Origin of the sequence: Sneathiella sp., from assembly GCF_029233945.1 — a bacterium.
Classification (GTDB): domain Bacteria; phylum Pseudomonadota; class Alphaproteobacteria; order Sneathiellales; family Sneathiellaceae; genus Sneathiella.
The window spans coordinates 1-56,912 of record NZ_JARGOQ010000018.1; the positions used below are offsets into that span (position 1 = coordinate 1).

A 56,912-nucleotide genomic window follows, 5' to 3' on the forward strand; every position below is an offset into this window, starting at 1 on the left:
GGCCAGCATGGAGGCGGCCTATGACGCGCTGTCCGATGGTATGAAGGAGTTGCTGGACGGGCTGGTCGCCGTGCATTCGGCAAGCGTTGCCTTTGATCCGCGCATCACCCGCGAGAAATACGAAGGCAAACACAGCCTCAAATATAAATATTCCGAGGCTGTCGAGGTGGAAGTCGAGCATCCACTCATCCGCACCCATGAAATTTCCGGTCGCAAGGGGATTTTTGTCAATCCCATGTTCACCCTCCGGATCAAGGGCATGACGGACGCGGAAAGTGCGCCGCTGCTCAAATATCTCTATGAATTCGCGACCAAGCCGGAGTTTGTCTGTCGTTTCCGCTGGCAGCCGAAATCCGTCGCCATGTGGGATAATCGCTGCACACAGCATTATGCCATGAATGATTATGTGCAGTACCGGCGATTGATGCGCCGGGTCACCATCGGCGGCGACACCCGGCCCGTTTAAGGAGGTCGGCAATGGCGGGCAAGACAGCTCGATTTCTGGTGCTTGACGGCTACCCCAAAGATCATCGCGGCCCCCTCGCGGAGAATGGCGGGACGCTGGCAGGCGATCTCTATGCGCGGATGCTGAAGGAATGCGAGCCCGGATGTGAGGTGGATATCATCTTCCCCGCGGATGCGGACTGCGCGCTACCCACAGGGGCAGGCCTTGAGGCCTATCACGGGATCTGCTGGACGGGATCGAGCCTGACCATCCATGACGAAGCGGATGGGCGCGTGACCCGCCAGATCGAGTTCGCCAAGGCGGCGTATGAGGCGCAGGTGCCGATGTTCGGAAGCTGCTGGGCGGCGCAGATGGCCGTGACGGCGGCGGGCGGTAAATGCGCAAAAAACCCGAAGGGCCGGGAGTTTGGCCTTGCCCGCAAGATCAGCCTCAATGACGCGGGGCGCGTCCACCCGATGTATGAGGGGAAAAAGGCGGTCTTTGACGGGTTCACCAGCCATGAGGATGAAGTATCAGAACTGCCCGAGGGGGCCGTCCTGCTTGCCGGCAATGATTTCTCCCGCGTGCAGGCCGTCGATGTCACCCATAAGGGCGGCAGTTTCTGGGCCGTGCAGTATCATCCCGAATATGACTTTAACGAGGTTGCGAGCCTTTGCCGCTGGCGCCGGGAAGCGCTCACCAAGCAGGGAAATTTCGCCTCGCTCGCGGATGCGGATCAGTTTATCGACAAGATGCAGGCGCTGCATGAGGCCCCGGAGACGAGCCATCTTCGCTGGCAGTTGGGCGTGGATGATGATGTGCTGGCGACCAGCGTCAAGCAGCAGGAGGTGCGCAACTGGCTGGCGGTGAAAATCCATCCCCGGCTCAATGGCTAGGGATGCCGTGTGCCCGCATTTCAGGCGATCATGATCCGGTCGCGGCCAATTTTATCAATTATACTCTGCGGGGGCAGCTGATCGGTCAGGAGCAGGTCAATGGCGTCAAAATCGCATACTTTGACCACTCCTGGCCGATTGAATTTCGTGTGATCGGCGACTACGATCACGCTGGCGGCCTGCGGCAGGATTGCCCGCTTGAATTCCGCCTCCCCAAGATCGCAATCCAGAAACCCTTGCTCGGCGCTGATCGCCGCGATCGAGAGAATGGCCCGCTCCGTCGCAAACTGTTTCGCAAAATTGACCGCCGTCGGCCCATAGGCGGCACTATCGTCGGCGCGAATTTCCCCGCCAGCCATAAACACCTTGTTGCTGTTCCGGGCACAGAGATCGCGCGCAACCTCGGTCGAGTTGGTCACCACCGTCAAGTCCCGGCGGGCACTCAACGCTTTCGCGACATAGCAGGAGGTGCTGCCATTGTCGATCAGCAGGGTCTCGCCATCCACGATGAGGGAGGCGGCAAGCTCCGCAATTTTCTGTTTGACGGTCCGCTGCGTTTCAAGACGGCGCAGGAACGGCGCCTCCAGCGCGGTGTTGGGCAGCATCACCCCGCCATGGATTTTCTCAACCGCGCCGAATTTTGCCATTTCCTTGATGTCGCGGCGAATCGTTTCATCCGAGACCTCCAATCGCTTCGCCAGATCGATAATTCCGCAGGATCTTTCGATCTGCAGCATATTCATGATGGCGAGCTGCCGTTTGGTTTGTTTCATTTTTCCCCGCTTGCAGCCTGTATTCGACGGCTATTTTATCAATTACGTAGCATGTTTTGGGAAAAATTGAAACAGGATGTGGAAATCCACATTTTTCACATTCTCAAAACACAAATCAGCTTCTCAAAAAATCCGGGCTGTTAAAAAATCCCTGTTAGAAATTTGTGGAAAAATGTTAGAAATCTCGAACGTCAAAATTGGAGAGTGTAGATGTCGGAAAGTTTGAAAACGATCAGCCCGGTGGATGGCAGCCTCTATGTGGAACGCGCCTATACGCCTCTCTCAACCCTTGACGATATGCTGGATGCGGCCCGTGTGGCGCAAGTCGGCTGGAGCCGGCGGCCGGTATCGGAGCGGGCGGCGATTTTAGAAAAATGCGTCGATAATTTTGTCTCTAAAAAGGACATGATCGTGGAGGAACTGGCCTGGCAGATGGGTCGGCCGGTCAAGTTTGGCGCGGGCGAGGTTGGCGGCTTCGAGGAGCGCTCCCGTCATATGATTTCCATTGCCGAGGATGCCCTGAAAGATATCGAGGTTCCCGAGAAAAGCGGCTTTACCCGCTATATCAAGCGGGAGCCCGTGGGCGTTGTCTTCACCATTGCGCCCTGGAACTTTCCCTATATGACGGCGGTCAACTCCATCGTGCCGGCCTTGATGTCGGGCAATGCGGTGATCCTGAAACATGCGACGCAGACCCATCTCTGCGGGGAGCGGATGGTCGAGAGTTTCGTCGAGGCGGGCTTGCCGAAAGACCTTTTCCAGATTGTCGTCGCCAGTCATCAGATGGCGGCGTCCATCATTCAGTCCGACAAGGTGAATTATGTCTGCTTCACCGGCTCCGTTCCGGCAGGCAAGGCGATTGAAGAAGCGGCGGTCGGTCATTTCCTCGGCGTCGGGCTGGAGCTTGGCGGGAAGGATCCGGCCTATGTGCGAAGCGACGCCGATGTCGCCTATGCCGCGGAAAATCTCGTTGATGGCGCAATGTTCAATTCCGGTCAGTCCTGCTGCGGGATCGAGCGGATTTATGTGCATGCCGATGTCTATGACGATTTCGTTGCGAAATTCGTTGAGGTGGTGAAGGACTACAAGCTCGGCTCTCCCGTTGATCCGGAAACAACGCTCGGCCCGCTTGTCAATGCGGCGGCGGCGGATTTTGTGCGGGGGCAGGTCGCCGATGCGGTGAAGGCGGGGGCGAAGTCGCTCATCGACCCTGCGCTCTTCCCCGAAGATAAGCCGGGCACAGCCTATATGGCACCGGATGTGGTCGTCGATGCCGATCACAGCATGCGGATCATGACGGAGGAGAGCTTCGGCCCCGTGGTTGGTATCATGAAGGTCGCCTCGGATGAGGAGGCGATCCGGCTAATGAATGACAGCGAGTTCGGCCTGACAGCTTCCGTCTGGACCAATGACGAGGCGGCGGCCATCCGTATCGGCGATCAGGTCGAGACCGGCACCTGGTTCATGAACCGATGTGACTATCTCGATCCGGCGCTCGCCTGGACCGGGGTTAAGAATTCCGGCCGGGGCTGCACTTTGTCGTCGGTGGGCTATGAAAGCCTGACCCGTCCGAAATCCTATCATCTACGCACAAAAATCTAAGGGGACATATATGCCAACAGACGCGAGCGCCCTCAGGGGGAACTGGAACTATCCGACCGCCATGCGATTTGGTGTCGGCCGGCTCTCAGAACTGGGAGAGACCTGCAAGGAAGTCGGGATGAAGAACCCGCTTCTGGTAACCGATCCAGGGCTCGCGGCGTTGCCGATGATTGCCGAGGCGATGGAAAGCTGCAAAAAGGCAGGAGTTGGATGTGGTCTGTTTAGTGATATCAAGGCGAACCCGGTAGGCAAAAACGTTGATGACGGGGTTGCGATTTATAAGGCGGGCGGTCATGACGGTGTCATCGCTTTTGGCGGTGGGTCCGGTATCGATGCGGCGAAGGCCGTTGCGGTGATGGCGCACCAGACGGAGACCGTATTCGGCTATCTTGAGGGCGGCCGCGATTGGGAGGAGATTCCTGCGCATGAGGTGCCCCCGATTATTGCCATCCCGACCACATCAGGTACCGGGTCCGAGGTGGGCCGCGCCTCCATCATCACTGATGAAGCGAACCATGTGAAACGGATCGTTTTCAATCCGAAGATGATGCCCTCTGTCGTGATTGCCGACCCGGCGCTGACCGTGGGTCTGCCGAAAATGATTACCGCGGCAACGGGTATGGACGCGCTCTCCCATAATCTGGAGGCGTTCTGCTCCCCGCATTTTCACCCGATGGCGGAAGGCATCGCCATTGAAGGCATCCGTCTGATGAAGGAATATCTGCCGACGGCGACCTTTGAGGGGAGTGATCTTGTTGCCCGTAGCCAGATGATGATTTCCTCCTCCATGGGAGCGACCGCGTTTCAACGGGGCCTCGGCGGAATGCACGCGCTCGCCCATCCGCTGGGCGCGCTGTATGATGCACATCATGGCATGCTGAATGCGATCCTGATGCCTTATGTGCTGATCCGGAACCGGGAGGTGATTGCCGACCGGCTCGCGCGGCTTTCCGCCTATCTAGGGCTCGCTGATCCCTCGTTCGAATCATTCCTGAACTGGGTGTTGGCGATCCGTGAAGAGCTGGGCATCCCGAATGATCTCTCCGCCCTCGATATCGACACAAAGCAGTCAGATCTCGTCGGGCGCATGGCGATTGAGGATCCGTCCGCGGGCGGCAATCCGATTCCCCTCACATCCGACGACTACAGCCGTCTATTTGAGAAGGCCGTGACCGGCGATTTATCGGGTTAGTTGCCACCAATCAGAAATTTATGTGGAAATTTTGCAGGAAAATGTTGATTTTCTTGGGGGTTTGCGCGCAACTAAGGCGGTCGCAAGGCATAAAGATAAATCTGGTCGAGATGGCCAGGCAAAAAGGCGAACGTTTTGGACGGAACAATAGTTCTCATCAATCTGTTGGGCGGTGTCGCACTCCTGCTGTGGGGCTTGCGCATGGTCAGCACGGGGGTCATGCGCGCCTTCGGGCGTGAACTTGGCCTGTTCCTGAAATTCTGCCTCAAAAACCGGTTTCGGGCGTTCTTCGGCGGCCTGACCGTGACAATGATGCTGCAAAGCAGTACGGCGACAGCGCTGCTGACGGCGACCTTCGCGGGGAGAGGCTTGCTGCCTGCCACTGCGGCCATCGCCATTATCCTCGGCGCAGATGTGGGAACAACCCTCGTTGCTCAGGTGCTGAGCCTTGATCTCTCCCTCCTTGCGCCGGTCTTTCTGTTCGCCGGTTTTGTCCGCCATGCCACGGCGAATGCGACGCGGGCGAAAAATCTCGGGCGGATCATGCTGGGTCTGGGCATAATGCTCACCGCCCTGAAATTGCTGTCCCTTGCATCGGAACCGATCCGCGATTCTCCCGTCTCGCAGTTTGTGCTGAGTTCTCTTTCGGGGGAGCCGGTGCTGGTCGTGCTGATCGCGGCCATCATCACCCTGATCGCGCATTCCTCGTTGGCGACAGTTCTGTTCGCGCTGTCGCTCTCGCTGAGCGGTCATTTCCCGATCGATGTTGCCTATGCCATTGTTCTGGGGGCTAATCTTGGCGGCGCTGTCCCGCCCATCATGGCGACATTAAAAGCCGAGAGAGCGGCCCGCCGCGCACCGCTCGCCAATCTTATCTGCCGCCTGATTATCGTTATTATGATTATACCGTTCATTGGGCTGATAGAGCCGCAACTTGCCGCTTTTGAGGCTGACCCCGCGCGGCAGATCGTCAATTTGCATACCCTGATCAATCTTGCCTGTGCAGTGGTTTTCCTGCCCTTTGTCGGGCCGCTTGGCCGCCTGACGGAACGGTTGCTCCCCGATGAGATGGAGGAGGATACCAACACACCGCAGCCGCAATATCTTGACAAGGCCGCGCTTGAAAGCCCGCAGCTTGCCATGGCAAATGCGGTGCGCGAAACACTTCGAATGGGGGATGTGCTGGAGAAAATGTGCCGCTCGCTGCGCCAGACATTTGGCGGAAAGGAGCCGCATATATTCCGGCAAATCCGTGACGACAACAATGTCATCAAGGAATTCGACGGGGCAATCAAGGCCTATCTGACGCAGCTGGGCCGGGAATCGCTCGATGAGCAGGACGAAAAGCGCTGCACCGAGATTTTGAATTTCACCACCGCCATCGACCATATCAGTAATATCGTCGTGATGAATATGCTTGAGCTGGTGGAGACGGTCCATAAAAACCAGACCGCCCTCTCGGAGGAGGATTTGCGCGATGAGGTGCGCCTGCTCGATATGGTGCTCGGTAATCTGCGTATGTCCTTCAGCGTGTTGATGACGGAAAATGCGGTCACGGCCAATAACCTCATTCAACATAAGCAGACATTCCGGATGGCGGAACGGCGGGCGGTCGATGAACATTTGCGCCGCCTTCGCAGTGATCAGATGCTCGATCAGGAGGCCAGCGCCATTCACCTGAGCCTGCTCGGGGATATGCGGCGTATCAATTCGCTTCTGTCATCAATCGCTTATCTGGTTGCGGGGCAGAAGGAACAGTGACCCGTGCTAGCTTCCGATCAGGGGAAGCATTCGGTCGGGAAAATCCGTAATCACCGCATCGACCCCCCAGTCGAGCAGTTTCTTTGCTTCCTCCGGATCATTCACCGTATAGACCAGCAGGTGATATCCCGCGCCCCTGATGGCGGCGATATGATCCTTCGTCACATAATGCCGCTCGCAATGGAGGGAGGCGCAGTCATATTCCGCCATTCGCCGTTCCCAATCGGGTGGAATGGCCGAGGTAAGATAACCGAGCGGCACATCGGGCAGGGTTTTTCTGGCTTCGATCAGGCATTCCACCTGGAAGGAGGAAATAAGGAGCGGTATTTCCTCTGGCCAATGTTGTTTTAACTCCGCCGTGACATGTACCGCCGTCGGGACCTGCCAGCCGGTAGTGGGCTTGATTTCCAGATTGAGGCCAAGGCCAAGCTTTTGCACGGTATCGGTTGCCTCTTTCAGGGTCGGGATGCGCTCGCCCGTGAATTCCGGCGCGAACCAGCTCCCGGCATCAAGCGCGCGTACCTCCTCCAGAGATTTCAACAAGATCGGCCCGCTGCCGTTAGTGCAGCGACGGACATCGCTGTCATGCTGGATGACCGCCGCGTTGTCGCGGGTAAGCGTCACATCGATTTCTATGAAGGAGGTGCCAAGCGCCGCCGCCTTGCGAAGCGAGGCGAGCGTATTCTCCGGCGTATGTCCGCAGGCCCCGCGATGGCCGACGATTTTCGGCATCTGCCCAAACAGTTTTTCCGCGCTTATCATCCCGTCTCCCTTAACGACCAGTCGATCGGCGTTTGCCCGCTCTGGCGAAGATATTCATTGGCCTTTGAAAAATGACCATTGCCGATAAAGCCCCGATGCGCCGACAGCGGGGATGGGTGTGGACTCTGAAGGACGAGATGCCGCTGCCGGTCAATGAAGCCACCTTTTTTCTGTGCGTAGCTGCCCCAGAGCAGAAAGACGAGATGCTCCCGTTTTCCATTAAGGGCGGCAATGGCCGCGTCGGTAAACTGTTCCCAGCCGCGCCCCTGATGGGCGCCGGCCTTTGCCTGTTCCACGGTAAGCACGGCGTTCAAGAGCAGCACGCCCTGATCGGCCCAGCGTTCCAGATTTCCATGATTGGGAGTGGGAAGGCCAAGGTCGCGGTTCAGTTCCTGATAGATATTCCGAAGAGACGGTGGAATTCGTACCCCTGGCGGGACCGAGAAGCTGAGACCATGTGCCTGTCCGGGGCCGTGGTAGGGGTCTTGCCCGAGGATCACCAGCTTGACCTTGTCGAAGGGCGTGTGGTTGAGCGCCGCAAAAATATTTGCGCCAGCGGGATAGATAACTTTCCCCGCGGCCTTTTCCGCCACCAGAAACGCGCGTAAATCGCGCATATAGGGCTTGTCGAACTCCGGGCGTAACTGCTCGAGCCAGCTTTTTTCCAGCTTTATGTCGCTCAAACCCGTCCCTCTTATTTGCTGGGAAGGGCCCGGAACCGGACCCTTGGTTGCATCTTTTCCTGTTTTATTATGAATTCACTTCTTTGCAAAATAATTATGCCCGGATTAGCGTGTCTTCTTGCGTTTTGATCCGGTCAGCTTTTCAAGCGGGGTGGCCAGCAACCCCTTCGGCAGCAGGACAACGCTGATCATGAAGGCAATGCCGAGAATCAGGATCCAGTAGTCCCCGAAGATTTCTGAGAGCCAGCTTTCCGCCGTTCGGGTCAGGATCGCGCCAAGAAACGCCGCGAGCAGCATCTCCTTGCCGCCGATGGCCACCCAGATCAACGCCTCCGTTGAGAGGGTGAAACCGATCAGGGTGGGGGAGGCAAACCCATCCAGTGTGACGAAGATTGCCCCGGCGAGCCCGGCAATGGCCGCGCTTAGCGCGAAAACCGAGAGCCGGATCGTCAGCACGTTATAGCCAAGCGACGCCAGCCGGTCCGGATGGGTGCGGATCGCTGTCAGCCTCAGGCCATAGGCGGAACTGAGCAGCCAGGTAACAAGGAAATAAACGAGAGCGACAACGGCAAGAACGGCATAGAATGTCGGCATCCTGTCCCAAAGCTCAAAACTCGCCCCAAAGAAGTTGAGCTTGATCGGCGGAACATTGAGCAGGCCGTTATAGCCGCCGAGCGCGTACCAGTTATTCATCAGCCGTTCCAGCACCAGCGCCATGGCAAGGGTGATGATGGCAAGATAGGCGCCGCTGATGCCGCGGCCGGCAAACAGGAAATAACCAAGCGCGAGGGCAAAGAGTGCCGATCCCGCCATGGCGGCGATCAGGCCGAGATAGCTGCTGGTCAGCTCTGGCAGAATCATGCCCTTGGTCAGGACCGCCATGATATAGCCCCCGATCCCGAAGAACATCGCCTGCCCAAAACAGAGGATGCCGCCATATCCCCAGACAAGCGAGAGAGACATGGCAAGCAGGCCATAGACGAGATAGGCGGTGAGCTGTCCCGTCCAGTAACCGCCAATCGCGACCGGAGAGGCGGCGAGGACTGCAAAAACCAGAAGGGCGATCAGGTTATTTCGCACGGCGCCCTCCCATGATGCCTTCGGGTTTCAGCCGGATGATCAGGATGGCAATGATATAGACTGTGATCAGGGCGGCGACCGGCGATATCCAGACCGCAAGCAGGTTATTCACACCGCCAACGACGGCGCCGCCGACCAACACGCCCGCGAGCGGCCCGGCGCCGCCGACAAGGATGGAAAGGAACCCCGGCACCAGATAGCCAAGACCCATCTGCGGATCGACACTGATAATCGGGGCGACAAGAGCCCCGGCAAGTCCCGCAAGCGCAGTGCCGATCACGAAGCTCCACCGATACATCCGCCGGGTGTCAATCCCGAGCGAGGCGGCGGTGTTTGGGCGGGCAATCACGGCGCGGGCCAACAGGCCGAAATCGGTGCGGGTAAAGAGCCAGAATGTACCGCCGATTAGCAGGATGGATGCCGCCATCAGGATCAGCCGATAAAGCGGATAGCTGAACGCGCCTAGTTCAAGGCTGCCGTCAACGGGGAGGGCCACACTATGGGATTCCGGCCCGAAAGTGAGCACCACAAGCTGTTTCAGCGCAATGGACAGGCCCCAGGTCGCCAAAATGGTATCGAGCGGTCTGAGATAGATATGGCGGATGAGCGCCGCCTCGATCAGCAGGCCGAGAAAGCCGACAATGATCGGCGCGAGGATGATCCCGGCCAGGAAAGGGAGTCCTAAGTTTTGCGCCGCGACCATCACATAGGCGCCGATCATGAACAGCTCCCCATGCGCCATATTGATGACCCCCATCATGCCGAAGACGATCATCAGCCCGAGCGCGACCAGAACGAGGATGAGGATATATGAGCTGACATCAAGGATTATGGGGATAAGTTCACTCATCAGATTAACATCCTAAACCGAGAGATAGCGATGCAGCAGGCTGTCATCCTGGCGCAACGTCTCTATATCGCAGCGTTCCTGTATCGCCCCGTTTTCCATGAACAGCACTTCATCGGCGAGGGTGCGGACCATATCGACATTCTGTTCCACGATCAGAATACTGAGGCCGGTCTCACGCGCGATACGGCTAAGCTGAGCACCGATGTCATGGACGATACTGGGCTGTATCCCCTCCGTCGGCTCATCAAGGAGGAGCATTTTCGGCCCGCCGATCAAGGCCCGTGCGATGGCAAGGATTTGCTGTTGTCCGCCCGAGAATGTTCCGGCGCGTTGCTCGGCCCGTTCTTTCAGGATCGGAAACCAGTCATATATCTGTTCAATCGGGAGAACATTTCCGCCTTCATGACCCAAGAGGCTAAGGCGCAGATTTTCCGCGACGGTGAAATCGGCGAAAATCTCGCGGCCCTGCGGCACATATCCCATACCGATGCGGGAAATATGATGGGTCGGCAGCTTCTCGATGGCAGTTCCGTCAAACATGATCCGGCCCGATTTTACCCGGATCAGCCCCATGATGGTTTTCATCAGGGTTGTTTTCCCCATGCCGTTCCGGCCCATCAGGGCGGTCACCTTGCCGGGCGCAATCCGGCAGGAAAAATCGCGAAGGACCAGAGCTTCCCCATAGCCGGCGGCGAGGTTTTCGATTTCAAGCATCGCTCAACGCCTCTGCCTGGCCGAAATAGAGGGCCTTCACCTCTGCGTCCTTGCGAATATCGGCAAAATGTCCGGATTTCAGGATCTGCCCCTTCGACATCACATGAAGCGGACAGGCGAGATGCTCAATAAAGCCCATGTCATGCTCGATCACCAGTACGGTTATGCCCTGATCGCGGTTGATGCGGGTGATCAGGTCGGCTGTCGCGCGGGTTTCCGCCGCCGTCATGCCTGCCGTTGGCTCATCCAGCAAAATAAGGGACGGGGCCTGGGCCAGCAGGAGGCCGATCTCAAGCCATTGTTTCTGGCCATGGGCGAGTTCACCAGCGAGCATATGCTCCGCTTCGATCAGGTTAATCTGCGCGAGAATGCCGTTGATAGCCGCACGGTTCGCGGTGTTTCTGGCGGCGATAACCAGATTTTCGCGGATTGTGAGTTCCTCAAAAATGGCGGGCACCTGGAACTTGCGACCAACGCCAAGACGGGCAATTTTATGCGACGGCCAGCCTGTGATATTATGCTCTTTGAAGCAAACCTTGCCAGCATCCGGTTTCAGGACCCCGGTGATCAGATTGAAGAGCGTTGATTTCCCGCAGCCATTCGGTCCGACAAGAGCATTCAGGCTGCCTTCCTCAATCGTGAGCGTGAAATCATCGACGGCACGAAGACCGCCAAAATTTTTGCATAGCGACTTCAATTCAAGAAAAGACATGCATGCTTCGCCGATTCAGTTTATTTTATATGCATACGTACAAATTAAGAACGTGCACATACAAAGTTTAATATGTGTACGGTTGAATTTTTAGTATTTTTTCATCAAAAACCGGGCAATATGCCGATATATATCGGTAATTATTTGATTCTTTTACGGTAACTGGCATAACCATGCACAATTCAATTTAACAAACAACTGTTTTGTTATGCCGGAACTTCGGTATTTTAACGATTGCGAGGATAAAGCGATGATCGAGATTTCCAGACGAAAATTCATGGGCGCGGTGGGTGCGACTGCGGTTGCATCAACATTTGGCATGCCGGCAATTGCCGCAGGGAAGACCATCAAGATCGGCGCGGTGCAGCCTTTCTCCGGCGGTCTGGAACTGTTCGGTAATCAGGCGAAAATGGGCCTCGACCTCGCCGTTGCTGAAATCAACGCAGGCGGCGGCATCATGGGCCATCAGGTGGAAATGCTCTATGAAGATGGCAAGACGGATCCAAAAACCTCCGTTGAGAAGGCGAAAAAGCTGATCGAGCGCGATGAGGTTATGGCGATTTCCGGCCCGATCACGTCTGCCGGACGCGATGCGATGGCGGCCACGATGGAACGGGGCAAGACACCGCTTCTTTATGCAACCAACTATGAAGGTGGTATCTGCAACCGCTATCTCTTCTCCTTCAACACGGTGCCGAACCAGGATACAGCGCCACTCATTCCGTATCTGAAAGAAGAGGGGCTGGGGGACAGCTACTATATGTTCGGGGCGGATTATGTCTGGCCGCGTAACATGTTCAAGACGGCGAAGGGAATTATCGGCGGCGTCGGCGGCACGACCGTTGGCGAGGAATATACCCCCTTCGGCGTCAAGGACTTCTCCTCCATCATTCGTAAAATCGCGGATTCGGGGGCGAAAATACTGTTGTTTGCGCTGCCGGGCGCAGACGGCATCACCTTTATCAAGCAGGCGGAAGAATTCGGCCTGACCAAGAAAATGACCATTGCCTTCCTTGGCTTCGCGGAAACCTATCTCGGGGCGTTCGGTGAAGGCAAGGGCGAGGGGATGTATGCCGGGGTTCCGTTCGTGGCGAGGTCGCCTGAGCCGGGTGTGCAGGATTTTGTTGCCAAGATCCGCAAGGCAAATGGGGATGATGCGGTTGTTTCCTTCTATGTGATGACCCATTATAATTCCCTGATCGCGCTGAAGGGCGGGCTGGAGAAGGCCGGTAAGGTCGATAAGGAAGCCCTGATCGACGGGATGGCCGGACTGTCGTTTGAAATCCCGACGGGACCGGCGATGATCACCAAGGAGGATCATCACGTTGCCATGAATATGTATATCGCCCGGACGAGCAACGGCACCTTGAACATCGCGAAAAAACTTGGTGTTATCGACCCCGCGCCACAATGCGGATAAGTTAGGAGAACCCGTGACAACCCGTGACCTCACTGATGATCTGGAAGCGGCCATGCCGCTCGCCTTTACCGATTTCGATCCGTCGGTAGCCGGGCGCCGGGCCGGTCTTGTGATTGTGGATGAGGTCAACGGGTTTGCAACCGTCGGGGCCGGGGCGCTCGCGCCGCCGGAACCGAACGCGCAAGTCGCGACAATGGTATCGGAGACAGTCAGCCTTGCCCGGCATTTCACGGCGCAGGGCTGGCCGATCCTCGCTTTTCAGGATACCCATATTCCGGGTAAGCCCGAACCGCCCTATCCGCCGCATTGCGAGGCGGGTACCGGCGAAGAAGAGCTGGTGCCGGAGCTTAAATGGCTGGAAGAAGACGCGAACACCACGCTTGTCCGCAAAGACTGCATCAATGGCTTTATCGGCGCGATGCGGTCCGATGGCAGTAATGCCGTGGCCGACTGGGTGAAAGAAAACGCCATTACCGACCTTCTTGTCGTCGGCATCTGCACCGATATCTGCGTGATGGATTTTGTCCTCACCAGTTTGAGCGCGCGCAATCATGACATGATGCCGGGCCTCATGGACATTTATGTCTATGACAAGGGCTGCTCGACCTATGATCTGCCGCGCAGCGTCGCAGAAGATATCGGTTATGGCGCGACAGCGGCCCATCCGCAGGATGTAACTCACTATATGGGTCTTTATTTCATGGCGAGCCGTGGCGCGCAGCTTGTCAATGAGGTGGTACTTCCGACATAATGATCTCACCCGCTAAATAATAACAAGGGAGGGATCATGACAATCACGGCAAACGGCACTGAATTTGAAACCAGCTTTGAAGGGCCGGAGGGCGCGCCTGTCGTCACGATGAGTCATTCGCTTTGTTGCGATCTGTCCGCCTGGGATGAACTGGCCGGGGATCTGAAAAAAGATCACCGCGTGCTTCGTTATTCGCTGCGCGGCCATGGAAAGAGCGCGCCGGTGCCGGGGCCTTATGATTTCAGGATGCTGGCGGCTGATGTGGCGGCGATACAGGATGCTTACGGGGTGACGGAAAGTCATTTTGTCGGCCTGTCCATCGGCGGCATGATCGCGCAGGAATTTGCCCTTAACTATCCCGAACGGACATTGAACCTCGTGATTTCGAGCTCTCTCTGTGCGCTTCCCGATGGCGCGGCGGCGCTCTGGCCTGAACGGATCAGATTGGCGGCGGAAGAGGGGCTGGCCGCGACGGTTGATCCAACCATGTCCCGCTGGTTCGTCGAAGGCTCCCTTGGCGACCGGCCGGAACTTGATGCGCGGGTGCGCAAGATGATCGTCGAGACGTCCGTGGAGGGGTATATCGGCTGCTGCCATGCCATCGCGGGCATCGATCTCAAGGACCGCATCCCGGCGATACGGGCGAAAGCGCTCGTCATTGTCGGACGGGAGGATATGGGCACACCGCTCAGCTCGTCCGAGTTGATCCACCGGCAGATCGAAGGATCAAAGCTGGTGGTCATTGATAATGCGGCGCATCAGCTTGCCATCGACAAACCCGAAGAGTTCAACCGCCATGTCCGGACACATCTCGCGTCCGTCTAGCTTTTCTTCAGGATGGAGACATGATGGCGGATATGATCTTCCATAAATGTCTGGATGAAGTAATAGCTGTGATCGTAACCGTCATGTAGCCGGAGGGTGAGGGGCTGTCCCGCTTCCTTGCAGGCGGCCTCGAATATTTCCGGCTTTAACTGCTCGGTCAGGAACTGGTCGGCCTTGCCCTGATCGATCAGGATATGCGACGCGCGGTGACCGTTCTTCACAAGCTCGGTCGCGTCATATTCGATCCAGCTCGCCTTGTCCGTCCCGAGATATCCGGTGAAGGCCTTCTCCCCCCAGGGGCACTGCATCGGCGATGAAATCGGTGCGAAAGCGGAAACGGATTTATAGATTTCCGGATTTTTAAGCGCGATAGTGAGCGCACCATGCCCGCCCATGGAATGCCCGAAAATGCCGGTCAGGTCGACATCGGCGTTGAAATTTTCATTGATCAGGAGGCGAAGCTCGTCCCGGACATAGCTGTACATCCGGTAGCTTCCGGCCCATGGCTCCTTCACCGCATCAAGATAGAACCCCGCTCCGGTCCCGAAATCCCAGTCATCTTCCTCCCCCGGCAAACCATCCCCGCGCGGGCTGGTATCGGGCATCACGAGCATAACCCCAAGCTCCGATGCGATCCGTTGCGCGCCTGCCTTGATAGTGGCGGTTTCCTCCGTGCAGGTGAGACCCGCAAGATAATAGAGAACGGGGACTTTCATCCCGTGCGCCTGTTGCGGCTGGAAGACGGCGAAGCGCATATTTGTCCCGGTTACCGAGGACTTATGCGCATAGAACCCTTGCGTGCCGCCGAAACAGGCCTGTTCTGAAATAGTTTCCATAATCTCGCTTTAAAAAGTAACGACGCCGCGGATGGACTTGCCTTCATGCATCAGGTCGAAGCCCTCGTTGATCTTTTCGATCGGCATGACATGGGTAATCAGGTCATCGATATTGATTTTGCCATCCATATACCAGTCGACGATTTTCGGAACGTCCGTGCGCCCCTTCGCGCCACCGAAGGCCGTGCCTTTCCAGACGCGCCCGGTCACCAACTGGAACGGCCGGGTGGAGATTTCCTGACCCGCACCCGCAACGCCGATAATGATACTCTCGCCCCAACCCTTGTGACAGCATTCGAGCGCCTGACGCATGACATTGACATTGCCGATGCATTCAAACGAATAATCCGCGCCGCCCTTGGTGAGATCGACAAGATAGGGAACGATATCGCCCTCGACTTCTGTCGGGTTGACGAAATGGGTCATGCCGAACTTCTCGCCAAGCTCTTTCCGCGCCGGATTGAGATCGACGCCGACGATCATGTCCGCCCCGGCGAGCCGCGCGCCCTGAATGACATTAAGGCCGATGCCGCCAAGACCGAAGACGACGACATTATCGCCGGGTTTTACCTTCGCCGTATTGATGACCGCGCCGATCCCCGTGGTGACGCCGCAGCCGATGTAACAGACCTTGTCGAACGGCGCATCCTCGCGGATTTTGGCGAGCGCGATTTCCGGCACCACCGTATAGTTTGCGAAGGTGGAGCAGCCCATATAGTGAAAGACTTTCTCGCCATTGATCTTGAACCGGCTGGAGCCATCCGGCATCAGCCCCTGACCTTGCGTGACCCGGATTGCCTGACAGAGATTGGTCTTGCCGCTGGTGCAGTAATCGCATTGCCGGCATTCAGGGGTATAGAGCGGAATAACATGATCGCCTTTTTTGAGGGACGTCACGCCGGGTCCCACATCGACGACGATGCCTGCGCCTTCATGGCCGAGAATAGCCGGAAAAATACCTTCCGGATCCTCGCCGGAGAGGGTGAAGGCGTCCGTATGGCACAGGCCGCTTGCCTTGATCTCGACCAGAACCTCGCCCTCGCGCGGGCCGTCGAGAGTGACCGTTTCGATGGTGAGAGGGGCTCCGGCTTTATGGGCGACCGCTGCTTTTACGTCCATTTCTTATTCCCTTACTGCTATGCATGTTATTCGCCCGAGTGTGCAGATTTAGGACTGTCGAAGCAAGGCTTTTCCCGTTAAACTTCCCCCTCATTTCACGATCCGGGAGCAGCAAATGAAAGTGGATGGAACGCCGTATCGCAGTATCTGGCTGGCGGAAGACGGCTGGTCCGTTGATATCATCGACCAGACACGGTTGCCCCATGAATTTCTAATCGAAAAGCTGACGACACTTGATCAGGCGGCCCATGCAATCAGGGCGATGCTGGTGCGGGGCGCGCCGCTGATCGGGGCGACGGCGGCCTATGGTGTCTGCCTTGGATTGCGGGAAGATGCGAGCGACGCGGCGCTTCAAAAAATATGCGAAACTCTTATTGCGACCCGACCAACAGCGGTCAATCTCAGATGGGCGATCCGGGCGATGCAGGAATTGCTCCTGCCGCTGCCGGAAAGCGAACGGGTCTCGGCGGCCTATGAGAAGGCGGCGCAAATCTGCGATGAGGATGTGGCAATCAACAGTGCCATCGGCGATCACGGCCTTGGCGTAATTGAGCGGATCTGGGAGGAAAAAGGCAAGACAGGCATCCTCAATATCCTCACCCATTGCAATGCAGGCTGGCTCGCGACCGTGGATTGGGGCACCGCGCTCTCGCCAATCTATAAGGCGCATAATGCGGGCATTCCCGTTCATGTCTGGGTCGATGAGACACGGCCCCGCAATCAGGGGGCACATCTCACCTGCTGGGAACTGGGCAAGCATGGCGTTGATCATACGCTCATTGTCGATAATGTCGGCGGGCATCTGATGCAGCATGGGCAGGTCGATCTTTGTATCACCGGTACGGACCGGACGACAGCGGCGGGCGATGTCTGCAACAAGATTGGAACCTATTTGAAGGCGCTCGCGGCGAAGGATAACAATGTGCCCTTTTATGTGGCCTTGCCGGGCCCGACCATCGACTGGGAAATCGATGACGGGGTGACGGATATCCCGATCGAGGTTCGCGACAGCCATGAGGTCGACTATATTCAGGGAAAAGATGGAGCGGGTACTATCAAGGAGGTTCGCATCCTGCCGGATGAGAGTGCGTCTGCCAACTATGCCTTTGATGTTACCCCGGCGCGGCTGGTGACCGGCTTGATCACCGAACGCGGCGTCGCGGAAGCGTCGAAAGAAGGCCTCGCACGGCTTTACGACCGGCTTGAATATAAGGCGAGCTGATCCTCAAGATCTTCCTCGATAAAGCCGCGCACCATATCATCGAGATTGTCGTCCTTCTGAAAACCGAGCTTTTCCGCGCGTGCTGATTGTGTTGCGCGGGGCCAGCCATCAACGATTTTCTGGATATCGGGATCAGGCTCCCAAACTATGCGGCCGAGTTGCCGGTTGCCTTTGTGTCGTTCTACCGCCGCCGCCATTTCGCCCGCCGTGATCGATATCCCGGTGAGGAGGAGGGACCGTGTCGCCCCGAACGCCTCGGCGGGGAGGTCATGGGCATGGATCAGGGCGGTGATAATCTTCGCCGGCGACATGCAGGCCATCGGCGTTGTCTCGCTCACCGGGCAGATGGCATCCCGCCCGCAGAGCGGCTCGCGGATGATCGAACTAGCCCAGGTGGAGGCCGCCTTGTTGGGCAGGCCGGTCCGTACGGAAATGGTCGGAAGGCGCAGTGACCGTCCGTCGATATATCCCTTGCGGCTATAGTCCTGAACGAGCAATTCTCCCATGACTTTTGCGGTTCCATAGGAGGTTTGCGGCATTTGCGCCGTCTCGTCAGCCACCACATCGGGAAGCGGTCCGCCATAAGTCGCGATGGAACTCGTAAACAGCAGCTTCGGGGTATGGGGGAGGGCGCGCGCGGCCTCCAGCACATGCCGGGTGCCATCGAGATTGATGCGAAAACCGAGATCAAAATCCTCCTCGGCCTGCGCGCTCACCACGGCGGCGAGATGAAAGATACTGGCGGTATTTTCGTCAATCAGCTTTTTAACCGTCGCCTTGTCGGAGATGTCCCCAGAGATATAACGAACGCGGTCATCCGTTAATTCGCTGCTCGGCGCGATATCGAAGAGGACAAGCTCGGTTATTTCCGTTTTCACGTCATCCGGTCCGGTCAGATGTCCCTTCGCGAGCAAGGCTTTCGCAAGCCGTTTGCCCAGAAACCCTGCGCCGCCGGTGATGACAACCTTCATGCAGCTTTCCTTTCCCGGATACGCCACTCAAAACAGTCATCGCCATAATCCTGCCTTTGCAGTACTTCCAGCACGAGATAACGGTTATGCACGGCAAGGGCACCCTGCCAGAGCTGGTTCCAGCTATCAAAGACGCTGGCGGGGTGGGGGCCTGTACCGCGCATCAGGCGCCAGCCTTTCTGACGGACGAGGAACGCATCGCCGTCCTTCACCATTTCCACCTCGTCATCATGGCCATCGATCATTCCGGCAAGATAACGGGCGAATGCTTCGATGCTGTCGCCAGTGATGCCGAGGGTGTCGGCGGTCTGGCGATAGAACTGCTTGCCGATCAGCTGCGCGGTGATACCGCCGAAGGTTGTCGCCTCCATCGGGCCATACATATCGCCAAGAATAATGAAGGCGTTCTTTACATATTCCATAGAATAGTTTCGATTGGCTTTCTGCAATCGTTCTTCCGGCCAGGTCGACAAGTCCAATGTTGGCGCGGCAGAGGGATCGAACGGCGGCGCCAGTTCGCCCGGCGCAAATTGCAGCCGTTCTTCCGGCGTGAGGTCGTGATCGAAGACCTTGAAATAGCCGGCCATGCCATACTGCCCGTCCATATCCTGCGAGGTGCAGACGAAACCAAGGCGCGGGTTTTTAAGGCTCACGCCATTCTGCGCGTACCAGCCCTTGAGATACCCGTGATTCACTTCCAGCGGGACGCCGCAGATCGCGGCGCCGTCATAGATCCAGCGGGGGTGGCAGAAATGCACCCAGGCCTTGTCATCGCTTTCATACATATACTCCACCGGAACGCCGCCAACCCCGTTGGAGAGATAATGATACTGTGCGCAGGCGACGGCATCGGGAACATCGGATAGGCCCAGTTTTTCGAAACTTGAAAGAAATTTCTCGTGATGCTGGCGGCGGAAGACATGAAAACTGAGGTCGCCAGCTGCCGCATGGCTCTTGCGGAGGGCGAGGGTCAGGAGCAGTCCGGTAAAATAGGCGTGATAGAGGGAGGCGACGGCAGAGTATCTGTCTTGTTTTGTTGATGTTTCCAGCATGAGTTTCATCCCGATCCGGTAAGTGTTTTTGTTGTTCTTATGTGCAGGAAGTATACATCGGCCAGCCCATTTCGCCAGCCCTGCTTACATAAACATTATGATACAAATATTATTGAAAAATAATTTATAATGTATCATAATGACATCCTAGAGCTTGGGAGAGTTACATGGATTCGAGTGATTGGGAGTTGGAAGAGCTGGAAGCGGCTTTTCAGGAAAAGGTGGGAGCGGAAAAACGGATCGAGCCGAAAGACTGGATGCCGGATAAATACCGCCAGACCCTGATCCGCCAGATGTCGCAACATGCCCATTCGGAAGTGGTTGGGATGCTGCCGGAGGGGAACTGGTTGACCCGCGCGCCGAGCCTGAAACGCAAAACGATCCTGATGGCGAAAATCCAGGATGAGGGCGGTCATGGGCTCTATCTTTACAGCGCGACTGAAACCCTCGGTATTTCCCGTGATGAGATGTTCGAACAGCTCCATAGCGGCAAAGCGAAATATTCCTCCATCTTCAATTACCCGACGCTTAACTGGGCGGATATCGGCGCGATCGGCTGGCTTGTCGATGGCGCGGCAATCACCAACCAGATTGCGCTCTGTCGTTGTTCCTACGGCCCTTATGCACGGGCGATGATCCGCATCTGCAAGGAAGAGAGTTTTCATCAGCGTCAGGGCTACGAGATTATGATGACCATGGCGCAAGGCACGGAAGAACAGCGAGAGATGGCGCAGGATGCGCTGAACCGCTGGTGGTGGCCGACCCTGATGATGTTCGGCCCGAATGATGCAAACTCCGCCAACAGCGCCCAATCGATGAAATGGAAGATCAAGCGCCAGTCGAATGATGATCTTCGCCAGAAATTTGTCGATGCGACGGTGCCGCAGGCTGAATTTTTGAATTTGCGCATTCCGGATGACAAACTCAAATGGAATGAAGAACGCAAGCATTACGATTTCGGCGAGATTGACTGGGAGGAGTTTAAGGCCGTGGTAAAAGGCAACGGCCTGTGCAATCGGGAACGGCTTCAGGCACGTGTTGAGGCCCATGACGGCGGAAAATGGGTGCGCGATGCGGCGCTTGCCTACGCTCGCAAAAAAGAATCCCGTAAGGCGAAAGCCGCATAAGGAGATTTTCGGCATGAGTAAAGAGACAACAAACGAACTTCCGCTCTATGAGGTTTTTATCCGCAGCAAGAACGGTCTCGATCACAAGCATGTGGGTAGTCTGCATGCGGCGGATGCAGAAATGGCACTCACGGCGGCGCGGGATGTCTATACCCGGCGCAGCGAAGGGGTCAGCATCTGGGTGGTGAAATCGACGGATATTGTTGCCTCCTCCCCGGAGGATCGGGGCAGTTTCTATGAGCCTTCCGATGACAAGCTTTACCGCCATCCGACCTTTTTCGATCTGCCCGATGAAGTCGGCCATATGTGAGGCGCATGATGACCGATAACGATATGCTTTTCGACTATCTCCTGCGTCTTGGGGACAACAGCCTGATCCTCGGGCAGCGGCTTGCCGAATGGTGCGGCCATGCGCCGATGCTGGAAGAAGACCTTGCGCTCACCAATATCGGCCTCGATCTATTGGGGCAGGCGCGGATGTTCCTCTCCTACGCTGGCGAGGTGGAAGGCAAGGGGCGGGATGAAGACCGGCTTGCCTATTTCCGCGATACCAAAGACTGGCGCAACCTTCTCCTGCTGGAACAGCCCAATGGCGACTTTGCCGCGACCATGGCGCGGCAGTTTTTCTTTGATAGCTTTCAGTATCTCCAGTTCGAGGCATTGGCGCGGTCATCGGATGAACGGCTTGCCGGAATTGCCGCCAAATCCTTGAAAGAGACGACCTATCACCGGCGTCACAGCACGGACTGGATCATCCGTCTCGGCGATGGGACGGACGAAAGCCATGAGAAGATGCAGCGCGCCATTGATGCGATCTGGGGCTATCTTCCGGAGATGTTCGACATGGACGCGGTGGATGATGCGATGGTTGCGGACGGGATTGGCGTCGATGTGACGGCGCTCCGCACGGCATGGGACGGGTATGTCAACGATGTTCTGGCGGAGGCGACGCTTATCCGGCCCGAAGACAGCTGGTCTGTCCGCGGGAGCCGGGACGGCAAGCATTCGGAGCATCTGGGCTATATTCTCGCCGAGATGCAATTCCTGCCGCGCGCCTATCCGGATGCGAAATGGTAGCCCTTGCCGCCCATGAGGATATCGAGAGTATTCTGGCCCTCGTGAAGGACCCGGAAATCCCGGTGTTGAGCATCGCTGATCTCGGCATTATTCGCCGCATCGAGGAAGGTGAGGACGGCCGGGTTGCCGTCGTGATCACACCCACCTATTCAGGCTGTCCGGCGACGGAGGTGATCGAGGCGGATATCGCCGATATGCTGAAACTCCATGGCGTATCGGATTTCGAGATCAGATCAGAAATCTCCCCCGCCTGGACGACGGACTGGATCACGGCGGAGGGACGGCGAAAACTTGAGGAATATGGCATTGCGCCCCCCGCAAGCAAGGGGAAGGCGGCACTTCTCGGTCATGAGGGCGTCATTTGTCCGCAGTGTAAATCCACAAATACGGACCGGGTAAGCGAATTCGGTTCGACCGCCTGCAAGGCGCAATACAAGTGCCTCGATTGCCTGGAACCCTTCGATTACTTCAAATGTGTATAGGCCCCCAAAAATGACGATTTTCCATCCCCTCATAATCAAGGACGTGGTGCGGGAGACAAAGGACGCTGTCTCTGTCTCTTTCGATGTGCCGGATGAGTTGAAGGAAGCGTACTCTTTCACGCAAGGCCAGCATCTGACGCTGAAAGAGATGCTGGAGGGAGAGGAAGTGCGCCGATCCTACTCGATTTGCAGCGCGGTGGGGGAGCCTGATTTACGCATCGCCGTCAAAAAAATTGCCGGGGGTAAATTCTCCAATCACGCGAATGAAAACTTCCGGCCCGGTGCAGTCATTGAGGTGATGGAGCCGCAGGGGCGCTTTTTCACGCCTCTCTTGCCGGAGAACGCCAAGCATTATCTCGCCGTCGCGGCGGGCAGCGGCATCACGCCGATTATGTCGATCATCAAGACGATCTTGAAGACGGAGCCGAGTTCCCGCATTACGCTGGTCTATGGAAATCGCAATGTTTCGGGGATCATTTTTCTTGAGGCGCTTGAGGACTTAAAGAATGTCTATCCGGACCGGTTGAATATCATGCATATCCTGAGCCGGGAGCATCAGGATGTGGAACTGTTCAACGGCCGGATAGATGCGGAAAAATGCGCGGCGCTCTTCGGGAGCGTGATCGATGTGGCAAAGCTGGATGAGGCATTCCTCTGTGGGCCCGAACAGATGATCCATGCGGCGGAAGCCGCGCTTGAAGCGCAAGGGATGGATAAATCGCATATCCATTTCGAGCTTTTTATCACCAAGGCCGCGAAGAATGCGGGACTGGCACCGCCTGCTATCGAAGATATCGGCCCGACACGACAGGTTGCGGTTGTTCTGAATGGTCGCCGTTCTGATGTTGAGATGACAGAGGAGGGGAAATCCATCCTCGATGCGGCCCTTATGCAGGGCCTTGACCTGCCTTACGCCTGTAAGGGAGGGGTTTGTTCCACCTGCCGTGCGAAGGTAGTAACGGGAGAGGTGCGGATGGATATCAATTACGCGTTGGAGGACGATGAAGTGGCGGAAGGCTTCGTGCTCACCTGCCAGTCGCATCCGCTCAGCGATGATGTAGTCGTTGATTACGACGCGTGACGATCAGTAACTCTTGACGCCCGGCACCCGGCATTCATAGGTCGTATAGACCTGCTCCAGAAGGCATGCGTTATTTACGCTTATAACAAGATTGCCCTTGCAGTCATTGAAGGATACCCATCCTTCAATATGATCGATGCGCCCGCCACCGACACCATTGCCGTCATAAATATTGAGGATTGAGACGTCCTTGATCCGTTCTTTCAGGATAGCGAGACTGGCGATTTCATTCTCGATCTCATTTTGACAACGTCCGCTGACAAGATCGGCGGAAGCCACAGTGACGAAGGCTACGGAAAGGCATAAGGCGACAAGCGGGGTAAACAGGTGGCGCATGATAAACTCCGGAAAAGGCTCATATCTTACAGCTAGGCCGAAACCGCGCCCAGACAATATGTCTATGGTAATATTTTCTGAGCAGTCCTAGAAATCCGTTTTGACGCCACCCGCCGCAATCCGCTTGTCGATGAATTCGTTCAGTTCCTCCAACCGGGCCGGATCATGGGCGGGCGGCTCATATTCCGCGAGGATGGATTTATAGATGGTGTTCGCGCGCTTCATGGCATCGGGGGCGCCCGCCTCGACCCAGCTTTCATAATTTCGCCAATCGGAGAGGATCGGTTCGTAAAAGGCGGTCTGGTATCGCTCCTGCGTATGCTGGGTGCCAAAGAAATGCCCGCCATGACCGGCCTCCCGCATGGCATCAAGGCCAAGGGACTCAGGCGAGGTATCAATAGGCTTCATCATCTCGATCATCATCTGGATCATCTCCACATCCATGATCACCTTCTCGAAACTGGCACTGAGGCCGCCTTCCAGCCAGCCCGCAGAATGCTTGACGAAATTGGCGCCGCCAAGGACGAGGGACCAGAGCGACATCTCGGATTCGTAAGCCGCTTGTGCATCCGGGGCGTTTGAGGCGTTCACGTTGGAGGACCGAAAGGGAATGCCATAGCGGCGGATCAACTGACCGCTGGCCATGGTCGCCTTGGCATATTCCGGTGTGCCGAAGGCGGGTGCGCCGGACTTCATATCGACATTGGAGGTAAAGCCGCCATAGACGACCGGCGCGCCGGGCCGCACGGTCTGCGCAAGGCTCATCCCGGCGAGGGCTTCCGCATTCTGCTGGGCGAGCGCCCCCGCCAGCGTGACCGGCGCCATCGCGCCCGAAAGTGTGAAAGGGGTCAGCATCACCACCTGGCCATGCTTCGCCATCTCGATAATACCTTCCAGCATGGGTTGATCCAGCATCAGGGGGGAATTGGAATTGATGATGGTAAAGAGGCTTGGCTGCGTTAGCATCTCTTCATGGCTGATGCCGCGCATGATGCGCGCCATCTCGATCCCGTCGAGATTGCGGTCGCGCCCGAGGGAATAGATATAAGGCACTTTCTCGGTTAAGGTCGCATAGTCCCGTCCGCATTCCAGATGCCGGATGGAGGCGTGGATATCAACCGGCTCGACCGGATAGCCGCCGCTGGACCCAAGGATATTAAGGCTCTGGGTCAGTTTCAGGAAGTTTCGGAAATCCTTCCGGTTGCCGGTTCGCCGGCCGCCATCCATATCCATGGCATTGGGCGTGCTGGCCACCATCGAGAAGACGAGGTTTCGGCCGCCGATGTCTAGGTCGCATTCCGGGTTTGGGGCATGCAGCGTAAATTCTGACGGGGCATGGGACATCGCCTCCATCACGAAATCCCGGTCGAAATAGACGATATGCGTCTCCTCGTCGACTTTCTGCCCTGCTTTTTTCAGGATATCCCGCGCTTCGGGCAGGCGCACCATGATGCCGATATTTTCCAGGATATCCATGGAGGCGTTATGGATGTCCTCCACCTGATCTTCGGAGAGGAGTTCGACAGGCTTAAAAGTATTCACCACTTTTTGGCGGGGAAGTTGGGTGAAGCTCGCCTTGACCCGATGGCCGCGCCGGGAGCGTCGTCCGGAAGACCGTTCATTTCCTGCTGCCATGGTTATTTCCTTTCGGGGCTAAGACTATCCTCGCATCCGCGACGCGGTGGGGTCGAGCAGGGGGTCCAGCACCATTTTTGCGGGTCGCATTTCCCCTAGGATTTCAATCTCGAAGTCACCGCCGTCTTCAATCATTTCAGGCGGAGTGAAGCCGATGGCGACGGATTTTTCGACATAATGGGCAAAACCGCCGGAGGTCACGAAGCCGACAATCTTGCCATTTTTCCAGATCGGCTCATCCCCATGCACATCGGCATCGAGCGCCTCAATGACGAAGGTGGAGAGTTTGCGTTTAACACCCTCCGCCTTTTCTTTCAGGACGGCCGCCTTGCCGATAAAATCGGCGGGCTTGTTATAGGAAACAAAACGATCGAGTCCGGTTTCCTCCGCCGTGTAGTCGGGCTTGAACTCGCTGAGCCAGGAACCGAAGGATTTCTCCAATCTAAGGCTCATCATCGCGCGCATGCCGAACGGGGTGAGGCCGAATTCCACGCCCGCCTCGGCCAGCACTTCATAAAGGCCGATCTGCTCATCTGCGGGCACATAAATCTCATAGCCGAGATCGCCGGTATAGGTCACCCGCTGGACAATGGCGTCTGACAGGCCAACGCCCATGCGTTTCACCGCCATGAAAGGAAAGGCCTCTGTCGAGACATCCTCATAGGTGACTTTGGCGAGGAGATCGCGCGCGCGGGGCCCTGCAATCTGAAACCCGATCCGTTTGAGGCTGACATTCTCGATCTCGACGCCCTCTTCCGGCAGGTGGTCCCAGAACCAGCGAAGGTGATATCCTTGCGCCCCGAAGGAGGCGGTAAGCTGGAACTCTTCTTCGGCCAGCCGGGCAATGGTAAAATCGCCAATCAATCGCCCCTTCGGGCTCAGCATGGGGCTCAGGCTCATGCGCCCAACCTTGGGCACGCGCCCCGCCATGATCATATCGATCCAGTCCGCCGCCTTGGGGCCGGTCACCTTGTATTTGCCGAAGTTATGGATTTCGGTGATGCCGACTTTCTCCCGCACGGCCTTGCATTCGGCGGCAACCGCACCAAAGGCGTTGGAGCGACGGAAGGAGGGTGTTTCAAGTAACGGCTCCCCTTCCGGGGCGAAGTAATTGACCGCCTCCATCCCGTAGCCCTGCCCAAAGACAGCGCGCTGTTCTTTCCAGATGGAATAGGCAGGCGTCGTCTGGAAGGGGCGCGCGGCGGGCAGCTCCTCATTGGGGTAGGAGATGCTGAAGCGCCGCTGGTAATTTTCGGTGACTTTTTTCCGCGCATAAGGACGGGAGCAATAGTCGCCATAGCGCGCGACATCCATGGCGAAGACATCGCGCGACGGTTCGCCCTCGATCATCCATTCGGCAAGCGTCAGCCCGACACCGCCACCCTGACTAAAGCCCGCCATCACGGCGCAAGCCGACCAGTAATTCTTGAGCCCCGGCACCGGTCCGACCAGCGGGTTGCCATCGGGGGCAAAGGTGAAGGGGCCATTGATGACATTCTTGACGCCCGCCGTCTCCAGCACGGGGAAGCGGTTGAAGGCAAACTCCATGCTGTCGCCGATGCGGTCCAGCTTGTTCGGCAGCAGTTCATGGCCGAAATCAAGCGGGGTGCCGTTGACCGCCCAGGGATCGCATTCCTGCTCGTAAAAGCCGATGACGAGGCCGCGCCCCTCCTGCCTTAAATAACTTTCCCCCTCCGGATCCATGACATGGGGGTGCTCCCGCCCGAGTTCATAGATTTCCGGGATATCCTCGGTCACCAGATATTGATGCTCCATCGGATGCAGCGGCAGGAAGATGCCGACCATCTCGCCCAGCTCCCGCGCCCAGAGGCCGCCCGCATTGACCACATATTCCGCATGGATCGTGCCGTCCTTGGTGACAACCTGCCAGCTACCGTCCGTTTGAGGGTTGAGTTCCAGCACCGGATTGCGAAGGTAAATCTCCGCGCCGAGCTTGCGGGCGCACATGGCGTAGGCATGGGTGGTGCCGGACGGATCGAGATGGCCGTCCAGCGGATCATAAAGCCCGCCGATCACACCCTCGATATTGGTGATCGGCGCGAGTTTCTTGATCTCCTCAGGTCCCACAAGATGGGTATCAAGGCCCATATAGCGATGTTTCGCCCGTTCGGTCTTGAGGTAATCCATCCGGTCGGGCGTCCCCGCAAGCGTAATGCCGCCGACATGATGCAAACCGCAGGATTGACCCGACAGTTCCTCCAGCTCTTTATAGAGCTTGATGGTGTACCCTTGCAGGGCCGAGATATTGGTATCGGAGTTGATGGTGTGAAACCCGCCGGCGGCGTGCCAGGTGGAGCCCGACGTCAGTTCGGAGCGTTCAATCAGTGCGATGTCGGTCCAGCCGAGCTTGGCAAGATGATAGAGGACGGAACAGCCGACAACGCCCCCACCGATGACGGCGACCTTAACATGGGATTTCATGATCTCTCCCCCTTCTTTAGTTCATTTCTTCTATCCAAGGACAGTAAAGCTGCTGTCCTGGCTGACCTCCCGGTTGCGCGAAAAAGTACCCATGGAAAGGTCATAATCGATATTTTCAAGATGAAAATGGACCGGATCAATATCATGGTCGCGGCCCGCCTCGCATTCACGGATCAGCTTTTCCATCATTCGCCCGGCGACCGGCGCGTTCTTGAACTGGTTGCCGCTGGTCCCGATGGCGAGGTAATATCCGCCCAGGCTCGATTTATCGTAGATCGGCACCCAGTCCCGGGTCACATCATAGAGCGCGACAACGCCCTTGGTTTGGCGCGGGACGCCCATCTCCGGGAAGCGCTGCGCAAGGCGCAATACTTGCGCGTTCCATTGCTCGGTAAAGTCCTCGTTGAAATTATCGGGATCGACCCATTCCTGCGTGTCGCATTTCGGATCCTCCGATCCGATCAGGATATGATTGCCAAGCTCCGGCCGACAGTAAATTCCGGCATCGCTGTCAGACAAGACCACGCCATCGGTCTCGAAATCAAACCCTGCGGGAGAGGGGACATGCGCGACCTCATGACGAAGAGCGCGGGTGGTCATCTTCATATCCTCCAGCACACCCGCCATTTCATTGATTTTGCCCGAGTGCGGCCCGGCGACATTGACCACGATTTCCGCATCAATCTCGGTGCCGTCCTTTAACGTAACGCCAGTGACATGGCCCTCTTCCTGCCGGATCGCCACGACTTCGGCGTTGAATTTGAAAGTCGCGCCATGAGCCTCCGCTGCAACTTGCGCATTATGGGCGGCAAGCTGCGGGTCACTGACATAGCCCCCCCGCGGGAAAAAGACGCCGCCCGGCACACTTTCGCCTGTCGGCTCGCCAAAGGCGGGATCATCGGGCCGTTTTACCGGCGCAAACTGATGTGTATCAATAATCGGCAGCTTTTCATGCATCTGTTCCGGCGTCAGATCTTCATAAGGACAGCCGATCTTGTCCATCAGGGCGCAGATTTTCCGCATATAGTCGTTATGCGGGGTCTTCACGATCAGCGCGCCGGTATCATGATATTTAATCAGGCCCTTTTCATCCTCCACCCCGACATAGTCGGCCCAGTTCTTCCAGTAGAACCAGCCCTCATAGGCGAGGGCGCAGGTATCCAGCGCGGAATAATAGGTGCGGATGATGGCGCAGGAGGCGGAAGTGGAACCAAAACCGGAGGCAGGCAGGCGGTCGATGGACAGAACCTTGCGTCCGGCCTTTGAGAGTTCATAGGCAATGCAGGCTCCGATAACCCCGGCGCCGATTATGACGGCATCAAATTTATCGCTCATCGGCTGTATCTCCCATACCGCTTGCCTTGTGATTTCCTCAACTATTTCCCTGTGGAAGAGCCCATGCAAGCGGAAACTGCTCAAGTTAAGAACATCGGTATGAAAAAATTAATGTCATGTCGTTTTCATAAAAAAGCGGGTCGGCAGGGTGTAAATTGTCATGGCTGCAGATCAAAGGCAGGGGCCGAAATTTTCGCGATTTTGACATTTTGATGACAGAGTCGCAGAGAGAATAATCCTAAACAGGCTCCCGGCGGGCTTTAATTCATGGCATAATAATTTCAAATATCAGAAGTGCGGGGGAGTATCGAGTTATGAAGAGGATGAGTATGTTGAAACGGCTGGTCTGCGGGGCCATTGCCAGTGCCCTTTTGCTTGGGACGGCGGTGCCGCTTCGGGCGGAGACGATCACGATCCGGAATTTCGATGATTTTGCCAGCTTCTTCAAGCGGAACGGCTATTCAATCCCGGAATGGAAATCGGGAACGCAAGAGGTTCCGCCCTATGCCATCCTCGATATCCCGGAGGAATGGCGGAAAAAAGTGGCGCCGGATATGCCCGTGGCGGAGAAAAAGCGCACCTTCTTCCGCCTCTCCATTCCACTCGCTTTTGTCGCCAATCATGGCCTTCGTGAAGACCGAAAGAAACTGACATCCGTTGAGAAAGATCACACGGCGGGGCAGACGCTTTCCTCCCATGACCAGAAATGGCTCGCAGAGCAGGCGGAAGAATATGGTCTTGCTGGAGGCCAGTATGACGCGGCGTTCTGGCGGGAGATCAAGAAACGGATGGATATTGTTCCGCCGTCCCTGATTGTCGCGCAAATGGTGGATGAAAGCGGTTGGGGCACGTCACGCTTTGCGGCGGAGGGAAACGCGCTCTTCGGGCAGTGGAGCTATAAGGGCGGGATCAAGCCGAAAGAGCAGCGCAAGAGCAAGGGCAACTATAGTGTCGCGGCCTTCAAGACACCGCTCGATTCAGTGCGGGCCTATATGCTTAATCTGAATTCCCATGACTCCTATGCCGGCTTCCGGGACCGACGGGCAGCGCTGCGGGCGGACGGTAAAGCCGTAACAGGCCCCGATCTGGTCGGCACGCTGATCAAATACTCCGAGCGGGGGGAAGCTTATGTCAGAAATATCGAGGGGATTATGTCCAGCAATAATTTGTCGCCACTTGATCAGGCCAAGCTCGCGGACGGGAAAATCATGTATCTGGTTCTTAAATAAGCCGCAGCCGATCAATCGGAGGCAATGGCCTGTCCCGAGGACATGTCCGCCCGCCGCTTGTCAACGGCCTTGAAACGCAAGCTCACCAGCCGGTTTAAATTGGTCAGCCCGTCCAGCAGTCCCGGAATAACCACTTCCGACGGTTTTTTCTGCTGGGAGAGATGGCGCAGCGCCGTCAGCATGGTGTCGCTCGCCCGTTCATCGTCATCGACGAGAACCCCGATCAGTCCGGCCTCGGCCGCGCGGGTCGCCCGGATATATTGTTCCAGCCGCGGCACGGTCCGCGGGATGATAAGGGCACGCTTGTTCATCGAGAGAACTTCGCAGAAAGTATTATATCCGCCCATCGCCACAACGGCGGAGGCTTCCTGCATCAGGCTTTCCAGATGGCTGTCGAACGTCACGGCCCGAACGCGCGGCAATTGCTGTATCCGGTCGCGGAAGCTGGCGCGGGTATCGGGCGGCATGAAGGGACCGAGGACAAACAAGGCGCTAAGCGGTGGTTGCCTGTTTCCTTCATAGGCGCGAAGGACCCAGTCCGTCAGGACATCGCCATCACCGCCACCGCCGACGGTCACGAGCACATAGGGCTCCGTCATCTCATCAAGAATGGCCGGTTGCGATACGGCGGGGGCCGAGCGTCGCAGATATCCAGTATAGGTGATTTTCCGTTTAACGCTGGCCGGAATATCGAGGCCGGTTAGCGGATTGTAGATCTGCTTGACGCCGAAAATCCAGACATCATCATAAAGATCCTCTAGCGCGGGCATGACATTTTTACGCTCCCACTCCGGCTCCAGCAGGGATGGGTCATCGAGAACATCGCGTAGCCCGAGCACGAGATGGGTCCCCGATGCCTTCAGCATCTCAAGCGTATCAGCGACCTCACCTTTCAGGCCATAGGGTTCCTTGTCGACAATGAATATGTCCGGATCGAACGTCTCCGCCGTGTGCTGGATGATGGAGGCGCGCATGGCCAGCGTTTGTTCTGTGTCGATATGGAGGCTGAGAGACGTGTATTCCCCATTGCGCAGCTTGATGATGCCGGGGATGCGGACGAAATCGACGCGGGCCTTGAAATCGAAGCTGCCGATGATGGGAGAGCCGGAAAGAATAAGAACCGACAGGTTCTGGTTCTGCTCGACCAGCGAGTTGGCCATCACCATGCAACGCCTTAAATGGCCGAGACCAAATGAGTCGTGGCTATAGATCAAGATACGTCTCGCGCTTTCGATCTTGTTCATGTTGGCCTCCGCTTGTTCTGCTTCGCGTATACGGGGTTCCGGCGGATAGTTCAACTTTATATGTGCGAACCGGGATAATTGCACGAAAGAATAGCGGCTTCAGCGCCAACAGGATGGATTGCCTTACGAGAATTGACATATCCAGAAATTGGCTCTTTGAGTAGGAGGCGATTCTTTAAAACTAGTTAAGCGAGCGGGAATTTAATATATAAATACACTATAAAAGTGCTGAAATATTACTTCAAAACTCGCTAATATATTTTTTACGAGTATTAATTCTCATTAAATACGCTATTAACTATAAATAAGAGAAAAAATTACTGACAAATCGATTAAAAATTTTAATATCAAAATCGACGTACATTGAAAAATATCAACAAAAATAAGATACTATAAACTTTATATTTATTAGTATCAAAACCAAGAGTTTTGTCGCGTATTTTGTAAAAATTTAAGATGAAACTGAGCGTCGCTGGCAAAGGATGATTTTGCCGGTTCCCAATAATGTGATCTTTTTCTGATGATTTCAGGAGAATAACAATCAATAAGGGTGTCTATCTGCATGAAATAAGTTTGGCGCGCCCAAATTTTTAACAGGAGGGTTGAGAGAATGAGAAAAATCCTGAGTAACCTTTTAAAGGATGAAAGCGGCGTCACGGCCGTTGAGTACGCCCTGATGGCGGCGGCGGCGGCGGCAGTGGTCGGTGTTGCTGGAACGGCTTTTTATACCAAGCTTCAAACTGCCTTTAACGATATCGATCTTTCCGGATCAGGCGGTGGTAGCACGAACTAGTTTTGTAACTTCTTAGCTTCCGTCCAGGGCGTCCCGCGTCGGGAGAGGTAAGGCAGCATGGCACCCATTTATCCTATTCTGGCAATTATAATGCTCTGGTTGGCCGCCTATACCGATCTCACGCGCCGCCTGATCCGTAACTGGGTATCCCTGACGTTGCTGCTGCTCTTTATTCTGTACGCGGTGTTTCCGGTTCAGCCACTTCATATACGGGATCATATGCTGTGGGCGGGCGGATTGTTTGTCCTGTTATTGACCGGTTTTATTTTCGGCAAGGTCGGTGGGGGCGATGTCAAGCTGGCAACCGCAGTCATGCTCTGGGTCGGGCCGAAGGCGGGACCTGAATTCCTTATTATAACAGCGCTTTGCGGCGGCCTTCTCGCTCTCTTTATCATAATGCCGACCTTAAGGTTGATGCGCGAATGGGCGCTCACGCCATTTTTGAAACATGGCATGATAACGGATGAGGGAGCCGCGCCGACTGTGCCCTACGGCGTCGCCATCGCGGCGGGTGGCACGGTGGCGCTTTATAGTACTTACCTGAAGGGTATGGGGTGATCGCGATGAGAAGTTTTGTCTTCATCCTTCTCGCCGCCCTGTTTTTGGGGTCCGCCTTCTACCTTGGGAACAAATATCTCTTTCACCTCGCGGAAAGCACCAATCCGGCATCACCAGCTGTTGCGCAAGCCCCCGAGATATGGGCGCTCAGGCTCGAAAGGAACGTGGAGCGGGGTGATATCCTTGATAAGGGTCAGGTGGCATGGCATCTGGTGCCGCGCGGCCGGACGGGAGATCATTTGTTGATCCGCGAAAACACTGACCTTGCCGACTGGCAGGGGGCGGCTTTTACGCGATCCTTGCAAAAGGGCGCCTATCTTCAGGATATCTATTTTGTCCGGCCATCCGAAGCAGAATATCTCAAAACATTGTTGGCGGACGGGATGCGCGCCCGCCCCGTTGCAATTCACAATCTTAGCGACTTTGAAAAATTGCGCCCCGGTGATCATGTCGATCTGATCCTCACCTATGTCACGCCCGCCCATGCCGTGCGGGCGGGCGAGACAGTTGTCAAAACCATACTGGAGAATAGTCGTATTGTTGCCGTGGAGACGGCTCTTGAGAGGAAGGCAATCAACGCCACAAGGTCATCTGAGACCCTGACGCTTGCGCTGTCCCCAGATGACGTTGAACTTGTCTCCATGGCCGAGGCAATCGGCAAACTGCGGATTTCCTTGCGGAGGGGCAATGATACCGGAAAGCTTGCCTCTCCGTCTGAAAAGACCGCCTTTTCAGCGGGCGAGCTATTCCCCGACCTGAAGCCAGCTCCGGCGGCACTTACGCAGGATCATTCACGCGACATACGGATAATGCGCGGCGGGGACATTTCCGTTGTTACCCTGTCACTACCGGCAGGAAAATAGGGGGCATGATGAGAAACAGCCTGCAAAAAATCGGCTACTTACTCCTGATGCTGGCGGTTCTTCTCTTGCTTTCTCCCCCCTCCGGCTTTGCGCGCACCGCCGGAGACAAGCCGCCTCTGTCGCTCGATGTGAACCAGGGTCATCTCGTTCCGCTTAATGTTCCCATCGCCGAGGTTCTGGTGACAAATCCGGCGATCGCGGATATCCAGATTACCGCCTCCAACGGCCTCTTCGTGTTCGGCAAGGCGCCGGGGCGGACCCATGTGATGGCGATCGGGGCGGGTGGCGCGGTGCTGTTCGATCAATATGTTACGGTTACGCGCGATCTTGTGACGCTCTCAACTCTTCTTTCTGAGCAATTTCCGATGAGCAATCTTGCTGTTCAGTCCAGCCCGGGGCGCATTCTTCTCTCAGGCATAGCGCGCACCCCCTTGCAGGCGGAGCAGATCGCCTCCGTCGTTCGCGGATTTCTGGGCGAGGGGGAGGAGATCGTCAACCGGATGGAGGTTATGGCCCCGTCGCAGGTGAATATCCGGGTGCGTATTGTCGAGATGAATCGGGAAGCCACCAAAAACCTTGGCATTAACTGGGATGTGTTATTGAACCCGGGATCGCTCGCTATCGGGCTGATCACCAATCGCTGGCCCGCCGTGCTTGGCGATAGCCTGATCCCGAGTTCCGCGAACTCCGACATCGGCGGGAGCGGGTTGCTTGGGTATCGCGGTAGTCAAGGGTCTGTTTCCGCCGTAATCGATGCTCTGGCCGAGGAAAATCTCATCACCATTCTGGCGGAACCTAATCTCACCTCTCGCTCCGGCGAAACCGCGAGTTTCTTTGCGGGCGGGGAATTTCCGATCCCGGTCTCCGCGAATGAGGATCAGGTGACATTCGAGTTCAAGAAATTCGGTGTTATCCTTGATATCACCCCGACGGTGCTGTCGGATCAGCGGATCGGCATTCATATTCGGCCCGAGGTGAGCGAGATTTCCGAAGTTGGCGCGGTTGTCGTCAATAATTTCCAGATACCCGGCATTGCCGTCCGCCGGACAGAGGCGACAATTGAGCTTGCCAGCGGCCAGAGTTTCGCGGTGGCGGGCCTGCTGCAAAACCAGACGAGAAATCTTGTCAATGAAGTTCCCTGGCTCGCTGATCTCGCGATCCTGGGTCCGCTGTTCCGCTCCAGCCGGTATCAGAAGATGGAAACCGAGCTTGTGATCATTGCGACGGCGAATATCGTTACGCCGCGAAATAACGCCCTGTTCGCAAGCCCGGCGGATAAGTATCACCCGACAGGTCTTGCGGAGAAGATGACGACAGGCAAGCTGGCACTCCCGACGCTGGCGCCGGAAATACCACAAGGCATGGGGCAGGACGGCCTGACCCTGAAGGGGCCAGCGGGCTATATCTATTGAGGAAGAGAAAGGCACCAGAATGCGACGTTTTATAACGGCGGGTCTTCTTATTCTATCTGCGTTCGGCCTGTTGACTGGCTGCGGCGGGTATGAAGAATCCGGTCAACTTCCCCAAAGTCTAGCGAAATCCTCCGTTCAAAGTCAAAGCTACCGCATTTCCTTCTTTGAGGACGGCATGGATCGCTCGCTTAAGGCGCGGGACGGACAGGCGTTGTCCGAATTCCTGCAGAAACTGACTCTCGATCCGCCCGGATATATGCGCCTCCAAGCGCGCGGCATGCATTTCACGGAGGAGGAGATTTTCCATCTGCTGGAGCAGTCGGGCCTCTATCGCTTTAGCGCTGTGGAAGTGTCGCCTGCCGCCCCGGCAACAGCGGAGGAGGGCCCTGTTCTCGATGTGGAGCTAACATACTATACCTATACACTTGAGGACTGTGGCGCTCATCTGGACCGTCGGTTGGTTGATCATGTGGCGTGGGAAACACCGGGCTTCGGGTGCGCGGTCAACCGCAACCGGCTGGTCAGTCTGGTGCGTCCGGGAAATACGGGGCCGGATGGATATCTCGTTCCGCCGCTCGCCCGCTCAGAGGCGAAGGCCATCGCAACATACCAATCCCTTCCGCCGAGGCCCTTTCCACCCGCTGAAAATTAAACAGGAACAGGATATGACGGTACGGAATACACCAGAGATTGTCACCTTTCCCAATGCGGACGGCGCGGTGCCGACGGCGGCCTATGTCGCGGATAAAGAGACGGAAAAACAGCTAAAGGACCTGTTGCCTAAATGGGGGTATGAGGCGGCACATATCCGGCGGGGCTCTCTCCGTGAAGTGATCCGGGATTACGGAGAAAAGCCCATGCCGACGGTGCTGATCGTCGATATCTCGAAGGTTGCGCTGCCTCTCTCCGATTTGCAGGCGCTTGCGGATATCTGCCCTCCACGGGTGAATGTGGTGGTGCTCGGGACCGAGGATAACGTCGGCCTTTATCGCGACCTGATGGAAATCGGCGTTACGGACTATCTGGTCAAGCCGGTACCGAGCGATCTTCTCTTTCGGGCCGTCGCGCGGGCAAGTGGACGGATCGCCGCCCGCAGCCCCGAACCGCGCGCAGGGAAAACCGTTGCGGTTTATGGGGCGCGGGGCGGGGTCGGGGCGACAACGGCCGTGCTTAACACCGGTTGGCTGCTCGCCAATCATCACAACCGCCATGTCATGCTCGCTGATCTGAACCTCACCTCCGGTACACTCGCTCTAGAATTGGGGCTGGAGCCGACCCCCGGCCTTGCGGGACTGCTCACCGATCCGGACCGGATCGACACTGTCTTTGTTGATCGCGCCACGCTGGAGGTGGAGGAACGGCTGAAACTACTCGCCTCTGATGCGGATCTTGCCGGCGCACCTGCCTATGACGCGGGCGCCGTCGCGCAGTTGATGCAGCATTTGCGCAGCCGTTATCATTTTATTCTCCAGGATGTGGATCGCGGAAAGCCCGATGTCGCGATGGCATTGCTGCAAAATGCGGATATCCGTGTTTTGGTAATGGATCAGACACTGGCATCGGTGCGGGACGGCGCGAGAGCATTAAAAACCCTGAAAACAGAGCTGCCGGAGAAAAGGATACTTCTGGTGCTTAACCAGGCGCGGCCGCGTCATGGCGGGGATGTGCCGGTCGAGAAAATCAGGCGTTTTATGGATCGAGAGATCAATGTCATTATCCCGTTCGACAAGAAAAAGCTTGCGATCGCCAGTCTGAACGGCAAGCCCGCCGCCCGAGAAAAGGCGCCGATCACAGAGGCCTATCGGAGACTGGCGTCGAACCTCATCGATCAGAAGGAAGCACCAACGCGACGTGGGTGGTTCCCGGGCTTAAGGGGAAGGTAAAATGTTTGGCCGACGACCCGAAAGCGATCCGCTCCAGAGCCTGGCCGAGCCGGGTGAAGAGTTTGTCGGTATTGCAAAAAAGAAGGAGGAATTTCCCGTGCCACCGGAACTGGTGGGACGCGTCAGAAAGCAGTTTTTTAACCGGATCGACCCGACCGCCGCCTCCACCATGCCGCCCGAGCAGCTCTCCCTCCGGATTGCCGAGGCAGTCTCCAAAATTGTTGATGAGGAAAAGCTCCAAGTCAACTGGCTGGAACAGAGCGCCATTGCGCGGGAGCTGTTTGACGATATTGTCGGCATCGGCCCGATCGAAAATCTGCTCTCCGATCCGAAGGTGACGGATATCCTCGTCAACGGGCCCGATACGGTCTATGTGGAACGGGACGGGCGGCTGGAGCTTACGAGCTACAGATTTCGTGATGAGGATCATGTGCTGGAGGTTGCGCGGCGAATTGCAGCCTCCGTCGGCCGTCGGGTGGATGAGGCAAACCCAATGGTCGATGCGCGGCTGAAAGACGGCAGCCGCGTCAATGTGATCGCACCGCCGTTATCCGTTTATGGCACGATTATCTCGATCCGCAAATTCTCCAAGGAGTTCATGAGCCTGAGTGATCTTGGCGCGGGCGGATCCTGCTCCGTCGCGATGGCAAGATTCCTCGAGATTGCGGCGCGCTGTCGCCTCAATGTCCTGATTTCCGGCGGGACCGGTTCGGGCAAGACAACGCTGCTCAATGCGCTTTCCGGCCTGATCGATGAGAATGAGCGGATCGTCACCATAGAGGATGCGGCGGAAATTGCGCTGCAACGCCCCCATGTGGTGAGCCTGGAGACCCGCCAGCGCAACACGGAGGGGACCGGCGAAGTCTCGCAGCGCGATCTCCTGCGCAACAGTCTGCGGATGCGGCCCGACCGCATCATCATCGGGGAGGTGCGGGGCGCGGAAGTCTATGACATGTTGCAGGCGATGAATACGGGGCATGATGGCTCCATGTCGACGATCCATGCCAACAGCGCGCGCGATGCGCTTTTGCGCCTTGAAAACCTGATGCTCTCAACCCTTACCAATTATCAGAGCCGCGGCGCCCGTCAGCAGATTGCCAGCGCGCTCGATCTCGTCATCCATGTGGAGCGGGGGGCAAGCGGTCGGCGCTTTATCCGCGAAATATCAGAGATCGTCAGTCTGGAAGCGGATGTGATCACCAGCCAGACCCTCTTTACCTATGTGGAGGAAGGGAGCGGCGCGACAACAGGTGGAGCCGCCTTTCGCTATTCCGGCGGCCGACCTCATTTCGAGGAAAAAATTGCCAAATTCGGTCTGCTGGAGGAATTGCAGGAGGTGCTGCGCCCATGATGCCGGATGTCACGATCGAAAGCCTCCCCTTTCCAGTGGAATATGTGGCCTTCGTCCTCTTCGTGATGAGTGGCCTTGCGCTCATCTTTCTTGCTTACCGCAAACTCGGGGAGGGGGAGAGACGGCTTGCCGCGCGCCTTGCGGAGTTGGAGCCTACGCAAAGCGACAGCGAAACGCTTCCCGTAATCTCCCCGCAGGAGGTGACGGCGCTGTATCGGGAGGATAGCGCCGTCACCGGATGGCAGCGTCTTTCCCGCCGGGCAATCCCTCTGGGTGTCGGGTTGCTTGTTCTGCTCACTCTCATGGCTGCGGCATTGACGGAATTCCCCCTCATCACCGTTGCTGTTGCCGGGTCTGCCCTTCTTCTGGCGGGAAGCTATGGCGGCTTTCATCTCTACCGGCGGAATATGCTGCGCAGGCGGTTTATCGATCAGCTGCCGGAAGCGATTGACATTATCATTCGCGGCGCCCGCGTCGGCATGTCCCTGCCGGAGAATTTTCAGGTGATCGCCCGTGAAATGCCTGATCCGGTGGGTGATCAGTTCCGTACCCTCGCGGAAAAGCTCAGCATCGGAATTGATCTTGAAACGGCGCTTACCTCGGCGGTTAAGGAAATCGGGGTAAAGGAGTTGCAGTTTATGGCGACAACCCTGATCTTGCAGCGGCGGACAGGGGGGCAATATGCGGAAGTGCTTGAAAACCTCGCCCGGGTGCTGCGGGATCGCCGTGCGCAATATCTGAAGGCCAAGGCCCTGACATCGGAATCGCGTGTCTCCGCCCGGATTGTGACCGTTGTGACGGGCGTTATCCTGCTCATTCTTGCGGCAACGAACAAGGCGCAGTTCGATTTCCTGTTTGATGATCCTATTGGCCATAACCTGCTGATCTATGCCGGGGTCAGTATTTTTATCGGTTTTTTCACTCTTTCCCGATTGCTGAGGACACTGCAATGAGCGGGTTCTGGTACGCCTCAATGGACGGGAAGCTGCTTCTGATGGCAACCGGCCTTTGCGTTAGTCTCGCGCTCACCTTTTTTATAATTGCCCTCCGTGCGAGAAAATCAGAACGTCTCGACAAGAGGCTTATGCTTTTTGCGGATGACGGCGGCGGGGGATCATCTAAACCAGTGTCGCTGGTCAGGATCGATTTGGAGCGGGAGGAGGCGAAAAGCGGTAACTCGGCGAAATGGCTCCGGCCTCTTTCCTTTGGAAAAACGGCCAAGGAAAAGCAGAGCCTTAACCGGCGCTTTATCCGGGCGGGGATTGATCCCGTACGTTGGAAAAAGCTCTTTATTCACGCGCGTATTGTCCTTTTTATTTTGGCCGCCCTTATCACGGCCTTTTTGCAGAACAGCCAGCTTTTTTCGCCCCTGAATGCGTTTACTGTTGCTGTCCTCGTCATCTCTGCTGGTATCGCGGGGAGCTTCCTGCCGCATTTTCTCCTGAATTATTATATCCGAGAGCGGCAACGGCGGATCGAGCGGGCCATGCCGGACATGATCGATCTGCTGATCCTCTGTGTGGAGGCCGGGCTGACACTGGAAGTGGCACTCGCCCGCGCGATTGAGGGATTGGAACCTTTTGCGCCAGATGTCGCGGCGGAGATGAAAACCACCTTGAGCGAGCTCCGTATTCTGCCCGATAAATCCATGGCGCTCACCAATCTGGAGGAACGCACCGCCTCCAGGAGCCTGAAATATCTCGTATTGTCCCTGCGGCAGTCAGAGCGCTATGGCACCTCGATCAGCGGAGCGCTGAAGGTGGTTGCGACGGAAAATCGCAAACACGCCATGCTGGAGCTTGAGAATAACGCGGCGCGAATGCCGGCGCTCCTGAGTATCCCACTTATCCTGTTTATCTTACCGCCCGTCGTAGCGCTGTCCACCGGACCCGGATTTGTGCTGATGATGCGCGCGATCGGAGGATGACGATTATGACATTGCGAATATTGATCCTGGCGGGTTTTGTCCTTCTGTTGGCGGGCTGCGCCTTGCCGGGCCAAGGGCTGGAGACGCAAAATCTGTTCGCCGATGAAGCCGCGCGGGAGCGCGCATTGAAAATCGCCGATGTCTCCGTGAAATCGGGTAATTATCTCTCGGCAATTGAGATATATCAGAAGCTGCTATCGAAGAATAAGTTCGATGAGGATGTCCTCTATGCGCTTGGCATGACCTACCTCAAAGCGGGCGCCCCGCAGGAGGCAGTCGCCGTTTTCGAGAATATGGAGGCGGCGGCGCAAGAGGATATCCGCCCCCTTCTCGGGCTTGGGCGCGCCAATCTCTATCTTTACCGACCAGAGGCGGCGGCGATTTATTTTTCCAAAGCGAGGGAGTTGAAGCCAGAGAACATTGAGATACTGAGCGGACTTGCCATCGCGGAGGATATGGCCGGAAATCATGACGGCGCGCGCAAACTTTATGCGGCGGCATTAAAGATCGCGCCGGAGAATATGGGTATCCGCAACAATGCGGCACTTTCCTACCTGATGGCGGGGGAATATGAAACCGCGGTGGAGACTCTCTCCAAGCTGGCGTTCACGCCGAAATCGACGCCGCAGATCCGTCAGAACTTGGCGATGGCCTATGGTCTTGCGGGGGATGAGGCGGCGGCGGTCCGCATCGCGCGGCTCGATCTCGATGCGGAAACCGCGCGTAATAATCTCAAATTCTATAACCTGATCCGGCGGATGAAGGACCGCGATTTGCTGAGACGCTATCTCTTGGGTCCGAGACCGGGGGGCATCGGCGCCACATGAGCCAGTCCATCCGAAAAATCCAGCGCCTGGCCCGGGACAATCGGGCGTCGCTCCCCGTGGAGCTGACGATTATCTTGCCATTGGTTTTTGCGCTTGTTTTTGGCGTGATTGATGTGAGCCGCGTTCTGCTGGCCCGCAGCTTGGTCGATCATCTCGCCGTCTCGCTATCTGAACAAATTAAATTTGAAGGGGGGAGCCCCGCCACCCAAGCCGCGGCGCAGGCAAAACTTGTCACCGCCGCCCCCAATCTTGTGGGGGGATTGGTCGATGTTTCCCGTCTCAGCGTTACGGTCAGCAATTTTGGCAGCCTTGCGGATTTCGTGGACGATAGCCCGTCCGCCGATGGGCCGCTGACGGCCTATCGCCTTGACTATGTCGTCACCCTGATAACCCCTTTCGTGAATTATCTCTATAGTTCCGCCGATGTGACGGAGAGTGCTCTGGTGCTCGTTAAAAATGGCGCGTAAGACTCCCGCATATCGACTGGCGCGTGATTGCCGGGGCAGCGTGATGGTGGAGGTCGCGCTTATTGTGCCGGCGATCATGTTCCTGCTGCTGGCCGGGGTAACCCTCGCCCATGTGGTGCAGTTATCGCGCGCCGCGGACCGGGCCGCCGCCGTCCTCGCCGGTGATCTCTCTGGAAGAACGGCGCTTGCGGAAGCGGATTTTGATACGGCGTTGACGGCCGCCGCCACCCTGACAGACACGGGCGGATATGAGGTGGCGCCCTGGCTTTCCGTGAAGGTGATGGAGCTTCATCCTGCGAATGGCGGCAGTATCCTCTGGAGCCGGAGCCGCGATGGTGGCGGCGGGGATTGCACGGGCACGGATCCAGCTTATACAACGCCCGCAGGCATCGTCAGCGGCGCAGGTATAGCCTATCTTCTTCAGGTCGATCTCTGTGCCACACCGGGTGCCGGCTTCTTCCTCTTGAGTGCCTTAAGCAACCTTGATTTCTCCGTCCATGCCCGTGCGACGGCTCCCGCCCGTCAGGCGCGGCTGCGCGGGTTAGAATAGGACCTTGTGCGATGCAAAGAAAGATCAGGGATTTCCATGCGGCGGAGGAGGGAGCGGCGCTGCTAATCTTTGCGCTGGCGATTTTTATTGTTATCGGCGGCGTGGCCTTTGCGATTGATGTCTCCCGCTTTTTCGCGGCGAAGTCGCGGCTCGGCATTGCCAGCGAAATGGCCGTATTGGCGGCGGCGCAGAATTTCCGTTTTTTGAGCACGGCGGAGCTGAACCAGCTGGCGACGGAAATGCTGCAGGCAAATTTCCATGGGGCGCATCTGTTGACTTTTTCCGATGAGATCCTCGCGCCTCCGTCTGTCAATCTGCTGACCGATGCGGAAACCGGGGAGATGACGCTCCGCGCCTCCGCCATCATCCCGACCATGCTGCTGCGGGCGCTTAATTTCCTCGATCCGGTTACGGTGGCGAGTGAGATCACGGTGGTCCAACAGAAGCCGGAGGCGGAGATAATCCTCGTTATCGAGGCATCGGAGATTTTCGAGACGGCAGGCCGCCTTGCGGAGGTAAGGGCAGCCGCACAGGGCTTGATCACCGCGCTGGAGGCCGAGACCACCCAGGAAGAGGGCATTAAATGGTCGCTCGTTCCCTTCGGCAATAACATCGTGAATGTCGCACCGCATAAGGGCTGGGTGGCGGCGGGAATGTGGCCTCTCAATATACCGCCGCTTGTGCCGGGCACGACGGAATGGGTGGGCGACCTCGCGGAAGATCGATGGTGCATCGCACCGCGCTTGGGTTCCACAGGGGAGGATGATACACCGCCCGCAACGACGGGTTTTCCCCTTGTCCTGACCTTGGGCGCTGAAATCGACGCAGGAACGGGCCTGCCGCATTTCACCAATGTCACAACGGCGGACTGTCGAGAGGATCGGATAGTGGGCCTCACCGACAGCCTCACCCTTTCGATGGCACTTGCGTCCGTTCGCGGGAATGGCGGGACGGCGTATGGCCGGGCCATGCTCTGGGCGGAGCGGACAGTGTCTCCGCTCTGGCAGGGCGTGTGGAACGGCGATGCCGCCCGGCCCGTTGCCTATGACGATGAAGCGGTTGAGAAGGTCACCATTTTGGTTGTTGGTTCAGACGCGGAGGATGCGGCGGAAGATAGTCGCCTTTCCAGCACCTGCGCGCGGATGAAGCAGAATAATATCACTCTTTATGTGATCGACTATCTCGCGCCCGCGGGCACGTCTACGCGGCTGGAGGCCTGCGCAACCACGACGGGGCATTATTTCCGCGTGACGGACGAGCCTTCCTTGCGGAGTGCCTTTTTCGCCATCGCGAAATTCATGACTGTGGTTCGTTTTGCTGGCTAATCCGGCCAGCCGCCGGGCGTGATAAAAATCTGACCGAGGGAAGTGAGCGTTTCCGGCCCCTCATCACGCATCAAATGAACGAGATAGGGCATAGGCCGCCTCTCAAATGCTGTGTCGATTTCGGCCAGTAAATCCGGCGTCTTGCCAGCCGTCGTTTCACAGGGATAAAAATACGGGGTGATCCAGCGCTTCTTTTCAAGAATGAGGAAATGATCAAACTCCGGTAGCGGGGTATCCTCAAGGCTCTCCCGGCTGTGCCATCTACCGCTAAGGCCATTTTCTGAAATTCTGGCGGGCGGTTCGGGATGGGCATTCCCCACCGGATAGAAGAGGCAGCCTTTGACCCAGGGGTGGGATGTTACATCGCCGATGCCATATAAGCCGAGAACGGCGGCGGTTTCCGTGTGGGTCGGAAGCAGGAGCTGATGCCCATAGAGCCGGTCGAGCTTTCTTTTGAGGGTATCTTTCTGCATCGGCCCGACGAAATCCGCTTCCTCCGTCGGGAAGCCGATATTGAGATAGAATTTCACCGACAATTCCCAATGCCACGCCTGATCCGCATACAGAAAGGCGAGGTCGATCTCGCCGAGGGAGCGCTTTTCACGATATATGGGAATATTGCTGCCGATCATCCGGACGGACGGTAAATTGTCGAGCCAAAAGATAACCAGCTGCTCGAAATACCGGCCAAGATTAAGGCGTCGCGTCGCGACGAGATGAGAGAGCAGCGGTTCCGGGTCATCCTGTACCCTTGCAAGCAATGCCGCCGTCTCCGGATCGCTGGCGAGATCGGGCGCGGGCGTGTCTTTGAGCAGGAAAGGGGACTTGATGACCCATTCCAGATCCCGAACGGCGAAGGGGATTTTATTCGCCAGCGCTGCCTCCCTCATCCATACAGGCTATAGAACATACGCGCGGAGGTCAGAAACAGGAAGAAGGCAAAGGCTTTTTTGAGCAAGCTCGCGTTGATCTGATGGGCGATTTTCGCGCCAAGCGGAGCGAAGAGGGCGGCCATCGGAAAAATCACCAGAAAGCCCAGAATATTGACATACCCGATATTTCCGGGGGGCAATTTTGCGGCATCAAGGCCGGAAATCAGGAAGCCGATCGTGCCCGGCACGGCAATGATCAGCCCGATGGCCGCGGCGGTGCCGACTGCTTTTCGGATCGGATAGTTGAAAAGGGTGAGGATCGGCACCGTAAAAGTGCCGCCGCCGATGCCCATCATGGCGGAAAACCCCCCGATAAAGAGCGCGATCAGCTGCTTGAACGGTGTTTTCGGCAGGCTCTCGGAGATATGCACATTATCCGGTCGGAAGGCCATGTTTGCAGCCACAATGAGCGCGAGCGTCGCAAAGACAAGGGTCAACAAATGACCATTGGCATATCCGGCGATGATCGTTCCCACAATAACCCCGATAAAGATCACCGGTCCCCAGCTTTCCAAAAGGTCGATATCAATCGCGCCTTTCTTGTAATGGCTGCGCGCGGAGGAGATGGACGTCGGGATGATGGTTGCGAGCGACGTACCGATGGCCACATGAATGCGGATATCGTCATCGACACCGAAAAAAGGCAGGATGTTATATAGCACGGGCACAATAACGATGCCGCCGCCCACACCAAGCAACCCGGCGAGAATACCGCCAACAATGCCCGTTCCGGCAAGCGCCGCGATCAGGCCGATCAGAAGCGGCAGGGAAACATCAGCGAACATTCAAAGATACTCCAGTTGACGGGAAAACGCCTTAGCTGCTTTTTAGCAGATCGCGCAGGATAAGTTCCAGCTTGTTCAGCGAATTGCAGGTTTCAGCGGTGGAGCAATAGGGCGCAATACGGAGCATTTCAGAATCGCCAGAGCCCCAGATCGATTTGCGTTCGGGGTTGAGCCAGATAACCCGCTTCGCCCGGAGCTTGATTTCTTTCAGAATATCGATGCGCGGGTCTGCGCCGTTGGAACGGCCGTCACCCAGAAAAATAACCGTCGTCCGGTTGTCGATCTCATCAAGGCAGAGCTCCTTGAAATCCTCAAGCGACCGGCCGTAATCGGTGGATCGCCCGCCATATTTCTCAATGGCGAAGGGAATGGCCTCCTCCGGTCCGAGCCGGTCAAATTCACCGGTAATCTCGCCAAGATCGCCGGAAAAGGCGAAAGAGCGCACCTTTGGCAGCACTTCATTGAGGCTGTAGAGGAACAGGAGCAAAAACCGCGCAACCGATGCGACGGAGCCGGAGACATCGCAGACAGCGAGTACTTTTGGTCGGTCTTTATGCTTCTGCTTCCAATGGGTTTCAAACAGGATGCCGTCATAGGCCACATTGCGCCGCATGGTCTTGCGAATGTCAAGATGACCCCGGTTCTTCACCTTTTTTACGCGCGAGTTCATGTCCGTCAGGCGCTTTGCCATGCGCTGAACCAACTGGCGCATATATTTGAAGTCGCGATGTTCGACATTTGAGAGACGGACATTTTTGAGGATATCCTGGCGGAACTGCTTGGCCTTGCCGCTGCTGGTGAGGGCGAGCTGGCGCTCCACCATATCGCGGACCGCATCGAAGAGAAGCTCCAGCCGACCGGAGAGCCGATCCGCGCCCTCTGCGTCGCCGTCCTTGTTGCGCTTAGAAATCTCCCGATTGACCTCATCAAGGCCCATACCTTCCATAATCCGGCGGGTAAAAAGCCCCCGCTGGGTCATCAGGACGATATTGCGAAGATTGGCGGCACTCGCGGCCGCGGTCATGGCCATGGTAAGCTCGGTCCGGTCATTGCGCTCCAGCATATCAAGAAGCGGGGCCGCAGAGCCGCTCTCGCTTTGCTCGCCGGAAAAGCCACCCCCGCCTTCACCGCCGCCGGAGGCCGGATTGGGCGAGTTTTCATCATCATTCGCAGGCGTCATTTCAGGCGATGTGTCTGTGTTTTCGTCGGTCTCCTCGCCCTCCTCATCAAGCGTCTCTTCCGGCGCGAGATCAGGGTTGATCTGGTAGCTGAAAAACTCGTCGAAGCAACGCTCGAAAGTTTCCTGTTCTTCAATCGTTTTCGCCATTACCTGCGCGAGCGCGGTCTTTAGGAGGCCCCGATCCTGATATCCGAACAGGCGCACGGTTTCGGCGGCATCGACACTTTCGCTGATCGACACCGGCACATCCGAGTAGCGCAGCATCTCGACAAAATCTGCGAGTGCCCGGTCCATCAGCGTACTTCTTTTTGTGCCACCGAGATAAATTTCGGGACTTCGCTATGCATGTTGTCGATATCTTCTTCGAATTTTAGCAGCATATTGAGAGTGTTGCGCACCAGATCAACCTCCAGCTTGTCTGCATGCAGCAATAGAAGCGTGCGTGCCCAGTCGATTGTCTCGCTGACCGCCGGGAGTTTCTTCAAATCCTGCGTGCGAAGCTGCTGCACGAAGGAGACAAGCTGATTACGCAAATTCTCCTCCAGCTCCGGCACCCGCGTCTGGATAATCCGTCGCTCCAGCGAGGCATCGGGGAAAGGAATATAAAGATGCAGGCAGCGGCGTTTCAGGGCATCGCTCATCTCGCGGGTGTTGTTGCTGGTCAGGAAGACGAGCGGCTTGGTTTTCGCCTTGATCGTCCCGATTTCGGGGACAGAAATCTGATAATCGGAGAGTATTTCCAGCAAATAAGCCTCGAACTCATGATCCGATTTGTCGATCTCGTCAATCAGCAGGACGGTTTTAACCTCTGATTTCAGCGCCTGTAGAAGCGGTCGCGGTTCCAGAAACCTTTCCGAATAGAAACTGTCTCCGAACTGATGCAGCTTGTCCATGGATTGTTCTATTCCGACCGCATCCTCCAAAAGATCCCCGAGTTTTTCCTTCAGGATCTGGGTATAGAGAAGCTGCTTGCCGTATTTCCACTCATAGAGCGCCTTTGATTCATCCAACCCCTCATAGCATTGCAGGCGGATCAGCGGTGCCGCGAGAATTTCGGAGGCTGCTTTTGCAAGTTCTGTCTTGCCGACGCCGGGCGGTCCCTCGACCAGGATTGGTTTATCGAGCTTTTGCGATAAATAGATAGAGGTGGCGATATGGCGATCGCAGATATATCCCGCCTTCTCAAATCCGTCTTTGATCAGGTCGATGGCGTTTGCGGGGTCTTTATCAATGAATGTCACGTATCGGTTCCATGTTATTATTATTGTTCACTGGTTAAAAAAGATTACCTATTCAATAGCAGGCTCGTCCGCGCTTTGCTAGGGCAATCCAACTGGACAGCGGATGCAGGGCGGGTTAAAAAGCGGCAACAATGCGGCCTATATGCCGCATTTTACGGCTTAGGTGAACGGAAATAGCAATATGAGTACGACAAAAGAAATACGCAGCTCCTTTCTGGACTATTTTGCAAAGAATGGTCATGAAAAGGTGGAGAGCTCGCCGCTGGTGCCGCGAAACGATCCGACCTTGCTGTTCACCAACGCGGGCATGGTGCAATTCAAGAATGTTTTTACCGGTCAGGAGAAGCGGCCGTATAACCGCGCCGTGACAACGCAGAAATGCGTCCGCGCGGGCGGTAAGCATAACGACCTTGAGAATGTCGGCTATACGGCGCGCCATCACACCTTTTTCGAGATGCTGGGGAATTTCTCCTTTGGCGACTATTTCAAGGATCAGGCGATTGAGCTTGCCTGGAACCTGCTGACAAAGGAATTCGGCCTGCCGGAGGAAAAGCTGCTCGTTACCGTCTATCATGACGATGACGAGGCTGCGGATCACTGGAAGAAAATCGCCGGTCTTTCCGACGACAGGATTATTCGCATCGCCACGTCCGATAACTTCTGGTCCATGGGCGATACCGGACCCTGCGGTCCCTGTTCGGAGATTTTCTTTGATCATGGGGAAGGCATTCCCGGCGGCCCGCCCGGCAGCCCCGATGAGGATGGCGATCGCTTTATCGAGATCTGGAATCTCGTCTTTATGCAGTTCGAGCAGCACGCCGGGGGCAATCGGGAAAACCTGCCGCGCCCCTCCATCGATACCGGCATGGGGCTGGAGCGGGTGACCGCCGTCCTGCAGGGCAAGCATGACAATTATGATATCGACCTGATGCGCCACATCATCGAGGCCTCGGCCGATATCTCCGGCATTGCGGCGGATGGGGAATTCAAGATGTCTCACCGCGTAATCGCCGATCATTTGCGCTCCTCCTCCTTCCTGGTCGCCGATGGCGTGTTGCCGTCGAACGAGGGACGGGGATATGTGCTCCGCCGCATCATGCGCCGCGCCATGCGCCATGCGCATATGCTGGGGGCGAAGGAGCCGATGGTCTACAAACTGGTGCAAACACTGGTCGATGAAATGGGGGACGCGTTTCCGGAACTCGCCCGTGCCCAGTCGTTGATTTCCGAAACCTTGAAGCTGGAGGAAACCCGTTTCAAGGAAACACTGGATCGTGGCCTGAAGCTGCTGGGCGATGCCACCGAAAAACTGGGCGGCAGCGATCCGCTTCCGGGCGATGTGGCGTTCAAGCTGTATGATACTTTCGGCTTCCCGCTCGATCTCACGAAAGATATTCTTCGCGGCCAGAAACGCGAGCTGGATGAGGCCGGATTCGATGCGGCGATGAAAAAGCAGAAGGAAGCCGCCCGCGCCGCCTGGTCCGGCTCCGGGGAGGCCGCGACGGATACGCTTTGGTTCGATTTGCATGAAAAGGTCGGTGCGACGGAGTTTCTGGGCTATCAGACGGAAACCGCCGAGGGCAAGGTGCAGGCGATCATCAAGGATGGCAAGGAAGTGGACCGCGCCCGGCAGGGCGATGAAGTCATGGTCGTGCTCAACCAGACGTCTTTTTATGGCGAGAGCGGTGGTCAGGAAGGCGATCACGGCAGGCTGAAAACCGCCGACGGCTTTGCCATGACGGTGAAAGACACCCAGAAGAAGCAGGACCTCTTTATCCATATGGGGCAGATCGCGAAGGGCGAGTTGAAAGTCGATGACGTGGTGGAAACCCATGTCGATCACAACCGCCGGAACCGCCTGCGCGCCCATCATTCGGCAACCCATTTGCTGCATGAGGCGCTGCGTCAGGTTCTGGGCGATCATGTGACGCAGAAGGGGTCTCTTGTGGCTGAAGACCGGTTGCGGTTCGATTTCGCGCATCAGAAGCCAATGACGGACGCGGAGATCGCCGAGGTCGAGAAAATGGTCAATGATCGTATTCGCGTAAATGCCGATGTCGATGTCCAATTATCCACACCAGAGGAAGCCATCAAAGCCGGCGCCATGGCGCTTTTCGGTGAAAAATATGGCGATGAAGTCCGTGTTGTCTCCATGGGCGGTCTCGATGTGACAAAGGGCGCAGGGCGCAACTATTCAACGGAGCTTTGCGGCGGTACGCATGTTGCCCGCACGGGCGATATCGGATTCCTCAAGATCGTCAGTGAAGGCGGCCTTGCCGCCGGTGTCCGCCGGATTGAGGCCGTTGCCGGGGAGGCCGCGCTTGACTATGTCAATGAGCGGGAGAGAATTTTGGCCGATGCGGCCGCGACCCTTAAAATCGCACCGCATGACCTTGGGAACCGCATCCAAAGCCTGCTTGAGGATCGCAAGAAACTTGAACGTGAACTCGCCGATACCCGCAAGAAACTGGTAAGTGGCGGGGGCGGCGGCGCGACTGAGGCGCCGGAGAAGGTTGGCGATATCTCGCTGATGGCACGGCTGCTTTCCGATGTGCCGCCAAAGGACCTCAAACCCATGGCGGATGAGATCAAGAAGCAGCTGAAAAGCGGCGTGATCGTCCTGATCAGCAATAATGACGGCAAGGCCTCCATCGTGGTCAGCGTAACGAATGACCTGACCAAGGAATTGAGTGCGGTGGATCTAGTCCGCGCCGGATCAGAGGCGCTTGGCGGTAAGGGCGGCGGTGGTCGTCCCGATATGGCGCAGGCCGGTGGCCCCGATGGCACAAAAGGCGAAGACGCCGTGGCCGCGATTAAAGGCTTGATCGCGAAAATGACCTCCGGTGAGGTTCTGGCGGGCTCGTAGCCAGACCAAAAAGCCGGCAGGTCTGCCATCCTGCCGGCTTGGTACGCTACTGGTTAATCGACTGTGCCGCCCCGGTCCAATCGGGGTAAAATTGGCAGGGACGGCACTTCCTCCCTGGACTTGCCGGCAGCCAGTTAATAACTGACTAACCGGTAAATTGGCATTTGGCGGTTGGTTGTGGCTAAAAAGCGGCCATTCCGGGGTTATTTCATGTCCGCCGTATTTTGCGCCGCTGCTTGATCTTTCGCCCATCTCCAATACATATAGAAGGCGCCTGCAAGGCGATGTCTGCTGGATGAGGGACATGAATTATTTCAAGACCGGATTACTGATTGCTGCGATTACCGCGTTGTTTCTGGCCGTGGGATTTCTCCTCGGCGGGATGACCGGGATGCTGATTGCGTTTGCCGTGGCGGTCGCGATGAACGGCTTCGCCTACTGGAATTCGGACAAGATGGTCCTCAAGATGTATGGCGCGCGTCAGGTGGGCCGGAGCGAGGCACAGGGCCTTTATCAGATGGTGGAGGATCTGGCGGCGCGGGCGGAACTTCCCATGCCGAAGGTCTTTATCATGGATAATCCGCAGCCCAACGCCTTTGCAACGGGCCGGAACCCGGAAAATGCCGCCGTTGCGGTGACGACCGGCCTCATGAAAATCCTGAATAAGGAGGAAACGGCGGGCGTTCTCGCGCATGAGCTGGCGCATATCAAGAACCGCGACACCCTGACCATGACGGTTACCGCGACGATTGCCGGTGCGATCAGTATGCTGGCGAATTTTGCGCTCTTCTTTGGCGGCAGCCGGGATAACCGGATTGGTATCGTTGGTACTATTGCCATCATGGTCCTCGCACCGCTCGGCGCGATGCTGGTACAGATGGCGATCAGCCGGACCCGTGAATATTCTGCCGATCATACCGGCGGTGAAATCTGCGGAAATCCGGAGTGGCTGGCGAGTGCGCTGCAAAAGCTCGAAAATTCGGCGCGGGGTATTGAAAATATCCCGGCGGAGAAAAATCCCGCCTCGGCCAGCCTGTTTATCGTCAACCCGCTACATGGTCAGCGGGCGGACAAGCTCTTCTCGACCCATCCCTCGACAGCGAACCGTGTTGCAAGGCTTAAGGAACTGGCGAAATCACTGGTGCCGTCCGGCGGGCAGCGTGTGCGGGCGGACCGCGAAGACCGTTATTCCCATGAAGGGATGTTCAGGAAACCATCCTCGCGCGGCTCCACACCCTACACCGATTCCCCTGTCAACCGCCCACGTCCCAAGAAAGGGCCATGGGGCTGATTACGACAGGCTCTTCGGCGATTTGACGAGGGCGCGTGTCAGGAAACGGCTCAAATGGTCCACATATTCCTGACGGCTCTGCCCCTTGCGATAGGCCATCGGCGCGGAGAATTGGATCAGGCCCATCATGGCGTGGCCAATCAGGTCGGGATCGATATCCTCATAAAGCTCTCCATTGAGCTGTGCGCTCCTCAACTGCGCAATAAAGCCCGAGGCAAACTTGCTGCGGACTTCCTTTGACGTTGAATCTGTCGGATCGAAAACTTTGGTATCGACAAGCGCCGAGCGAAGCAGGCCAGGGTTTTGTTCGGCGAATTCCTGAATGGTCGTCAGGCTATAGCGGATATATTCTTCGAAACTGTCGACTTTTGGAATGCGGGAATGCACATAGGAATGCAAATCCTCCTGCGCGCCGCTGGCGAAAGCGAGAAATATCTCCCGCTTGTCCGTATAGTGGCTGTAGAAAGTCCCGTGAGCGACGTCTGCTTCCTTGGCAATATCCTGCGGTCTTGTCTCGTGATATCCCTTGCTGACGAAGAGTTTGCGGGCCGCCGCCAATAGCCGGTTGCGCTTTTCTTCTTTTCTTTTACTGGCTCTATCTGACGCCACTGTGACGGGTGTTGATTGATTCATCCGCCTCCCACCTTTTTATTTTTATATTTTTTCGCGTCTATTGCTGGCAATTATTACAACAATTTGTCAGTATTCTTACAATAACAGTCCGATGCCTAAAATAGAACAAAAAAATCAACGGAGTTTGTTCCCCATATGCCGTCTTCTATTCCATTTCGGCCATTTATGCGGCCGACCCCAGATATTTCGATCGCTCAAAATGACGATGGAAGCTGGATTGTCAAGAGTAATATCTCGCTAGGCGAGTATTTGGCCAATATTGGCACCTATTTCCGGCGGGCGGCGACGGCGTATCCGGACCGTCCTTTTCTTGTGCAATGCCGGCCCGAAGGGGGTTGGCCTGAACTCACCTATCAGCGTCTTCAGGATGAGGCGGATCAGGTGAGCAGTTACTTGCTGGCGAACGGGTATGGACCGGAAAAATCCATTATGATCCTGTCGGGGAACAGCTTCTCTCATGCGATCCTGAAAGTGGCGGCGCTTCAGGTTGGCGTGCCGGTCACGGCCTGCTCGCCGTCCTATTCATTGATGGGCTCGGATTTTTCAAGGTTACAATATGCCGTGGAATTGACCGAACCCGGCTTGATTTTCGCGGAAGACGGGGATGCCTATGCTGCCGCACTCACGGCGCTTGACCTTACAAATCTGGAGGTGGTGACGGTCCGCGGGGAAATTCACGGAGGCAAGCGGTTCTCTCATATGCTGGGTGCGGTGGATCAGCAGGCCGTCGAGGCGGCTTGTGCTGCCGTGACCGGTGAAACGCTCGCCATGATCCTGTTCACTTCGGGCTCGACCGGGATGCCGAAGGCGGTCCCGAATACGCAAAAAATGCTGTGTTCCGCGCAGAAAACGCTGGAGCTGATTTCCGAGCAGCCGGATCCGGTGAATGACCCGACCCGCGTGCTCGATTGGCTGCCCTGGCATCACACCTATGGCGGAACCGTGAATTTCTTCGGCATTGCAAGGAGTTATGGCACGCTTTACATGGATGACGGAAAACCGACGCCGGGCCTCTTTGGGCGGACCATCGAGAATTTGAAGATCGTCTCACCGTCACGTTTCAGCACGGTCCCGGCGGCCTATAGCTTTCTGGCGGATCAGCTGGAGCAGGATGAAGAGCTGGGGCATGCTTTTTTCAAGAACCTTAAAATCTGCCAATATGGCGGCGCGGCTCTGTCGCAGGAAATGTTTGAACGGATGCAGCATCTTGCGATCAAATATACCGGCATGCGCATTCCTTTCGGCACCGGCTGGGGCGCGACAGAGACCACCGGAACAGGCACGGCGGTTCATTGGGACAGCGAAAGGGTCGGCCTGATTGGGGTGCCGACGCCGGGCATCACGGTCAAAATCCTCCCCGTTGGCGAAAAGCTCGAAATCCGCATCAAGGGACCGAATGTCCATACGGGCTATTACAAGCGGCCCGACCTCACCGCGCAGTATTTCGATGAGGAGGGATATTACTGCATCGGGGATGCGGTGAAATGGGTCGATCCTGACAATCCAAAGCTGGGCATGATCTTTGACGGTCGCGTCGCCGAGGATTTTAAACTCACGAGCGGAACCTGGGTCAGCACAGGGTCCCTCAGATTGTCATTGATCGATGCACTTGACCCGCTCGCCCGCGATGTGGTGATTGCCGGTCACGACCGGGAGGAAGTTGGCATTCTGATCCTCTTGACGGAGGCAATGCACGGGAAATATGCGGCGCAGGCGGAGGCGCTGTCGGCGGATGGCAAGCGGATAATCGCGCCATCGCTGATTGAGGCTGTTCAGGAGAAGCTCAGCCGCTATAATCAGGACAATCCGTCACCAAGCCGACGGGTAGGGAGAGCGCTGATCATGGCGGAGCCATTGTCGGTGGATAAGAATGAAATAACGGATAAGCAATATATCAATCAGGGAGCCGTACTTTCCAATCGCGCTGATCTCGTCGTTCGCCTGTTTGACGGGGCCGTCGATAGAGAAGTCATTAATCTGAATAACAACAAAGAGATGAAAGGCATTTCAAATGTCAGCAATGAACAAGCAGATACTGCTTAAATCACGGCCTGTCGGGGAGCCGACCGCGGATAATTTCGATCTGGTGGAAACGCCGGTGCCAACACCCGGACCAAACCAGTTTCGCGTTAAGGTCATCTATATGTCCCTCGACCCCTATATGCGCGGTCGGATGGGAGCCGAGAAAACCTATGCAGCGAATGCAGAGGTTGGCGAGCCTATGGTTGGTGGCGGCGTTGGGGTGGTCGAGGAATCGAATAATGATCAGTTCAAGACCGGCGATTATGTGATGTGCGGAACCGGCTGGCAGAGCTATTGCCTGTCCGACGGGACCGGCGTGATGAAGCTTGATCCAAATCAGGCGCCGATCTCGACCGGTGTTGGCGTTCTCGGGATGCCTGGGCTTACTGCTTATTACGGACTGCTCGAAATCGGTAAGCCGAAAGCGGGGGAAACGGTTGTGGTTGCCGCAGCCTCCGGCGCGGTTGGCGGCGTTGTCGGCCAGATCGCCCGAATAAAAGGCTGTCGCGCCATCGGTATTGCTGGTTCACCAGATAAATGCGCCTTTGTGGTGGATGAACTCGGCTTCGACGCTTGCCTCAACTATAAGGACGCTGATTTTCCGGAACAACTCGCCAAGGCCTGTCCGGACGGGATCGACGTTTATTTCGAGAATGTCGGCGGCAAGGTGTTTGAGGCGGTTCTGCCGCTTCTCAATGACGATTCCCGCGTGCCGCTCTGTGGTCTCATCTCGCAGTATAATATGACGGAACTGCCGCAGGGCACGAACATGCTGCCCGCCCTCACGCGGGCGATGCTGACCCATCGTATCCTTATTCAGGGCTTTATCATCTCCTTTCATTTCCATCACCTGCCGGCTTTTCTGAAAGATGTCAGCGGCTGGATCCGAAGCGGCGAGCTTAAATACCGCGAAGATATCGTGGAGGGGATCGAGAATGCACCGGAGGCTTTTATGGGCCTCTTGAAGGGTAAGAATTTCGGGAAATTGCTGGTGCGTGTTGCCGACGATCCAACAAGAAACTAAAAGAGACATACAGTCAAAAAAGAACTCCAGAAGGAAGGAAAAAGAAAATGACTGCCATCACTGATTTTGTCAGCTACGAGGCACATGGGACCGTTGGTGTCATCACCGTCGACAGCCCACCCGTCAATGCCCTGAGCCAGGGCGTGCGCGCCGGTATCAAGGGCGGGATTGAGGCCGCCGTTGCTGATGATTCCGTTAATGCCATCGTGCTGGCCTGCGCCGGGCGGACCTTTATCGCCGGTGCGGATATCACGGAATTCGGCAAACCCCCGCAGGAGCCGGGGTTGAACGAGGTGATCTCTGCCATGGAAAACTCGACCAAGCCGGTCGTTGCCGCCATCCATGGCACGGCGCTTGGCGGCGGGCTGGAAACGGCCCTCGGTTGCCATTACCGGGTTGCGAATGCGGCCGCGAAAGTCGGCCTGCCCGAAGTGAAGCTGGGTCTCCTGCCGGGCGCAGGCGGGACGCAGCGACTGCCGCGTGTGGTCGGGGTGCCGATGGCGCTTGAAATGATTGCGTTCGGTAACCCGATCGGCGCGAAACAAGCTCTTGAAGTCGGCCTTGTCGATGAAGTGGTTGAGGGAGACCTGACGGAAGGCGCGATTGCCTTTGCCAAGAAAGTCGTCGTCGAGGGACGTCCGCTCGTAAAAATCAGCGATCAGAACGACAAGCTGGAACTGGCTAAGAAAACTCCGGCGATCTTTGGTGATTTCCGCAAAAAAAATGCCCGCAAGTTCCGGGGATTTGAGGCACCGGAAAATTGCATCAAGGCCATCGAGGGCGCGGTTAATCTTCCGTTCCCGGAAGGTCTTGTCCGCGAACGCGAGCTCTTCACCGAGTTAATGAGCGGCGAACAGGCCAAAGCGCAGCAGTATTTCTTCTTCTCCGAACGGCTTGCCAACAAGATCCCGGATGTGCCAAAAGACACGCCGCTGATTGATATCAACACGGCGGGCATCGTCGGGGCCGGAACCATGGGCGGCGGTATCGCGATGAACTTCCTGCAGGCGGGCATCCCCGTCACAATCGTGGAAACAACGCAGGAAGCCCTTGATAAGGGCCTCGGTATCATCAAGGCGAACTATGCGGCCACCGTCTCCAAGGGTCGGCTGTCGCAGGCGACGATGGACAAGAATATGTCCCTGCTGACCGGCTCCACCAATCTTGAGGATCTGAAAAACGTCGATATCGTCATCGAGGCGATCTTCGAGAATATGGATGTGAAGAAGGATATCTTCGGCAAGCTCGACAAGGTCTGCAAGCAGGGAGCAATTCTCGCAACCAACACCTCAACGCTCGATATCGATGAGATCGGGGAGGCGACAAGC

54 protein-coding genes (1 of these 54 running past the window's edge) are annotated in these 56,912 nt (G+C 56.6%); 33 read left to right on the forward strand and 21 right to left on the reverse strand.

The window, feature by feature from the left end; genetic code table 11:
- Window positions 1-466: TauD/TfdA family dioxygenase (locus tag P1U71_RS07765; RefSeq protein ID WP_301105005.1), on the forward strand; the 466-nt coding region annotated here is incomplete at its 5' end.
- Between the two features lie 11 nt (window positions 467-477).
- Window positions 478-1,341, forward strand: coding sequence for a type 1 glutamine amidotransferase (locus P1U71_RS07770; RefSeq protein WP_301105006.1), 864 nt, complete (start codon window positions 478-480; stop codon window positions 1,339-1,341).
- 20 nt (window positions 1,342-1,361) lie between these two features.
- Here P1U71_RS07770 and P1U71_RS07775 read toward each other — a convergent pair whose 3' ends face one another.
- Entirely contained in the window at window positions 1,362-2,114 is a 753-nt protein-coding gene (locus tag P1U71_RS07775) for a DeoR/GlpR family DNA-binding transcription regulator (protein WP_301105007.1), read from the reverse strand.
- Between the two features lie 210 nt (window positions 2,115-2,324).
- Here P1U71_RS07775 and P1U71_RS07780 point away from each other — a divergent pair, with 210 nt between their 5' ends.
- The 3 genes from P1U71_RS07780 to P1U71_RS07790 all read left to right on the forward strand — a co-directional run bounded on the left by P1U71_RS07780 (window position 2,325) and on the right by P1U71_RS07790 (window position 6,669).
- The gene (locus P1U71_RS07780) at window positions 2,325-3,716 is read left to right on the forward strand and encodes an aldehyde dehydrogenase family protein (RefSeq protein WP_301105008.1); all 1,392 of its coding nucleotides are present in this window, start codon (window positions 2,325-2,327) and stop codon (window positions 3,714-3,716) included.
- Between the two features lie 10 nt (window positions 3,717-3,726).
- Window positions 3,727-4,908 carry an iron-containing alcohol dehydrogenase gene (locus P1U71_RS07785; protein WP_301105009.1) on the forward strand — a complete coding sequence of 394 codons (1,182 nt, stop codon included), beginning with the start codon at window positions 3,727-3,729 and terminating at the stop codon, window positions 4,906-4,908.
- A 135-nt stretch (window positions 4,909-5,043) separates the two neighbouring features.
- A complete protein-coding gene (locus tag P1U71_RS07790) occupies window positions 5,044-6,669 on the forward strand; it encodes a Na/Pi cotransporter family protein (RefSeq protein ID WP_301105010.1) in 1,626 nt (541 codons plus the stop codon).
- 6 nt (window positions 6,670-6,675) lie between these two features.
- Here P1U71_RS07790 and P1U71_RS07795 read toward each other — a convergent pair whose 3' ends face one another.
- The 6 genes from P1U71_RS07795 to P1U71_RS07820 form a co-directional block, all read right to left on the reverse strand.
- Window positions 6,676-7,431 carry a glycerophosphoryl diester phosphodiesterase gene (locus P1U71_RS07795; protein ID WP_301105011.1) on the reverse strand — a complete coding sequence of 252 codons (756 nt, stop codon included), beginning with the start codon at window positions 7,429-7,431 and terminating at the stop codon, window positions 6,676-6,678.
- Window positions 7,428-8,114, reverse strand: a complete 687-nt coding sequence (gene ung, locus P1U71_RS07800; RefSeq protein ID WP_301105012.1) for a uracil-DNA glycosylase — start codon at window positions 8,112-8,114, stop codon at window positions 7,428-7,430. Before ung ends, P1U71_RS07795 begins: the two co-directional genes overlap by 4 nt.
- A 105-nt stretch (window positions 8,115-8,219) precedes the next feature.
- Window positions 8,220-9,194, reverse strand: coding sequence for a branched-chain amino acid ABC transporter permease (locus tag P1U71_RS07805; RefSeq protein ID WP_301105013.1), 975 nt, complete (start codon window positions 9,192-9,194; stop codon window positions 8,220-8,222).
- A complete protein-coding gene (locus P1U71_RS07810) occupies window positions 9,184-10,044 on the reverse strand; it encodes a hypothetical protein (protein WP_301105014.1) in 861 nt (286 codons plus the stop codon). The genes P1U71_RS07805 and P1U71_RS07810 overlap by 11 nt, the downstream gene beginning before the upstream one ends.
- 12 nt (window positions 10,045-10,056) lie before the next feature.
- Window positions 10,057-10,758: an ABC transporter ATP-binding protein gene (locus P1U71_RS07815; RefSeq protein ID WP_301105015.1), complete on the reverse strand. Its 702-nt coding sequence runs from the start codon at window positions 10,756-10,758 to the stop codon at window positions 10,057-10,059.
- Window positions 10,751-11,470, reverse strand: a complete 720-nt coding sequence (locus P1U71_RS07820) for an ABC transporter ATP-binding protein (protein ID WP_301105016.1) — start codon at window positions 11,468-11,470, stop codon at window positions 10,751-10,753. Before P1U71_RS07820 ends, P1U71_RS07815 begins: the two co-directional genes overlap by 8 nt.
- Before the next feature lie 250 nt (window positions 11,471-11,720).
- Between P1U71_RS07820 and P1U71_RS07825 the strand changes: the two genes are divergently transcribed.
- The 3 genes from P1U71_RS07825 to P1U71_RS07835 are packed head-to-tail and all read left to right on the forward strand — an operon-like array spanning window position 11,721 to window position 14,466.
- Complete coding sequence (locus P1U71_RS07825) at window positions 11,721-12,890, forward strand: substrate-binding protein (protein ID WP_301105017.1); 1,170 nt, start codon at window positions 11,721-11,723, stop codon at window positions 12,888-12,890.
- A 13-nt stretch (window positions 12,891-12,903) separates the two neighbouring features.
- A complete protein-coding gene (locus P1U71_RS07830; RefSeq protein WP_301105018.1) occupies window positions 12,904-13,641 on the forward strand; it encodes an isochorismatase family protein in 738 nt (245 codons plus the stop codon).
- 36 nt (window positions 13,642-13,677) lie between these two features.
- Window positions 13,678-14,466 carry an alpha/beta fold hydrolase gene (locus P1U71_RS07835; protein ID WP_301105019.1) on the forward strand — a complete coding sequence of 263 codons (789 nt, stop codon included), beginning with the start codon at window positions 13,678-13,680 and terminating at the stop codon, window positions 14,464-14,466.
- Here P1U71_RS07835 and fghA read toward each other — a convergent pair.
- A complete protein-coding gene (gene fghA, locus P1U71_RS07840) occupies window positions 14,463-15,305 on the reverse strand; it encodes an S-formylglutathione hydrolase (protein WP_367281147.1) in 843 nt (280 codons plus the stop codon). The genes P1U71_RS07835 and fghA overlap by 4 nt on opposite strands.
- A 6-nt stretch (window positions 15,306-15,311) precedes the next feature.
- Window positions 15,312-16,421: an S-(hydroxymethyl)glutathione dehydrogenase/class III alcohol dehydrogenase gene (locus tag P1U71_RS07845; protein WP_301105021.1), complete on the reverse strand. Its 1,110-nt coding sequence runs from the start codon at window positions 16,419-16,421 to the stop codon at window positions 15,312-15,314.
- Between the two features lie 115 nt (window positions 16,422-16,536).
- Here P1U71_RS07845 and mtnA point away from each other — a divergent pair, with 115 nt between their 5' ends.
- Window positions 16,537-17,643, forward strand: a complete 1,107-nt coding sequence (gene mtnA, locus P1U71_RS07850) for an S-methyl-5-thioribose-1-phosphate isomerase (protein WP_301105022.1) — start codon at window positions 16,537-16,539, stop codon at window positions 17,641-17,643.
- Here the strand turns inward: mtnA and denD are convergent.
- Window positions 17,613-18,614 (reverse strand): D-erythronate dehydrogenase, encoded by a 1,002-nt coding sequence (gene denD / locus P1U71_RS07855; protein WP_301105023.1) that lies wholly within the window; start codon window positions 18,612-18,614, stop codon window positions 17,613-17,615. The genes mtnA and denD overlap by 31 nt on opposite strands.
- Entirely contained in the window at window positions 18,611-19,666 is a 1,056-nt protein-coding gene (locus tag P1U71_RS07860) for a hypothetical protein (RefSeq protein WP_301105024.1), read from the reverse strand. The genes denD and P1U71_RS07860 overlap by 4 nt, the downstream gene beginning before the upstream one ends.
- Before the next feature lie 167 nt (window positions 19,667-19,833).
- Here P1U71_RS07860 and paaA point away from each other — a divergent pair, with 167 nt between their 5' ends.
- The 5 genes from paaA to paaE are packed head-to-tail and all read left to right on the forward strand — an operon-like array spanning window position 19,834 to window position 23,433.
- Window positions 19,834-20,793, forward strand: a complete 960-nt coding sequence (gene paaA, locus P1U71_RS07865; RefSeq protein WP_301105025.1) for a 1,2-phenylacetyl-CoA epoxidase subunit PaaA — start codon at window positions 19,834-19,836, stop codon at window positions 20,791-20,793.
- A 13-nt stretch (window positions 20,794-20,806) separates the two neighbouring features.
- Complete coding sequence (gene paaB, locus P1U71_RS07870; protein ID WP_301105026.1) at window positions 20,807-21,103, forward strand: 1,2-phenylacetyl-CoA epoxidase subunit PaaB; 297 nt, start codon at window positions 20,807-20,809, stop codon at window positions 21,101-21,103.
- A gap of 5 nt (window positions 21,104-21,108) precedes the next feature.
- Window positions 21,109-21,870, forward strand: a complete 762-nt coding sequence (gene paaC, locus P1U71_RS07875) for a 1,2-phenylacetyl-CoA epoxidase subunit PaaC (protein ID WP_367281146.1) — start codon at window positions 21,109-21,111, stop codon at window positions 21,868-21,870.
- Entirely contained in the window at window positions 21,864-22,352 is a 489-nt protein-coding gene (gene paaD / locus P1U71_RS07880; protein ID WP_301105028.1) for a 1,2-phenylacetyl-CoA epoxidase subunit PaaD, read from the forward strand. The genes paaC and paaD overlap by 7 nt, the downstream gene beginning before the upstream one ends.
- 10 nt (window positions 22,353-22,362) lie before the next feature.
- Window positions 22,363-23,433, forward strand: coding sequence for a 1,2-phenylacetyl-CoA epoxidase subunit PaaE (gene paaE, locus P1U71_RS07885; RefSeq protein ID WP_301105029.1), 1,071 nt, complete (start codon window positions 22,363-22,365; stop codon window positions 23,431-23,433).
- Window positions 23,434-23,436: 3 nt separating this feature from the next.
- On the opposite strand, the gene P1U71_RS07890 is transcribed toward paaE, so the two are convergent.
- The 4 genes from P1U71_RS07890 to P1U71_RS07905 form a co-directional block, all read right to left on the reverse strand.
- Window positions 23,437-23,769, reverse strand: a complete 333-nt coding sequence (locus tag P1U71_RS07890; RefSeq protein WP_301105030.1) for a hypothetical protein — start codon at window positions 23,767-23,769, stop codon at window positions 23,437-23,439.
- 87 nt (window positions 23,770-23,856) lie between these two features.
- Window positions 23,857-25,404 (reverse strand): trimethylamine methyltransferase family protein, encoded by a 1,548-nt coding sequence (locus tag P1U71_RS07895; RefSeq protein WP_301105031.1) that lies wholly within the window; start codon window positions 25,402-25,404, stop codon window positions 23,857-23,859.
- Between the two features lie 24 nt (window positions 25,405-25,428).
- Window positions 25,429-27,846 carry an FAD-dependent oxidoreductase gene (locus P1U71_RS07900; RefSeq protein ID WP_301105032.1) on the reverse strand — a complete coding sequence of 806 codons (2,418 nt, stop codon included), beginning with the start codon at window positions 27,844-27,846 and terminating at the stop codon, window positions 25,429-25,431.
- Between the two features lie 30 nt (window positions 27,847-27,876).
- Window positions 27,877-29,181 carry an FAD-binding oxidoreductase gene (locus P1U71_RS07905; protein ID WP_301105033.1) on the reverse strand — a complete coding sequence of 435 codons (1,305 nt, stop codon included), beginning with the start codon at window positions 29,179-29,181 and terminating at the stop codon, window positions 27,877-27,879.
- Window positions 29,182-29,495: 314 nt separating this feature from the next.
- On the opposite strand from P1U71_RS07905, the gene P1U71_RS07910 reads away from it, so the two are divergent.
- Window positions 29,496-30,410: a glucosaminidase domain-containing protein gene (locus P1U71_RS07910; RefSeq protein WP_301105034.1), complete on the forward strand. Its 915-nt coding sequence runs from the start codon at window positions 29,496-29,498 to the stop codon at window positions 30,408-30,410.
- A gap of 11 nt (window positions 30,411-30,421) precedes the next feature.
- On the opposite strand, the gene P1U71_RS07915 is transcribed toward P1U71_RS07910, so the two are convergent.
- On the reverse strand, window positions 30,422-31,654 hold the full coding sequence (locus tag P1U71_RS07915) for a glycosyltransferase (RefSeq protein WP_301105035.1): 1,233 nt from the start codon (window positions 31,652-31,654) through the stop codon (window positions 30,422-30,424).
- Window positions 31,655-32,264: 610 nt separating this feature from the next.
- On the opposite strand from P1U71_RS07915, the gene P1U71_RS07920 reads away from it, so the two are divergent.
- Genes P1U71_RS07920 through P1U71_RS07980 form a run of 13 tightly spaced genes read left to right on the forward strand, consistent with a single transcriptional unit; the run spans window position 32,265 to window position 43,610 of the window.
- Entirely contained in the window at window positions 32,265-32,447 is a 183-nt protein-coding gene (locus tag P1U71_RS07920; protein WP_301105036.1) for a Flp family type IVb pilin, read from the forward strand.
- A gap of 57 nt (window positions 32,448-32,504) precedes the next feature.
- Complete coding sequence (locus P1U71_RS07925) at window positions 32,505-33,005, forward strand: prepilin peptidase (protein ID WP_301105037.1); 501 nt, start codon at window positions 32,505-32,507, stop codon at window positions 33,003-33,005.
- Between the two features lie 5 nt (window positions 33,006-33,010).
- Window positions 33,011-33,868 (forward strand): Flp pilus assembly protein CpaB, encoded by an 858-nt coding sequence (gene cpaB / locus P1U71_RS07930; RefSeq protein WP_301105038.1) that lies wholly within the window; start codon window positions 33,011-33,013, stop codon window positions 33,866-33,868.
- Window positions 33,869-33,873: 5 nt separating this feature from the next.
- A complete protein-coding gene (locus P1U71_RS07935) occupies window positions 33,874-35,280 on the forward strand; it encodes a type II and III secretion system protein family protein (protein ID WP_301105039.1) in 1,407 nt (468 codons plus the stop codon).
- Between the two features lie 19 nt (window positions 35,281-35,299).
- Window positions 35,300-35,932 (forward strand): CpaD family pilus assembly lipoprotein, encoded by a 633-nt coding sequence (locus P1U71_RS07940; protein ID WP_301105040.1) that lies wholly within the window; start codon window positions 35,300-35,302, stop codon window positions 35,930-35,932.
- Window positions 35,933-35,945: 13 nt separating this feature from the next.
- Window positions 35,946-37,163: a cellulose synthase operon protein YhjQ/BcsQ gene (locus tag P1U71_RS07945; RefSeq protein ID WP_301105041.1), complete on the forward strand. Its 1,218-nt coding sequence runs from the start codon at window positions 35,946-35,948 to the stop codon at window positions 37,161-37,163.
- 1 nt (window position 37,164) lies between these two features.
- Window positions 37,165-38,514, forward strand: coding sequence for a CpaF family protein (locus tag P1U71_RS07950; protein ID WP_301105042.1), 1,350 nt, complete (start codon window positions 37,165-37,167; stop codon window positions 38,512-38,514).
- On the forward strand, window positions 38,511-39,467 hold the full coding sequence (locus P1U71_RS07955; RefSeq protein ID WP_301105043.1) for a type II secretion system F family protein: 957 nt from the start codon (window positions 38,511-38,513) through the stop codon (window positions 39,465-39,467). The genes P1U71_RS07950 and P1U71_RS07955 overlap by 4 nt, the downstream gene beginning before the upstream one ends.
- On the forward strand, window positions 39,464-40,441 hold the full coding sequence (locus tag P1U71_RS07960) for a type II secretion system F family protein (RefSeq protein WP_301105044.1): 978 nt from the start codon (window positions 39,464-39,466) through the stop codon (window positions 40,439-40,441). The genes P1U71_RS07955 and P1U71_RS07960 overlap by 4 nt, the downstream gene beginning before the upstream one ends.
- A 5-nt stretch (window positions 40,442-40,446) precedes the next feature.
- The gene (locus tag P1U71_RS07965; RefSeq protein WP_301105045.1) at window positions 40,447-41,268 is read left to right on the forward strand and encodes a tetratricopeptide repeat protein; all 822 of its coding nucleotides are present in this window, start codon (window positions 40,447-40,449) and stop codon (window positions 41,266-41,268) included.
- Entirely contained in the window at window positions 41,265-41,735 is a 471-nt protein-coding gene (locus tag P1U71_RS07970; protein ID WP_301105046.1) for a TadE/TadG family type IV pilus assembly protein, read from the forward strand. The genes P1U71_RS07965 and P1U71_RS07970 overlap by 4 nt, the downstream gene beginning before the upstream one ends.
- Complete coding sequence (locus P1U71_RS07975) at window positions 41,725-42,285, forward strand: TadE/TadG family type IV pilus assembly protein (protein ID WP_301105047.1); 561 nt, start codon at window positions 41,725-41,727, stop codon at window positions 42,283-42,285. The genes P1U71_RS07970 and P1U71_RS07975 overlap by 11 nt, the downstream gene beginning before the upstream one ends.
- Before the next feature lie 11 nt (window positions 42,286-42,296).
- Window positions 42,297-43,610 (forward strand): Tad domain-containing protein, encoded by a 1,314-nt coding sequence (locus P1U71_RS07980; protein ID WP_301105048.1) that lies wholly within the window; start codon window positions 42,297-42,299, stop codon window positions 43,608-43,610.
- Here the strand turns inward: P1U71_RS07980 and P1U71_RS07985 are convergent.
- The 4 genes from P1U71_RS07985 to P1U71_RS08000 are packed head-to-tail and all read right to left on the reverse strand — an operon-like array spanning window position 43,607 to window position 47,748.
- Complete coding sequence (locus P1U71_RS07985; RefSeq protein ID WP_301105049.1) at window positions 43,607-44,500, reverse strand: DUF1853 family protein; 894 nt, start codon at window positions 44,498-44,500, stop codon at window positions 43,607-43,609. The two genes, P1U71_RS07980 and P1U71_RS07985, sit on opposite strands and share 4 nt — an antisense overlap.
- Window positions 44,497-45,327 (reverse strand): sulfite exporter TauE/SafE family protein, encoded by an 831-nt coding sequence (locus P1U71_RS07990; protein ID WP_301105050.1) that lies wholly within the window; start codon window positions 45,325-45,327, stop codon window positions 44,497-44,499. Before P1U71_RS07990 ends, P1U71_RS07985 begins: the two co-directional genes overlap by 4 nt.
- 31 nt (window positions 45,328-45,358) lie before the next feature.
- Complete coding sequence (locus tag P1U71_RS07995; RefSeq protein ID WP_301105051.1) at window positions 45,359-46,801, reverse strand: VWA domain-containing protein; 1,443 nt, start codon at window positions 46,799-46,801, stop codon at window positions 45,359-45,361.
- Entirely contained in the window at window positions 46,801-47,748 is a 948-nt protein-coding gene (locus P1U71_RS08000; protein WP_301105052.1) for a MoxR family ATPase, read from the reverse strand. The genes P1U71_RS07995 and P1U71_RS08000 overlap by 1 nt, the downstream gene beginning before the upstream one ends.
- A gap of 181 nt (window positions 47,749-47,929) precedes the next feature.
- Between P1U71_RS08000 and alaS the strand changes: the two genes are divergently transcribed.
- Complete coding sequence (alaS, locus tag P1U71_RS08005; protein WP_301105053.1) at window positions 47,930-50,614, forward strand: alanine--tRNA ligase; 2,685 nt, start codon at window positions 47,930-47,932, stop codon at window positions 50,612-50,614.
- A 304-nt stretch (window positions 50,615-50,918) separates the two neighbouring features.
- Window positions 50,919-51,905, forward strand: coding sequence for a zinc metalloprotease HtpX (htpX, locus tag P1U71_RS08010; RefSeq protein WP_301105054.1), 987 nt, complete (start codon window positions 50,919-50,921; stop codon window positions 51,903-51,905).
- Here the strand turns inward: htpX and P1U71_RS08015 are convergent, their stop codons facing one another.
- Window positions 51,906-52,538, reverse strand: a complete 633-nt coding sequence (locus P1U71_RS08015; protein ID WP_301105055.1) for a TetR/AcrR family transcriptional regulator — start codon at window positions 52,536-52,538, stop codon at window positions 51,906-51,908.
- Window positions 52,539-52,703: 165 nt separating this feature from the next.
- Between P1U71_RS08015 and P1U71_RS08020 the strand changes: the two genes are divergently transcribed.
- The 3 genes in view from P1U71_RS08020 to P1U71_RS08030 are tightly spaced (at most 47 nt apart) and all read left to right on the forward strand, a layout consistent with a single transcriptional unit that may run on beyond the window.
- Window positions 52,704-54,581, forward strand: a complete 1,878-nt coding sequence (locus P1U71_RS08020) for an AMP-binding protein (protein WP_301105056.1) — start codon at window positions 52,704-52,706, stop codon at window positions 54,579-54,581.
- A complete protein-coding gene (locus P1U71_RS08025; protein ID WP_301105057.1) occupies window positions 54,550-55,584 on the forward strand; it encodes an NADP-dependent oxidoreductase in 1,035 nt (344 codons plus the stop codon). The genes P1U71_RS08020 and P1U71_RS08025 overlap by 32 nt, the downstream gene beginning before the upstream one ends.
- 47 nt (window positions 55,585-55,631) lie before the next feature.
- Window positions 55,632-56,912, forward strand: the 5' portion of a protein-coding gene (locus tag P1U71_RS08030) for a 3-hydroxyacyl-CoA dehydrogenase NAD-binding domain-containing protein (RefSeq protein WP_301105058.1). 804 nt of this gene lie beyond the right edge of the window; the window shows 1,281 of its 2,085 coding nt (coding positions 1-1,281); its start codon is at window positions 55,632-55,634; the stop codon falls past the right edge of the window.

What these genes read in the sequence shown, in the direction of transcription:
- P1U71_RS07770 (WP_301105006.1), top strand. Translation starts at nt 478, where the DNA reads ATGGCGGGCAAGACAGCTCGATTTCTGGTGCTTGACGGCTACCCCAAA.
- P1U71_RS07775 (WP_301105007.1), bottom strand. Translation starts at nt 2,114, where the DNA reads ATGAAACAAACCAAACGGCAGCTCGCCATCATGAATATGCTGCAGATC.
- P1U71_RS07780 (WP_301105008.1), top strand. Translation starts at nt 2,325, where the DNA reads ATGTCGGAAAGTTTGAAAACGATCAGCCCGGTGGATGGCAGCCTCTAT.
- P1U71_RS07785 (WP_301105009.1), top strand. Translation starts at nt 3,727, where the DNA reads ATGCCAACAGACGCGAGCGCCCTCAGGGGGAACTGGAACTATCCGACC.
- P1U71_RS07795 (WP_301105011.1), bottom strand. Translation starts at nt 7,431, where the DNA reads ATGATAAGCGCGGAAAAACTGTTTGGGCAGATGCCGAAAATCGTCGGC.
- P1U71_RS07810 (WP_301105014.1), bottom strand. Translation starts at nt 10,044, where the DNA reads ATGAGTGAACTTATCCCCATAATCCTTGATGTCAGCTCATATATCCTC.
- P1U71_RS07815 (WP_301105015.1), bottom strand. Translation starts at nt 10,758, where the DNA reads ATGCTTGAAATCGAAAACCTCGCCGCCGGCTATGGGGAAGCTCTGGTC.
- P1U71_RS07820 (WP_301105016.1), bottom strand. Translation starts at nt 11,470, where the DNA reads ATGTCTTTTCTTGAATTGAAGTCGCTATGCAAAAATTTTGGCGGTCTT.
- P1U71_RS07825 (WP_301105017.1), top strand. Translation starts at nt 11,721, where the DNA reads ATGATCGAGATTTCCAGACGAAAATTCATGGGCGCGGTGGGTGCGACT.
- P1U71_RS07835 (WP_301105019.1), top strand. Translation starts at nt 13,678, where the DNA reads ATGACAATCACGGCAAACGGCACTGAATTTGAAACCAGCTTTGAAGGG.
- P1U71_RS07845 (WP_301105021.1), bottom strand. Translation starts at nt 16,421, where the DNA reads ATGGACGTAAAAGCAGCGGTCGCCCATAAAGCCGGAGCCCCTCTCACC.
- mtnA (WP_301105022.1), top strand. Translation starts at nt 16,537, where the DNA reads ATGAAAGTGGATGGAACGCCGTATCGCAGTATCTGGCTGGCGGAAGAC.
- denD (WP_301105023.1), bottom strand. Translation starts at nt 18,614, where the DNA reads ATGAAGGTTGTCATCACCGGCGGCGCAGGGTTTCTGGGCAAACGGCTT.
- P1U71_RS07860 (WP_301105024.1), bottom strand. Translation starts at nt 19,666, where the DNA reads ATGCTGGAAACATCAACAAAACAAGACAGATACTCTGCCGTCGCCTCC.
- paaA (WP_301105025.1), top strand. Translation starts at nt 19,834, where the DNA reads ATGGATTCGAGTGATTGGGAGTTGGAAGAGCTGGAAGCGGCTTTTCAG.
- paaB (WP_301105026.1), top strand. Translation starts at nt 20,807, where the DNA reads ATGAGTAAAGAGACAACAAACGAACTTCCGCTCTATGAGGTTTTTATC.
- paaC (WP_367281146.1), top strand. Translation starts at nt 21,109, where the DNA reads ATGATGACCGATAACGATATGCTTTTCGACTATCTCCTGCGTCTTGGG.
- paaD (WP_301105028.1), top strand. Translation starts at nt 21,864, where the DNA reads ATGGTAGCCCTTGCCGCCCATGAGGATATCGAGAGTATTCTGGCCCTC.
- paaE (WP_301105029.1), top strand. Translation starts at nt 22,363, where the DNA reads ATGACGATTTTCCATCCCCTCATAATCAAGGACGTGGTGCGGGAGACA.
- P1U71_RS07890 (WP_301105030.1), bottom strand. Translation starts at nt 23,769, where the DNA reads ATGCGCCACCTGTTTACCCCGCTTGTCGCCTTATGCCTTTCCGTAGCC.
- P1U71_RS07895 (WP_301105031.1), bottom strand. Translation starts at nt 25,404, where the DNA reads ATGGCAGCAGGAAATGAACGGTCTTCCGGACGACGCTCCCGGCGCGGC.
- P1U71_RS07900 (WP_301105032.1), bottom strand. Translation starts at nt 27,846, where the DNA reads ATGAAATCCCATGTTAAGGTCGCCGTCATCGGTGGGGGCGTTGTCGGC.
- P1U71_RS07905 (WP_301105033.1), bottom strand. Translation starts at nt 29,181, where the DNA reads ATGAGCGATAAATTTGATGCCGTCATAATCGGCGCCGGGGTTATCGGA.
- P1U71_RS07910 (WP_301105034.1), top strand. Translation starts at nt 29,496, where the DNA reads ATGAAGAGGATGAGTATGTTGAAACGGCTGGTCTGCGGGGCCATTGCC.
- P1U71_RS07915 (WP_301105035.1), bottom strand. Translation starts at nt 31,654, where the DNA reads ATGAACAAGATCGAAAGCGCGAGACGTATCTTGATCTATAGCCACGAC.
- P1U71_RS07920 (WP_301105036.1), top strand. Translation starts at nt 32,265, where the DNA reads ATGAGAAAAATCCTGAGTAACCTTTTAAAGGATGAAAGCGGCGTCACG.
- P1U71_RS07925 (WP_301105037.1), top strand. Translation starts at nt 32,505, where the DNA reads ATGGCACCCATTTATCCTATTCTGGCAATTATAATGCTCTGGTTGGCC.
- cpaB (WP_301105038.1), top strand. Translation starts at nt 33,011, where the DNA reads ATGAGAAGTTTTGTCTTCATCCTTCTCGCCGCCCTGTTTTTGGGGTCC.
- P1U71_RS07935 (WP_301105039.1), top strand. Translation starts at nt 33,874, where the DNA reads ATGATGAGAAACAGCCTGCAAAAAATCGGCTACTTACTCCTGATGCTG.
- P1U71_RS07940 (WP_301105040.1), top strand. Translation starts at nt 35,300, where the DNA reads ATGCGACGTTTTATAACGGCGGGTCTTCTTATTCTATCTGCGTTCGGC.
- P1U71_RS07945 (WP_301105041.1), top strand. Translation starts at nt 35,946, where the DNA reads ATGACGGTACGGAATACACCAGAGATTGTCACCTTTCCCAATGCGGAC.
- P1U71_RS07950 (WP_301105042.1), top strand. Translation starts at nt 37,165, where the DNA reads ATGTTTGGCCGACGACCCGAAAGCGATCCGCTCCAGAGCCTGGCCGAG.
- P1U71_RS07955 (WP_301105043.1), top strand. Translation starts at nt 38,511, where the DNA reads ATGATGCCGGATGTCACGATCGAAAGCCTCCCCTTTCCAGTGGAATAT.
- P1U71_RS07960 (WP_301105044.1), top strand. Translation starts at nt 39,464, where the DNA reads ATGAGCGGGTTCTGGTACGCCTCAATGGACGGGAAGCTGCTTCTGATG.
- P1U71_RS07965 (WP_301105045.1), top strand. Translation starts at nt 40,447, where the DNA reads ATGACATTGCGAATATTGATCCTGGCGGGTTTTGTCCTTCTGTTGGCG.
- P1U71_RS07970 (WP_301105046.1), top strand. Translation starts at nt 41,265, where the DNA reads ATGAGCCAGTCCATCCGAAAAATCCAGCGCCTGGCCCGGGACAATCGG.
- P1U71_RS07975 (WP_301105047.1), top strand. Translation starts at nt 41,725, where the DNA reads ATGGCGCGTAAGACTCCCGCATATCGACTGGCGCGTGATTGCCGGGGC.
- P1U71_RS07980 (WP_301105048.1), top strand. Translation starts at nt 42,297, where the DNA reads ATGCAAAGAAAGATCAGGGATTTCCATGCGGCGGAGGAGGGAGCGGCG.
- P1U71_RS07985 (WP_301105049.1), bottom strand. Translation starts at nt 44,500, where the DNA reads ATGAGGGAGGCAGCGCTGGCGAATAAAATCCCCTTCGCCGTTCGGGAT.
- P1U71_RS07990 (WP_301105050.1), bottom strand. Translation starts at nt 45,327, where the DNA reads ATGTTCGCTGATGTTTCCCTGCCGCTTCTGATCGGCCTGATCGCGGCG.
- P1U71_RS07995 (WP_301105051.1), bottom strand. Translation starts at nt 46,801, where the DNA reads ATGGACCGGGCACTCGCAGATTTTGTCGAGATGCTGCGCTACTCGGAT.
- alaS (WP_301105053.1), top strand. Translation starts at nt 47,930, where the DNA reads ATGAGTACGACAAAAGAAATACGCAGCTCCTTTCTGGACTATTTTGCA.
- htpX (WP_301105054.1), top strand. Translation starts at nt 50,919, where the DNA reads ATGAATTATTTCAAGACCGGATTACTGATTGCTGCGATTACCGCGTTG.
- P1U71_RS08015 (WP_301105055.1), bottom strand. Translation starts at nt 52,538, where the DNA reads ATGAATCAATCAACACCCGTCACAGTGGCGTCAGATAGAGCCAGTAAA.
- P1U71_RS08020 (WP_301105056.1), top strand. Translation starts at nt 52,704, where the DNA reads ATGCGGCCGACCCCAGATATTTCGATCGCTCAAAATGACGATGGAAGC.
- P1U71_RS08025 (WP_301105057.1), top strand. Translation starts at nt 54,550, where the DNA reads ATGTCAGCAATGAACAAGCAGATACTGCTTAAATCACGGCCTGTCGGG.